Genomic DNA, 57,671 nt, shown 5'->3' with positions numbered 1-57,671 from the left:
GCCGCCGTGAGCACCATCGAGGAGGCCGCCGAGGCCGCTCGCACCGGCTGGGCCACCATCCCGTGGTCGACGCTCGGTGAGCAGGGAGAGTCGCTGCTCGCGGAGTCCGCCGTCACGGTGCGGTGCCTGACGATGCCCGACGGCACCGTGCCGACCTCGGAGTCCGACGACGGCGTGCTCGCGGTCGTCGGCCGCGCCTACTGACGTGGCGCCCCCGTCCGTCGGCCACCGGCGTGGTCCCGCCCACACCCGGGCCGGGAAGACGCCGGGCTGCGGCATGGTTGACGAGTGCGTGAGGACGGCGATCGAGACGTGAGCGACGAGACGGTGGTCGGCGGACGGCATACGCCGCCCGCGGTTCCCCTGGCGCCGACGGCGCAGCCGGAGACGTTGACACCCCTGCTGCGCGACCGGGAGAGCGTCATGGTATACGACCGCTCGCACGTGCTCGGCCCCGACGCCCTGCGCGCGATCCTCGAGGCCGCGCGGTGGTCGCCGTCGGCCGGCAACTCACAGCCCTGGGGCTTCATCGTCGGCCTGCGCGGCGACGACACCCACGCCGCCATGGTCGACGTCCTCTCGTCAGCGAACCAGGTGTGGGCGCCGTCCGCCTCGGCGATCATCCTGACGCTGCACCAGGTCGCGACCGACGAGGACCATGAGCTCGCCTACAGCGACTACGCGATGTTCGACCTCGGGCAGGCGGTCGCCCACATCACGGTGCAGGCGCGCTCGATGGGCCTGCAGGTGCGCCAGTTCGGCGGCTTCGACCACCGCGCTGCGACCGAGCGGTTCGCCGTCCCGCCGCACTGGGCCGTCACGACGGGCATCGCGCTCGGACTGCCCGCCGGCCCGGACGACGACGGCGAGATGCCGGACTGGGTGCTGGCCCGGGCGCGGCTGCCGCGGTCGCGCCTGCCGCTCGAGGCCTTCGTCCACTCCGGGAAGTTCGGCCACCCGGCGGACTTCCTCACCGACTGACCGCGTCGAGAGGCCACGAGCCGGCGGCCGCCCGCGGGACGGTCCGGTTCGCGGCCTCTCGCCGGTCGAAGGACGATGGAGGCCACCCCACGAACGGGTGGCCTCCATCTGGTCCGTGGCCCTTCGGTGCGACGCTGAGGTCATCACCACCGCGACGTCGCCGCCGCGATGAGGTCACCGAAGAGCAGGCCCTCGTCGACCGCATACCCACGACGGGTGAACCACTCACACATGTTGTGGGTGTCGCGCTCGAGGAACTCCGGGCCGTGCGGGTTGCCGATGACGTCGACGATCTGCGGCCAGTCGATGAGGACGAGCCGGGCGTCGTCCCCCTCGCCCTCGAGCAGCACGTTGTACGGGGAGAGGTCGCCGTGCGCCCAACCGAGCTCGGCGAGCCGCAGCATCGCCTCGCGCAGCTGCTCGAAGAGCACCGGTAGCAGGTCCGGGTCCGGACGCACCTGCGCCAGCCGTGGCGCGGCCTGCCCGTCGGGCGTGCCGATGAACTCCATCAGCATCTCGTCGTCGGACATCTGCACCGGGTAGGGCACCGGCAGCCCCTCGTGCCAGAGGCGGACCAGCGTCTCGAACTCGGCGAAGGCCCAGAGACCGCTGATCAGCTCCTTGCCGAACGAGGTGCGGGTCAGCATGGCCCGCGTCTCGCGCGACTTCCGCACGCGCCGGCCCTCGAGGTAGCCCGAGTCGCGGTGGAACATGCGGTGCTTGCTCGACCGGTAGCGCTTCCCGGCCATGAGCACGTCCCGGTCGGAGGATCCGGGCACCCACCGTCGGACGAGGTGGACGTCGGCCTCCTTGCCGGTCTTGAGCACCCCGAGGTCGGCCTCGACGGCGCCGAGGTCGGTGATGACCCAGTCGGGGCGCGGCTTCGGGCCGTGGGTGGCTCCGTCCCAGCTCGACCACCGGTCACCCTCGGGAGGGCCGTCGGGGTCGGTGTCGACCGCGTACTGCTCGTCCTCGAGGCCGAGGGTGCGCCGAGCGGTCAGTCGGGTGTCGACGACCGCGAGGTCGTCGTCGTGAAAAGCGTTGAATGACAAGAGAACTCCAAGGAAGAAGAGATGTGGGCAGGCATGCCCGGGGCCGTGATGGTCATGTCACCCTCCTTGGGTCCCGGCGTGCGGCCGTGTGCCGCTGCGCTCGCGAAGAGACTGGCGCATCCAGCGGGTCCTGCGCAACGGATTTGATTCCGCGCCGCGTTCGAGGCGTTTGCCGCGATCTGTATCACCGAGCACCCCGTTCACCTCTACCGTGGCAAGGAGCAGGGGAGACGTCTCGGAGGGAGCCCAGGTATGCCGTCCGCGTCCTTCGGCGGGGGAGCGGTGCGCGTGCGCGCGCCCCGCGGCTACGACGCGTCCGCCGCGACCGACCGCGCCGACAGGGACCTGCCCTCGGGTGACCGCCGGGCGGCTGAGCGGGCGGCCCTCGTCGAGGCCCTGCGCACCGACGACTTCGTCGTGGTCGACCGGATCGACCTGACACCACAGCGATCTCGCGACCTGGGTGGTCCCGCACCGGCCAACAGGGCGGGCACCGTGAAGCTCGACGTCGACGTGCCGGCCGGCAACGACGCCGTCGTCCTGCTCGAGCGCGACGGGGTCTACTCGTGGCACCTGCCGGTCGATGCCGCCGAACGCACGCGGTCGATCGACCCCGGTCCCCGCACCGTGTCGTTCGCCCTGTCGGTGCAACCGGAGCGCCCGCGGCGTCCGCGACCGCGGTCGCGGGGCCTCGAGCGACCTGGTGCGGGACCGGCTGACCGCGGGCTGCTCGGGGACCTGGCCCACGGCGTCCTCCAGGCGATCGTGCTGCGCTTCGCCGCACCCGTCATCGTCGACAAGGTCGTCGAGCGACTCGAGTCGGGCGTGCGCACCGGGCTCGTCCACGTGACGGGGGGAACGCTCGACGCGTGGAAGCCGGTCGGCTCGCTCGCGGAGGTGGGCCTCCCCACCGACCGGGCGGCACGGGTCCTGCTCCTCGTCCACGGCACGTTCTCGTCGACCACCAGCGCCTTCGGGGCCCTCGCTGTCACGCCCGGCGCGGAGGGCTTCGTCGACACCCTCGTGTCGGCGTACGACGCCGTCATCGGCTTCGACCACCGAACGCTCAGCGTCGACCCGGAGCGCAACGCGCGCGACCTGCTCGCCCTGCTCGCGCCCCACGACGGCGAGCTCGTCATCGACGTCATCACGCACAGCCGCGGCGGGCTGGTCACGAGGTCCTTCGTCGAGTCGGTGCTGCCGGGTGCGGGACTGCGCGTCGCCGTCGACTCCATCGTCTTCGTGGCCTCCACCAACGGCGGCACCCACCTCGCCGACCCCGAGCGCTGGCACGACCTCGTCGACCTCTACACGAACCTCGTCATGGTGACCGCTGCCGGCCTGTCCCTCGTGCCCGGCGGAGCTCCCTTCGCGGCTGTCGTCACCGGTGTCGTTTGTGGCGTCGGCGCGCTCGTGAAGTACCTCGTGTCGTACGCCGCCGGCGACGACGGCGTGCCCGGTCTCGCCGCGATGACGCCCGACGGGCCCTTCGTCACGACCCTCAACGAGGACCAGCCGGGCCAGCCCCGGCCCGGGACGAGCTGGTACGTCGTCTCGTCCGACTTCCACGTGTCGCTCTTCGACGACCACCACAACCCGCCCGAGTTCCCGCGCGAGCTCGCCGTCCGTCTCGCCGAGGGCTTCGTCGACGGGATCTTCAAGGGGCGCAACGACCTCGTCGTCGACACCGACTCGATGTCGGCGATCGGCCTGCCGAGCGGCGGCTACGTGCGCGACACGTTCGCCCTCGGCACCAACGACGTCGTCCACCACGTCAACTACTTCGCGCAGCTCCCGGTCATCGGTGCGATCTCGCAGTGGCTGCCGCTCGGGCTCGGCGCGTCGGACGAGGAGGCTCACCTGCCCGGGTGGATGACCGCGGGGCCGGTCCTCGGCGCCGACGGTGGTGGTGACGAGCGTGGACTCGAGATGGCCGAGGTGGAGGCGCCGACCACCGCCGCCCGACCGCCGACAGCCGCCCGTCCGCCGTCCGCGACGAGGCCTCCCGGCACCCATGCGCGTCCGCCCGCGCGACCCGCCACCGGCCCCCGGGCGGAGCCGCCGGCGAGGACGGCCGCCGGGAGGGCGACGGGGAAGACGGCGAAGAAGGCGACGGCGGAGAAGGCGACGGCGAAGAAGGCGACGGCGAAGAAGGCGACGCGCCGCGACCGGGAGAAGCCCGCGAACGCTGGACCCACGAGCCCTCTCGAGGGCACGACGGAGGCCGAGCTCGCGGTGGAGATGCCTGCGACGGTCACCCCGGGTGCCGACGTGACGGTCCGGGTCCGGCTCGCGCGACAGGCGGTGGCGCCGACGGAGGGCACGGTCCACGAGTCCAGGACGCTCCACGTCGACGCGGAGCGCCCGATCAGCGTGCAGGTCTACGCCAAGGACAACGTGCAGGTCCTCGAGACGGACGCCAAGGTCTTCGGCCTGCCGAGCGGCGACTGGGCCAGCGAGCTGACCTTCCGGGTGCGAGCCCTGGCGCCCGGGCCCGTCCGCGTGTCCATCATCCTCCGGCAGGGCTGGGTGCCGCTCGCCACCGTCACCCTCGAGTCGACGGCGGCCGCCGCGGGGATGGTCGCCCCGACGCCCGTCACCGCCACCGTCCACACGGGCATCGACGCCCCGGAGCTCGACGGCCTGCCCTGCCTCGACATCGTCGAGTGCCGGCGCGTCACGGGTGAGCGCGTCTACAGCTACGCGCTCCGGCTCGTGCCGGGCGAGCCCGAGCGGGTCTTCGAGTCGGCGCCGATCCTCGGGCGTGACGAGTTCGTGCGCGAACGGATCGCCGAGGTGGAGCGGGTCATCAAGGATCCCGACCTGACACCGCGCCAGCGGATGTCGCAGCTGCAGAACACCGGCACGATGCTCTTCGACCAGTTCTTCCCCGAGGACATGCAGGCCTACCTCTGGGAGCACCGCGACCTCGTGCACGACCTCATCGTCTACACCGACGAGCCGTTCGTGCCGTGGGAGCTCGTCCACCTCAAGCCCGCTCGCGGCAAGCGCGGCACGACGCCACGCTTCCTCGCCTCCGGTGGGCTCGTGCGCTGGCAGCTCGGCAGCTTCCCTCCCCGGGCCGTCCGCGTGCGCCGGGGCCACGCACGGTCGATCTGTCCCGTCTACGCCAACCCGATGTTCAAGAACGACGTCGGTGTCGCCGAGGCCGGCTACCTCAAGGACCGGTTCGGCGCCAAGCCCGTGACGGCCACCCCGAGCGGCGTCGAGAAGCTCCTGCGCGGCGGCGGCTTCGACCTGCTCCACTTCTCGGGCCACGGGGCGGCACGTTCCGAGGACATCGCCGAGGCGAAAGTGCTGCTCAAGGGCCAGCGGCGCGGCACCACCGTGCGCGAGCAGTACCTCAGCTCGACCGACGTCTCCCAGAACCTCGACTGGACCGGACCGGACAGCGTCGGTCCCATCGTCGTGCTCAACGCCTGCCAGACCGGACGGTCCGGCGAGCTCTTCACGACGGTTGGCGGCTTCGCCAAGGCGTTCCTCGACGCCGGCGCCTCGGCCTTCGTCTCGTGCCTGTGGTCGGTCCAGGAGGAGCCGGCTCGGGTCTTCGTCGAGACGTTGTACGAGGAGCTGCTCAAGGGCACCCAGATGTCCCGGGCGAGTGCTCTTGCCCGGGCGGCAGCGCGGGACGCGGACGACCCGACCTGGCTCGCCTACGTCGTGTACGCGAGACCCGACGCGGTCCTCGAGACAGTGTGAAACGGCATACACCCCAGTCGAACCCGCTCACCCGAGGGGTTCCGAGAAGGAAGGAACGGCCATGGCAAGCAGGGCTCTGTGCGTGGGGATCAACGAGTTCGAGTCGCTGCCGCAGACGAGCTGGCTCAACGGCTGCGTCAACGACGCGAACGACATCGCCAAGGCGCTGCGGCCGCTCGGCTTCACTGCGCGCGCGACGACGGTGCTCACCGATGCCGGCGCGACGAAGAAGGCCGTCATGGCAGCGCTGACGACGCTCGTCGACACCGCGAAGGCCGGCGACCACCTGATCTTCACCTTCTCCAGCCACGGCACGCAGGTGCCCAACGAGCCCGGTGGCGACGACGAGCCGGACGGTCTCGACGAGGCCTTCGCGTGCCACGACATCCGCCAGAAGGGCGACCAGTGGGACCGCGACACCGTCATCGTCGACGACGAGCTGCGCGACCTCTTTTCCCGCGTGCCCGCAGGCGTCCTGCTCGAGGTGCTGCTCGACACGTGCCACAGCGGCACCGGCCTCAAGGACCTCGACGAGATCCTGCAGGCGCAGCTCCTCGGCCGCAAGCCGCGCTACCTGCCGCCACCCACGCGTCGCGGACTCGACCAGGCCCGGTCGATCCGCGCCGTCACGCCGGTGCGCACCGTCGACCGCAAGGCGCTCGTCGAGCTGACGAAGAGCCGCACCACGGCCTCGAAGCCCGTCCTCTTCGCGGCGTGCAAGCCCAACCAGACGGCGTCGGACGCGACGTTCGACGGCCGCTCCAACGGGGCCTTCACGTACCTCTTCCTCAAGGCCATGAAGGCCAGCCCGACGGCGACCCGCACCGAGCTGCTCCGCAGCGTGACGGCCGGGCTCAAGGACGGCGACTTCAGCCAGCGCTCGACGCTCGAGGGACCGGTCAAGGCCAAGAAGGTCGCCTTCGGACAGCTGTGGTGACCGAACCGGCCCTGGCCGCATCGTGACGCGGTCTGCGTTGTGCGTCGGCATCAACGAGTTCGCCTCGCTGCGCGAGACGGACTGGTTGCGAGGGTGTGTCAACGACGCCCATGACGTGGCCGAGGCGCTCACTGCGCTGCACTTCGGGGTCTCCGACGTCGTCGTGCTGTGTGATGGCACGGCGACCAGGAAGGACGTGTGGTCGCGGCTCACCCGCCTCGTCTCCACGTCCCGTCCGGGCGACACGGTGGTCTTCAGCATCTCGACCCACGGAGTCCAGGTGCCGAACCTGCCCGGCGACGTCGACGACGAGCCCGACGGGCTCGACGAGGCGCTGGCCTGCGCCGACCTGCGGGTCGGTGCCGACGGCTGGGACCGCGACACCATCATCCTCGACGACGAGCTCCGCGACCTCATGGGCAGCGTGCCGAGCGGGGTCCTGCTCGAGGTGCTGCTCGACACGTGCCACAGCGGCACCGGTCTCAGGGACGCTGACGACGACCGCGACGGCTCCGGTCTCGGTCTCCCTGGCCAGGGGCGGCCACGCTTCCTCCCGAGCCCCGTGCAGACGGGGCTGCCGCGGCGACTTGCTCCGGCCGGCCCGCGCCGAGAGGCCGACGTGCGCCGCCGCCCCTACCGGTCCGTGCCACTGCGGGCGGTCGTCCACTCGGCGTGCCGTCCCGACCAGACCGCGAGGGACGCGACGTTCGACGGGCGCTCCAACGGGGCCTTCACCCACTTCTTCCTCGAGGCCATCAAGGCGAGCCCGACGGCGACCCGCAGCGAGCTGCTCCGCAGCGTGACGGCCGGGCTCGAGGAGGGCGGCTTCAGCCAGCGCTCGACGCTCGAGGGACCGGTCAAGGCCAAGAAGCTGTCCTTCGGACAGCTGTGGTGAGTGGTGGCTCCGACGATCTCCGGTGACCGAGGACACAGGTGTCGACACTCACACGCGGGCGCACTGACCGCGTGCCCGGCGCGACGGCATACTCGGTCGCAGTTGTCCGAGAGCCCAGACGCAAGGTGGCGATCCGAGCATGTCCCGACTGCAGCAGACCGACGGCCTCACCGAGGAGCAGACCGAGCTGATCAAGCTCGTCCGTGAGTTCGTCGACGAGCAGATCATCCCTGTCGCCATGGAGCTCGAGCACAAGGACGAGTACCCCCAGGCCATCGTCGACGGCATGAAGGAGATGGGGATCTTCGGGCTGATGATCCCCGAGGAGTACGGCGGCCTCGGTGAGTCCCTGCTGACCTACGCCCTGTGCGTCGAGGAGATCGCGCGCGGCTGGATGAGCGTCAGCGGCATCATCAACACCCACTTCATCGTCGCCTACATGGTGCTCCAGCACGGGACCGAGGAGCAGAAGCAGCACTACCTGCCGAAGATGGCGACGGGCGAGATCCGGGGCGCGTTCTCGATGAGCGAGCCGGGCTGCGGTTCGGACGTGGCCGCCATCAAGACCAAGGCCGTCAAGGGCGACGACGGCGAGTGGTCCATCACCGGGCAGAAGATGTGGCTGACCAACGGTGGCTCGGCCAACCTCGTCGCCGTCCTCGTCAAGACCGACACGGGCGCCGACTCCGTCTACAAGAACATGACGACCTTCCTCGTCGACAAGGAGTCGGGCTTCGGCGAGACCGCCCAGGGCGTCACGGTTCCCGGCAAGATCGACAAGATGGGCTACAAGGGCGTCGACACGACCGAGCTCATCTTCGACGGGCACCGCACGACCGACGCGCAAATCCTCGGCGGCGAGCCGGGCAAGGGCTTCTACCAGATGATGGACGGCGTCGAGGTCGGCCGCGTCAACGTCGCTGCTCGCGGATGTGGTGTCGCGAGAAGGGCTTTCGAGCTCGGCGTCTCCTACGCCCAGCAGCGCGAGACCTTCGGCAAGAAGATCGTCGACCACCAGGCCGTTCTCTTCCGCCTCGCCGACATGGCCGTCAAGGTCGAGGCCGCGCACGAAATGATGGTCAAGGCGGCCCGCAAGAAGGACTCGGGTCAGCGCAACGACCTCGAGGCCGGCATGGCGAAGTACCTTGCGTCCGAGTACTGCTCGCAGGTCGTCGAGGACAGCTTCCGCATCCACGGCGGCTACGGCTACTCCAAGGAGTACGAGATCGAGCGCCTCTACCGCGAGGCGCCGATGCTGCTCATCGGCGAGGGCACGGCCGACATCCAGCGGATGATCATCGGCCGCCGCCTCGTCGAGGACTACAAGCTCAAGGCCTGAGGGCCCCTCTGCGCCGAGCCGGGGATGCGAGGATGGACGTATGAGCCTGCAACCGAAGGGTCCGGGGGGACGCCAGGGATTCGCGACACTCTCCCTGGAGTACCCCATGTCGCTGGGTGTGTTCGAGCAGTACGTCGACGCGCAGAAGGCCGTCGACACGCTGTCCGACAACCAGTTCCCGGTCGAGAACTGCCTCATCGTCGGCACCGACCTCAAGCAGATGGAGCGGGTCACCGCGCGCCTCACGTGGGGACGTGTCGCGCTCGGCGGTCTGCTCTCCGGAGTGTGGCTCGGACTCTTCGTCGGTCTGATCCTCTCGCTCTTCTCGCGTCCCTCGAACCCGTTGACCCTGCTGCTCTCCACCGCCCTCTACGGCGCCGTCTTCGGCCTGATCTGGTCGCTCGCCGGCTACGCCTTCACCCGCGGAGCACGCGACTTCTCGTCGGTCAGCCAGGTCGTCGCGACGCGCTACGAGGTCTTCTGCGAGCACAAGTTCGCCCAGCAGGGTCGCCAGATCCTCGCCGACGCGGGGATCGACGTCGGTGGCCGGGCGGGCATCGGCATCGCCCCGGTCACCCCGACGTCGCCGCCGATCCAGCCGTCGCAGCCGTCGCAGCCGTCGAGTCCGGACCAGCCGGGCCCGCCGCCTCCCGCTGGCTGACGCGGCTGCAACGAAAGCGCGCGCCCAGGTGTCCTTCCCGGTGACGGATCCCCGACGAAGGAGCGCCCGATGGAGTCCCGAAGGCCCCGCCCGTACGCCGTCTGCCGCGTCCTGCTGACCGGAGCCGCCGCATTCGCGCTCGTCGCGTGCGGCACGGCCACCACGCCCCAGCCGGGGGAGACGTCGCTCGCCTCCGGCCCGGTCCGGCCGGTCACCAGCCAGCCCGTGGAGGCCGACGGGGCCCTGCAGTGCCCCGAGTCGGTCGCCGCCGCGGCCGTGGACAAGCCGGTGCCCGTGCCGCAGAAGCCGCAGGGCGTCGACGGCGCCGCTCGCCTGCTGCCCGACCGCGACCCGACCTCCCTCGTCGTGTGCGCCTATCCCGTCGTCGACATCATGAAGCCGATCCAGCCCCCGTTCCGCCTCGCGAAGCGCACCGTGGCGAGCGACGGCCAGCGGGTCGAGCTCGTCGAGGCCCTGACGTGGTCGCCGCGCGACTCCGGGGCCCGGCGGGTGTGCACGTTGATGGCCGGCAACGAGACGGCATACGTGGTCGGTGCGTCCTACGGCGACGCCGTCGTATGGGTCAGCGCGCTGGCCGACGCGAACGCCTGCTCGACGTCGACGAACGGCGACTTCCGGTCGGGTCCCGGTCCTGCGGTCGTGCTCGAAAGGATGTTCGGCACGCGCACCCCTCCTTCCGCCGACGTCGTCGCGTGCAACCGGACGTCGTGGGGACGCCTCGGCGACGACCGGAGCCTGGCCCCCGAGGGCGACCCGACGGCGACCGTGTGCCGTGACGCGGCTGACGGCACGGTGAAGGCGACGCCGCTGGACGCCACGCAGTCTGCCGAGGTCGTCGCGGCGCTGCGCGCCCTGCCGACGAGGCCGACGGGGCAGACGTGCCAGGGCCGGGACAACCCGGGCAACGGGCGGTTCACGCTCCTGCTCACGTATGCCGTCGGGCCGCCCGTGCGCCTCACCGTCGACCCGGACTGCGCACCGGCCGTGCTCGGCACCAACCTCGAGTCCGCCGACGCGTCATCGCTCGTCGAGCTCGTCGAGCAGTGGAGCCCGCGGATCCCCGGCCCCGACCTGAACGGCTCGGTGTCGTCGGACGGCACGGTCGTGCCGCCGGCGCCCGACGCGACGGCACCGGCCGAGGTGCCCGGCTCGACGGGCGGTGGCGGGGCCGGCACCGGCATCGAGCCAGCGACCCCGACCGAGATCCCCATGACGAAGTGACCCCTCCTGACACACCGAACGCGGCGTTCGGTCTAGAGAGCGGTGTTGTGCCGCTGCGCTCGAGACCGAACGCCGCGTTCGGTCAGGTGGGGGAGAGCCGGCCAGGCGGTCAGGCCTTGGCGCTGCCCCAGATCCGGGCGATCCACTGCTCGACCTCGTCGGAGCTGCGTGGCATCGCCGCCGAGAGGTTCTCGCAGCCGTCGTCGGTGATGAGGATGTCGTCCTCGATGCGCACACCGTTGCCCCGGAACTCGTCGGGGACGAGCTCGTCGTCGGACTTGAAGTAGAGGCCCGGCTCGACGGTGAGGACCATCCCGGGCTTCAGCTCGGCGTCGGAGTACTCCTCGCGGGTCGCCAGCGCGCAGTCGTGGACGTCGATGCCGAGGTGGTGGCTCGTGCCGTGGACCATCCAGCGGCGGTGGTGCTGCCCGTGGTCGGCGTCGAGCGTGCCCTCGACGTCGATGCCCTCGGGCAGCAGGCCCCACTCGTGAAGGTGCTCGGCGATGACGCGGATGGCCGCCGCGTGGACGTCGCTGAACCTGTTGCCGGGCTTGCAGGCAGCGATGCCGGCCTCCTGGGCGGCGTACACGGCGTCGTAGATCTTGCGCTGCGCGTCGGTGAAGGTGCCGCTCACCGGCAGGGTGCGGGTGATGTCGGCGGTGAAGAGGGAGTCGACCTCGACGCCGGCGTCGAGGAGCAGCAGGTCGCCGTCCTTGATGTCGCCGGTGTTCTTGATCCAGTGCAGCGTGTTGGCGTGGTCGCCGCTGGCGCAGATCGAGTCGTAGCCGACGCCGTTGCCGTGGTGGCGGGCGTGCAGTCCGAAGACGCCCTCGACCCAGCGCTCGCCGCGGCCGCGGCGGACCGCCTCGGGGAGGTCTGCGATGACGGCGTCGAAGCCCTTGTGGGTGCCGTCGACGGCGTCGCGCATCTGCTCGACCTCCCACTCGTCCTTGACGAAGCGGAGCGTCGAGAGGAACGCGGCAAGCTGCTCGTCGGCCTCGCGCTGGCGGTCGACGCGGGTCTCGGCCTCGCCGGACTCCTGCGTCTCGGCCGCGGCGGCGCGGGCCTTGTCGACGCGGGTCGCGACCTCGGCATCGGCGTCGCGCACCACGCGGATCGTCACCTGGCCGGCGTCCTTGCCCACGGCCTCACCGAACTCGTCGATGTGACGGGCCGTGACGCCGAGCTCGGACTCGATGTCGGCCAGGGTGGGGCGGGCACCGACCCAGAACTCGCCGTAGCGCGAGTCGCCGAAGAACTCCTCGGTGTCCCGGTCGGCGAGCGGGCGGAAGTAGAGCACGGCCTCGTGCCCGTCGCTGGCCTCACCGTCGGCGGAGGGCCGCGGCTCGAGCACGAGCACGGCGTCGGGCTCGCGGTCGCTGCCGAGGCCCGTCAGGTGGGCGAAGGCGCTGTGCGGGCGGAAGACGTAGTCGCAGTCGTTGCTGCGCACCTTGAGGCCGCCGGCCGGGACGACGAGGCGCTCGCCGGGAAAGGCGGCACTGACGGCGTCACGGCGACGGGCTGCGTGGTCGGCGACCTCGGCCCGGGGGGTCACCCCGGTGTCGCGCGGCGCCCAACCGCTCGCGACGAAGGCCCGGAACTCGTCGGTCGTCGGGCGCTTGCGGCTCGGAGAGGTCTTCTGCTCTTCACTCATCACCCCGTCATGGTGCCACGAAGCGCGGACCCCGCCGAACCCGGTTTCCGGCTCGCTGGGCACCCCGGTGGGGTACCCCCGCGACCGGGGCGGTGGCATACGGTCTGGGGGTGGCCCGCACCGACCGACCCGCCCGGCCGACCACCGCCCACCGGAGCCTGCCCTCGTTGAGGGCGAGCACCCGGCGCGCCATGAGGCCGAGTGGGCCGCCGACCGACGAGATCCCCATCTGGACGACGCCGGACGGGGTGGACTCGGTGACCGCCCAGGCCGTCATCGACCTCGCCATGCGCGCCGGCGTCGCGATGATCGCCACCGGTGCCGCCGCTGCGGACGTCACGGCGACCGTGCTCACCCTGACCAAGGCGTACGGCCTCAGCTCGGTCCACGTCGACGTCACCTACACGTCGGTCACCGTCTCCTACCACCGCGGCCCGAACGCCGACCCGATCACGGTGATGCGCATCGTGCGCTTCCGCGTGCAGGACTACACGCGTCTCGAGCGCCTCCGCGGGCTCATCGTCGACCTCTCGCAGGACCCGGTGCCGGTCGACGAGGCCCGGGTGCGCTTCGACTCGGTCATCACGGCGCCTCACCCCTACCGTCGCTGGCTCGTCACCGTCGCCGGTGGTGCGCTCGCTGCCGGTGCGGCCGGCCTCGTCGGGGCCGGGCCGTTCATCATCCTGCTCAGCTTCCTCACCGCGACGGTCGTCGGCCGCGTCCTCAGCTGGCTCACCGGCGCTGGCGTCGCGGCGTTCTTCGCGCAGTGCGTCGGCGCGGCCATCCCGACCGCGGTGGCGACGCTCGTCGTCGCGGCCCAGTCGGCCGGCATGACCTTCGTCGGCGACGTGTCGCCGTCCCTCGTCGTCGCGTCCGGCATCGTCCTGCTCCTGTCCGGGCTGTCGGTCGTCGGCGCCGCCGAGGACGCGCTCGAGGGCTACTACGTCACGGCCGGAGCGCGCGGGTTCGAGGTCGTCGTGCTCTCGCTCGGCATCGCCGTCGGGATCTCGGTCGTGCTCTCGCTCGGCAAGCGGCTCGACTACCCGATCGCGATCAGCTCGCAGACCCTGCTCAGCGACGACGTCGTCGTCCAGGTCGTCTGCGCCGTCATCATCTCGGTCGCCTTCGCGGTGCTGTCCTACTCGAGTGGCACCGCAGTGGTCGTCGCAGGCGTCGCCGGCGGAGTCGGGTGGGTCGTGCTCGCCCTGGCCGAGCGGCTGCTCCAGCTCGGCGCGGTCACGGCGTCCGCGTCCGCGGCGCTCGTCATCGGTTTCGCGGCGCGCCTCGTCGCCCGGCGGCTCACCATCTCCGCGCTCGCCGTCACGACGGCCGCGATCGTCCCGCTGCTCCCGGGCCGGATGGCCTACGAGGGGATCTCGCAGCTCGTCACGAATCCCGACGGCAACGGTTTCGCGGTGGGCGTCCCGACGCTGCTCCAGGCGTTCGGGCTCGGGCTGGGACTCGCGGCCGGGGTGTCGCTCGGCACCTACTTCGCGAGCCTGCTCGTCGCCAAGAGCCAGGGCGTGCGGCCCCGTCCGGCCGCCGGCGCGACCCTTCCCGCCGACCCCGACCCCGAGGCGACCGGCAGCACCGCGCCGGTGCTCTCCGAGACGAGCGACCTCGCTGCCACGAGCGACGCCGACGCGCAGGCGTGAGCAAGCACACGGCATACGACCATGGGCGTATGCCGCCTGCTCCGGCAGGCTGGGAGCGGCTCGTCCCAGCGGGGCCGGGTGACCACCGTCGACGAGGAGCGGGCATGCAGTTCGGACGCAGCTACGAGGAGTTCGAGGTCGGTGCGGTCTACCAGCACTGGCCCGGCAAGACGGTCACGGAGTACGACGACCACCTCTTCTGCCTGCTGACGATGAACCACCACCCGCTGCACCTCGACACCCACTACGCCGCGGGATCGACGCAGTTCGGGCAGAACGTCGTCGTCGGCAACTACGTCTACTCGCTGCTCCTCGGCATGTCGGTGCCGGACGTGTCGGGCAAGGCCATCGCCAACCTCGAGATCGAGTCGCTGCGCCACGTCGCGCCGACCTTCCACGGCGACACGATCTACGGCGAGACGACGGTCCTCGACAAGTGGGAGTCGACGTCGAAGGACGACCGCGGCGTCGTGCACGTCGAGACGATCGGCTACAAGCAGGACGGCACCGTCGTGTGCATCTTCCGACGCAAGGTCATGGTGCCCAAGGAGAACTACCTCGAGGCCCGCGGCGGCGAGCAGCCCGGTCGCCCCGTGCCGGTGCCGGACAGGAACTGGCCCGGTCGCGAGGCCACTCCCGAGCCACCCGCCCGGCCCTGACCGCGTCGGCTGTCTGGAGGTCCTCCGGCGCCCGGTGCCGGACGACCTCCACGCAGCTCGTTAGCCGGCCTCAGCCCTGACGTTCGGTGGCGAAGTCGACGGTGCTGGACGTGCCCCCGCCGGTGATCGTCAGCTGCCCCTTGACCTGCTGCGCCGACGTGGGCGCCACGACGAAGGCCGTTCGGCCGTCGACCTGCTGGGTGGACACCACGACGTGGTCGGCGGGGTCCGACGACGTCGCCCTGACCTCCTCCGTGCCGTCGGCCCACCCGAAGACGAGGTCCGGCGTCGGCTCGACGCCGATCTTGGACGACACGAGGAGCAGCCGCAGCGGGCCCGCGCCGCTCGGGCCCTGGATCGCCCCGGGCACCCAGAGAAGGCCGGACTGCTTGTCGTCGGTCCACAGGATCCGCATGGTGCCGTCCGGGGTCGTGAGGACCGCCCGGTGGAGATCCGTGCGGGCGTTCGCCGTCAGCGCCGCCCGGTAACCGACCTTGGTCGGGTCGGCATCGTCCAGGGCGTCGCTCCACACGACGCCCGCGAGCTGGGTGGGGTCGAGGCCCTCGGCCTGCGTCACGAAGAGGTAGCGCGTGGGGGCCGGCCCACCCGCGGCCGGCACGAGCCGGGTGGTGGACCCCGAGCCTCCCATCGTGACGTCCGGCGCGAAGACGGGCCCGGCGATGACGGTGCGTGGTGTCCCGGTCTCGACCCAACCGGCGATGACACCCGGGAGCCCGCTCTCGGCCGGCAGCAGCAGGCTCGACTCACCCACCTTCGGTCGGGGCACCTCCCGGCGCACGGCCTTGACGGGCTTGAAGCCCTCGAGCACGATCCACGTCTCGTGCACCCTGCCGCCGGGGGCGGACGCGATCTCGACGCGGACGCCCGTCGCGTTCGACGACTGCGTGGACCCGTCGGGGTAGAGCTGGGCCGACTCGTCCAGGGCCGCCGCGACGGCCGTCTGGCTCGCGCTCGGGTCGCCGGCGGGGAGGGCGCGGGGCTGGCCGGTGCCGAGCTGGACGGCGACGACGGCGACGACCGCGGTGGCGGCCGCGACAGCGGCGCCGGCGGCGATCCGCCGACGACGCACGACCCGGTGACCCTCGGCGAGCACGGCCTCGGGGCTGAAGGTCAGCCCTGCCTCGTGGCTGGCCTCGCCGAGGGCAGCGCGGATGTCGGTCTCCGGTGTGGCGTTCATCGGACGCTCCTGTCTCGCTCGGTCGGGGTGGGGCTCGCCGAGGTCGGCCCCACGCTGGCATCCGCGGCCTCGGCTGCGGCGAGCGCCGACCGGAGCGCGGCGAGGCCTCGCGAGCCGGCACTCTTGACGGCGCCGACCGAGATGCCGAGCACCTCGGCGGTCGCCTGCTCCGAGAGGTCGGTGTAGTAGCGGAGCACGACGACGGTGCGCTGCTGCTCGGGAAGGGTGCGCAGCAGCCGGACGACGAGGTCACGGTCGTCGCTCGTCGTGACCGCGTCGCGCCGCGACGTGCCGGAGCCCGCCTCCGGAGGGCTGTCGGTCACCAGCTCGCGTCGTGTCGCCCGCCACACGTCGGTGCGGTAGTTGACGAGGACCCGTCGGGCGTACGCCAAGGCCTCGCCCTCGCGCACCCGCGGCCAGGCGACGTACGTCTTGACGAGCGAGGCCTGGGTCAGCTCCTGCGCCCGGTGGTGGTCGCCCGTCAGCAGCCACGCCGTGCGCAGCAGCGCCGGGCCCGCCTGCTCCATGAAGGCCGTGAAGTCGGCGTCGCGCGCGGCACTGCGGCGGCTCACGTCGTTCCCCTGTCCAAGCTCGTCATGCCCTACCTACGGGCCGTGCTCCACAAAGGTTGCCAGTGACCGTGACCGACCGCTCGCCGGCACGGACGGGTCGTGTCCGGGGCGGGCTGCGGACGCCCCTACGCTTGGGGCGTGACTCCGACCGGGACCGACAGTGCAGGGCACGCACGCCCGGTCATCGACCTGCACACCCACTCGGCGGTCAGCGACGGCACGGAGACGCCGACCGAGCTCGTGGCCGCTGCGGCCGCGGCCGGCGTCGACGTCCTCGCCATCACCGACCACGACACGGTCGGCGGCTGGGCCGAGGCGGCCGAGGCCGCCCGCCTCCACGGCGTGACGCTCGTGCGCGGCATCGAGATCTCGTGCGCCTGGCGCCACTCCTCGATCCACCTGCTCGGCTACCTCCCCGACGCGGACGACCGGCCGCTCCGGCACGAGCTCGCTCGCGCCCGCGACTCCCGCTCGACGCGTCTCGAACGGATGGTCGCGCTCATGGCGGCGGACGGCATACCCCTGGGCTACGACGAGGTGCTCGCGCAGGTCGGCCCCGGTGCCACCCCGGGACGCCCCCACATCGCCGACGCGCTCATCGCCAACGGCACGATCCGTCACCGCGACGAGGCCTTCCGCTCCTGGCTCGGCGACGACTCGCCCTACTACGTCGGCCACTACGCGCCCGACCCCGTGCGGGCCGTCGAGCTCGTGCGCGCAGCGGGTGGGGTGCCGGTCATCGCGCACCCCTTCACGCGGACCCGGTCGGGCGACCTCGACGACGCCCTCGTGGCGCGGATGCGTGGGGCCGGGCTCGCGGGCCTCGAGGCGTACCACCGCGACCACGGCCCCGAGGAGGTCGCGCGCGCGACGGCGCTCGCCGACCGGCTCGGCCTCGTCCTCACGGGCTCGAGCGACTACCACGGCGAGGGCAAGCGCAACCGCCTCGCCGAGAACACGACGACCCTCGAGGTGCTCGACGCGATCGAGGCGGCCTCGAGCGGGGCCACGGAGGTCATCAGGCCGTGAGCGTCTTCGACACGACCGTCTTCCTCAGCACCTTCATCACCCTGGTCGTCATCCTCGACCCACCCGGCGCCGTGCCGATCTTCCTCGCCCTGACCGGGTCGCTGACGAGGGTCCAGCGCCACGTCGCGGCGCGGCGTGCCTCGCTCGTCGCCGTCTTCGTCATCGGGATGTTCGCGCTCTTCGGCAAGAGCATCCTCGACTACCTCCACATCTCGATCGCCGCGCTCCAGGGCGCCGGTGGCCTGCTCCTGCTCCTCGTCGCGCTCGAGCTGCTGACCGGCAAGGAGTCCGACTCGCTCGCCGACGCCGGCGTCAACGTGGCGCTCGTGCCGCTCGGGACGCCGCTGCTCGCGGGTCCGGGCGCCATCGTCGCGACGATGCTCGCGGTACAGGCATCGGACACGACGGGGGCCTACGTCGCCGTCGGCGCCGCCCTCGTCGGCGCGATGCTCGTCGTCTACCTCGTGCTCCGCTTCGCCGGACAGGTGCGCCGGCTGCTGCGCGAGAGCGGCACGATGCTGCTCACCCGCATCGCCGGCCTGCTGCTGTCGGCGATCGCCGTGCAGATGGTCGCCGACTCCGTGCGGGCCTTCGTGGCAGGCGAGGGCTGACGGCCGACGGGCCGATGCCGCTCAGCCGTCGACGCGCTCGACGAGGACGGCCGTGCCGAGACCGGCCGCGCCGCTGACGGCCGCGACGCCCCAGCGCCCGCCGCGACGCTCGAGCGCCTCGACGCACTGACCGACGAGGATCGCCCCGGTGGCGCCGAACGCGTGACCCATCGCCATCGTGCCGCCGTCGGGGTTCATCCGGTCGGGGCCGGCGTCGAGGTCGCGACGGAAGCGCAGGCACAGCGCCGAGAAGGCCTCGGCGAACTCGAAGACGTCGATGTCGCTGGGAGACAGGCCGGCCCGGGCGAGCACCTGCTCGACGGCCGACTGCCCGGCCGTGAGCATGACGACCGGGTCCACGGCGGTCGACGCGGCAGAGACGATCCGTGCCCGTGGCGCGAGACCGGTCGTCCGGGCTGCGCGAGCCGACCCGATGAGCACCAGCGCTGCCGCGTCAGCGACGGCGGGGGACGTGCCCACCGTGTGCAGGTGGTCGATCCGGTCGAGGGGGCGTATGCCGTCCGCCGCCGCCAGCGCGATGGCGTCCTGGCCGTCCGCACCCAGCTGCGCGAAGGCGGGCGCCAGCATCGCCAGCGACTCGGCGCTCGTCCCGGGCCGGACGAGCTCGTCGTGGTCGAGGCCGGGGCCGCGGTCGTCGGCCGGGACCGGGACGAGCGATCGGGCGAAGGCACCCTCCGCGCGGGCCCGGGTCGCCTTGGCCTGCGTCTCGAGGGCGTAGGCGTCGAGCTGCTCGCGGGTGAAGCCCTCGAGCGTCGCGTTGAGGTCTGCAGCGATGCCCATGTGGACCGAGCCGAGCCGGCGCACCAGTGCCGGGTCGGCATACAACGCGCCGCGGTCGGCGAACATCGGCACGCGCGACACGCTCTCGACGCCCCCGGCGACGGCGAGCCCGAGGTCGCCGGCGCGCACCCGGGCGGCGGTCTGGCCGACGGCGTCGATGCCGGACGCGCAGAAGCGGTTGAGCGTGGCGCCGGGCACGGAGGCGCCCCAGCCGGCGACGAGGGTGGCCGTGCGGGCGAGGTCGGCGCCCTGCTCGTCCACCTGGGTCGCGCAGCCCAGCGTCACGTCGTCGACGCGCTCCGGGTCGATGCCGGTGCGTTCGACGAGGGCCCGTTGGAGGTGCACGACGAGGTCGATGGCGGTGAGGCCGTGCAGCGATCCGCGGGCGGAGGCGCGACCCCGGGGCGTGCGCACGACGTCGAGGACGTATGCGTCGTCGACGTCGCCCATGCATCCTCCCCATCGGTCCTGCCAGAGCGTGCGGGACCCGCCGCTCCGGGTCGCCCGGCCCGGGGGTGGGTCGGATCATCACACCCGGCGAGTCACTCTGCTAGTTGTAGTACCGTGCCCGGAGAACGGCAAGGCTGGGCACCGACGGCGGCGTCGGGAGCGGAGGCGGACATGACGGCCGGCAGCTCGAGCACCTCCCCGACGGGGGTCTGGGTGCTCGGTGGCTCGCAGACGGACTTCGCGCGCCACCTGACCCGCGAGGGCCGAGACGTCTCCGACCTCGTCGGCGAGATCGTCGACCGCACCCTCGAGGCGAGCCGCACCGGGGCGGCCGACGTCGAGGTCATCCACGTCGCCAACGCCTTCGGACAGCTCTTCACCGGACAGGGGCACCTCGGTGCCATGCCGGCGACGGTCCGTCCCGACCTGTGGGGCCTGCCCGCCACGCGGCACGAGGCCGCGTGCGCATCGGGCGGGGTGGCCCTGCTCGCCGCCATGGCCGACCTCAGGGCCGGGCACTACGACTGCGCCCTCGTGCTCGGCGTCGAGCTCGAGAAGACCGTGCCTGGCGACGAGGCAGCCACGCACCTCGGCGCCGCCGCCTGGGTGGGGCACGACGGGGAGGGCGCCCGCTTCATGTGGCCGCACGTCTTCAGCGCCATCGCCGACGAGTACGACCGGCGCCACGGTCTCGACGACGCCCACCTGCGCGCCATCGCCGCGCTCAACCTCGCGAACGCCGGGCGCAACCCCCACGCGCAGACACGCGGATGGGACGTCCCGGACCTCACCGGTCCCGACGCCACGGACGAGACGCGGAACCCCGTGGTCGAGGGCCGGATCCGCCGCTACGACTGCAGCCAGGTCACCGACGGGGCCGCCGGGGTGGTCCTCGTCTCCGACACCTGGCTCCGTGACCACCCGGGACGCCGACCGGTCGCGTGCGTCGAGGGCTGGGGCCACCGAACCGTCGGCCTCGGGCTCCGCCAGAAGCTCGACCGAGACCGCGACGAGCTCTACGTCCTGCCCCACGTGCGGCTGGCCGTGACCGACGCGTTCGACCGGGCCCACGTCACCCTCGAGGACCTCGACGGCTTCGAGGTGCACGACTGCTTCACCCCGACCGAGTACCTCGCCATCGACCACATCGGCCTCACCGGCCCGGGGGAGTCGTGGAAGGCCGTCGAGGACGGCTCCATCGCCCTCGGTGGTCGCCTGCCCATCAACCCGAGCGGTGGGCTCATCGGCGGCGGGCACCCGGTGGGAGCCAGTGGCATCCGAATGCTCGTCGACGCGGCCAAGCAGGTCAGCGGCACCGCCGGTGACTACCAGGTCGAGGGTGCCCGCACCTTCGGCACGCTCAACTTCGGGGGCAGCACCGCCACCACCGTCAGCCTCGTGGTCGGCGCCGTCGCCGACTGAACGCGAACTCCCGAACCACGGAAACCACTGCGAGCCAAGGAGACCCGAATGGATGTCGACATCGTCGGTCGGATGCTCTCGACCCTGCCCGCGGACGACGACCACCCCTACCGCACCGGTCCGTGGCAGCCGCAGACGACCGAGTGGAGGGCGGAGGACCTCGACGTCGTCGAGGGCGAGGTGCCGGCCGACCTCGACGGCGTCTACCTCCGGAACACGGAGAACCCCGTCCATCCGTCGCTCAAGCACTACCACCCGTTCGACGGTGACGGGATGGTCCACGTCGTCGGCTTCCGGGACGGAAAGGCCTTCTACCGCAACCGGTTCGTGCGCACGGACGGCTTCCTCGCCGAGCAGGAGGCAGGACAGTCGCTGTGGGCCGGTCTCGCCGAGCCGCCCTACCTCTCGCTCCGCGAGGACGGCTGGGGCGCCCGCCGCCAGATGAAGGACGCGTCGTCGACCGACGTCATCGTCCACCGTGGCACCGCCCTGACGAGCTTCTACCAGTGCGGTGACCTCTACCGCGTCGACCCGATGTCGGCCGAGACCCTCGGCAAGGCGACGTGGAACGGCCGCTTCCCCTTCGACTGGGGCGTCTCGGCACACCCGAAGGTCGACGACCGCACGGGCGAGCTCCTCTTCTTCAACTACAGCAAGGAGGCGCCGTACATGCACTACGGCGTCGTCGACGAGGCGGACGACCTCGTCCACTACGTCGACGTCCCCCTGCCGGGGCCGCGGCTGCCGCACGACATGGCCTTCACCGAGAACTACGTGGTCCTCAACGACTTCCCGCTCTTCTGGGAGCCCGAGGCCCTTGCCAAGGGCGCACACGTCGCGCGCTTCCACCGTGACATGCCGAGCCGCTTCGCCGTCATCCCGCGGCGCGGTCGGACGAGCGACATCCGGTGGTTCGAGGCCGACCCGACGTACGTCCTGCACTTCGTCAACGCCTACGAGGACGGCGACGAGATCGTCCTCGACGGCTTCTTCCAGGGCGACCCCGAGCCGCAGGACAACGGCATGGGCAACCGGTGGGAGCGGGCCTTCCGCTTCCTCGCCCTCGACCGCATGCAGGCACGTCTGCACCGCTGGCGGCTCAACCTCCGCACCGGCCTCGTCACCGAGTCGCCGCTCTCCGACAGCATCACCGAGTTCGGCATGATGAACGGCTCGTACGCCGGTGGGAAGTACCGGTATGCCTACGCCGCTACGGGCAAGCCCGCATGGTTCCTCTTCGACGGTCTCGTCAAGCACGACCTCCACTCAGGCACGGAGGAGCGGTACTCCTTCGGGGACAACGTCTTCGGCAGCGAGACCGCGATGGCGCCGCGCATCGGCAGCGCCGCCGAGGACGACGGCTACCTCGTGACCCTGACGACCGACATGAACGACGACGCCTCCTACTGCGTCGTGTTCGACGCGGCACGGGTCTCCGACGGACCGGTGTGCAAGCTCCGGCTGCCCGAGCGGATCTCGAGCGGCACCCACTCCACGTGGGCCCCCGGTTCGGAGCTGCGACGGTGGAACACGGCGGACACGGCAGCGGATGCGATCGGTCTCTGAGCCGGTGGTCGACGACGTCGACCCCGGCACCGTGCCCACCCGGCTCGATGCCGGGTCGACGAACGCCATCGGCCGCATGCTCGGGCTGCTCGGCGACGAGTGGACCCTCCTCATCCTCCAGCGGGCGCTGCGAGGCACGACCCGCTACGGCCAGTTCCTCGACGAGGTCGCCATCTCGAACGCCGTCCTCACCTCGCGACTCGCGACGATGGAGCGCGAGGGACTGCTGCGCCGCGTCGTCTACCAGGAGCGGCCGGTGCGGGCCGAGTACGTCCTGACGCAGCGGGGCCGAGGGCTGTGGCCGGTCACCATCGCGATCTGGGACTGGGAGCGACGCTGGGTGCCGCGGCACGCCGCGACCCTGCCGGCGATGCGCCACGCCCTCTGCGGCCAGAACTTCGCACCGGTCCTGACGTGCACGAGCTGCCGCGAGGTCGTGCGCTCCGGCGACGTCCACGCCGAGTGGGGGCCGAGCGGCTCCTGGGAGCGGTCCGTCCCGGAGTCGACGACGCGGCGGCGCTCCGACCCTCGCGTGGACCGGACCTCCGCCGGACTCTTTCCCGAGACGATGGCGATCTTCGGCAACCGGTGGTCCTCCGCCCTCATCGGTGCCTCCCTACGCGGGCTGACGCGCTTCGGGGACTTCGAGGAGGCCCTCGGTGCGCCGCCGAGCCTCGTCGCCGAGCGGCTGCGCGCCTTCTGCGACATCGGCGTGCTCGAGGCCAGGGGCCGCCGGACGAGCGGAGCCGACGGCCGCGCCGAGTACCACCTCACCGACAAGGGCCACGCCTTCTACCCGGTGGTCGCCGTGGCCATCGACTGGGCACAGCACTGGTATGCCGCCGAGGAGGGCCCCGCGCTCGTCCAGCGGCACGTGCCGTGCGGCGCCGCGCTCGCCGTAGCGCTCGCCTGCGACCAGTGCTCGGCGGACCTCCACGGCAGCGACATCGAGGTCGTGCCACGCGCGCACCGCCGGTCCGACCGGTAGCGGCGACCAGCCACTCCCGAGAAGACAGACCCACAGCCGCACGTCAGCCCAGGCACACGTACACGTAGATCTCGCAGTGACCACCTCACGCCGAACCACGAAGGAGCGCCGAGCCATGGCGAACGCACGGGGACTGCACGCGCCGGTGAAGGTCGCCGACTACCGCGCCCGGGGATGGTGGGGCGAGGACACCCTCGACGGGCTCTTCGCCGAGCGGGTACGCGCCCGCGGCGACGCCCTCGCCGTCGTCGACCCCGCCAACCGCGAGGCGCTGCTCGGCTCGGCGCCGCGACGGCTGACGTGGCGCGAGCTCGACGACGAGGTGACGGCCCTGGCCGCGCGGCTGCTGTCGCTCGGGCTCGTCCGAGGTGACGTGGTCGGGGTCCAGCTCGCCAACTCGGTCGAGCTCGTCGAGGTCTACCTCGCGGCCTGGCGCATCGGCGTCGTCGTGTCGCCGATGCCCGTGCAGCTGCGCGAGCGCGAGGTGGCCGCCATGTGCGCGAGGGCCGCCGTCACGGCATACCTCAGCAGCGCCCGGTTCGGCGACCGGTCCCTCGTCGTGGACGCGGCCACGGCGCTCGGGGGCGTGGAGTCGGTGCGGGCCGTCGTCGCGTACGGCCCCGAGGAGGAGACGGCCGACGTGCCCATCGGTATCCGTGTGTGGCACCCGCGTCCCGCGACGGACGCGGACCGCGAGGCGGTCGAGGCACGCGCCGCCGCCGACCCCAACGAGGCCAACGACGCCGTGACGATCTGCTGGACGTCGGGCACCGAGAGCGCGCCGAAGGGCGTGCCGCGCTGCCACATGGACTGGCTCGCCGTCGGCGTCGCGACCACCGAGGCGCCGCAGGTGACGGTCGACGACGTGCTGCTCAACCCCTTCCCGATGATCAACATGGCCGGCATCAGCGGGATGTTCCTGCCGTGGCTGCTCACCGGCTGCGTCCTCGTGCAGCACCACCCCTTCGACCTGCCGACGTTCCTCGGTCAGGTCGCCGCCGAGCGCGCCACCTACACGTGCGCCCCTCCCGCGCTGCTGTGGATGCTGCTCGGCAACGAGGCGCTCATGGCGACGGTCGACGTCAGCAGCCTGACCCGCATCGGCTCCGGCTCGGCGCCGCTGCAGCCGGCGATGGTGCGCGGCTGGCAGGAGCGGCACGGCATCAGTGTCATCAACTTCTTCGGGTCCAACGAGGGGATCGGCCTGCTGTCGAGTCCCGTCGACTTCCCCGACCCCGACGACCGCGCGCAGTACTTCCCGCGCTTCGGCGCGCCGGGGGTCACGTGGTCGACCCGGGCCGGCGACTGGACCGACACCCGGCTCGTCGACATCGTCACCGGCGAGGACGTCACCGAGCCCGGCCACCCCGGGGAGCTGCACATCAGCGGGCCGAGCGTCTTCGCCGGCTACCTCCACGGCGAGGACCTGCCGAGCCCCTTCGACGACCGGGGCTACCTGCGCACCGGCGACCTCTTCGAGATCGCGGGGGACCGCGGGCAGTTCCTCCGCTACCTCGACCGGGCCCGCGACCAGGTGATCCGCGGCGGCATGAACATCGCCCCGGCCGAGCTCGAAGGACTCATCGCCGACCACCCGGCGGTCGCCGACGTCGCCGTCATCGGCGACCCTGACGAGCGGCTGGGCGAGCGTGTCGCGGCCGTCGTCGTGCTCCGCCCCGGGGAGTCGCTGACGCTCGAGTCGCTCGTGGCCTGGCTCCGCGAGCGGAGCATCGCCTCGTTCAAGCTGCCCGAGCGGCTCGAGGTGCGCGAGGAGCTGCCCCGCAACCCCGTCGGCAAGGTGCTCAAGCGGCTGCTGCGGCAGCCGGACGCGCCCGCGGTCCGCGAGCTCCAGGGCGGTGGCGGAGCAGGGACGCCGGGGGCGAGCGGGTGACGCCGCAGGAGCTGCTCGCGGCGCTGCGGCTGCCCGTCGTGGCGGCGCCGATGTTCCTCGTCTCGGGGCCCGAGCTCGTCGTCGCCGCGGCCCGGGCGGGCATCCTCGGGGCATTCCCGACGCAGAACTGCCGCACGCCCGAACAGCTCGACGAGTGGCTCGGGGCCATCGCGTCCGGGTCGGGAGACGCACCGTGGGCCGTCAACCTCGTCACGCACCGGAGCAACACGCGCCTGGCCGACGACCTCGCCCTCGTCGCGGCGCACCGGCCGCCCGTCGTCATCACCGCCCTCGGCTCGCCGCGGCCGGTCATCGACACCGTCAAGGCGTACGGCGGGCTCGTCGTGGCCGACGTCATCGACCTCGTCCTCGCCCGCAAGGCGATCGCGGCGGGCGTCGACGGTCTCGCCTGCATCAGCGCCGGAGCAGGCGGACACACCGGCCACCTCTCGCCCTTCGCGTTCGTCTCGGCGGTGCGCGACCTCTTCGACGGCCTCGTCACCGTGGGCGGGGGCATCGCGGACGGTGCCGGCGTCGCGGGCGCCGTGGCCGCCGGCGCCGACCTCGTCTACATGGGCACCCGCTTCCTCGCGACGACGGAGAGCCGGGCCGCCGACGACTACAAGCAGATGGTCGTCGCGCACGGCCCCGACGACCTCGTCGTCAGCGACGGCATCACGGGAGCCGATGCGTCCTGGCTCCGGCCGAGCCTGCAGGCTCACGGCCTCGACCCCGACCACCTCGTGCACGACGGTGTCCGCAGCTACGACGCCGCGCAGTCACCGGCGAAGAAGTGGTCGCAGCTGTGGGCGGCCGGGCAAGGGCTCCAGAGCATCCGGTCGGTGACCCCGGTCGCCGACGTCGTGGACGAGCTCGAGCGCGAGTTCCGGGCCGCTGCGGCCCGCCTCGACCGCGTCGCCTCCCGCAACCACTGACGGGTGGGGACGTCGTCGCGTGGATGTCGCCGGCGGGTCGTAGGGTGTCGGCGTGACGATGGGACCGGCTGAGCAGACGACCTTTGCGGGCATGCCCACACCGCTCTACTCCGGCTCGCCGTCACGGCTGCTCGCCTGGCTCGACTGCCCGCGGCGCTACCGCATGCAGTACCTCGACCGACCACGCCCGCAGGCCCGCCCGCAGCGCGCCCACACCTCGGTCGGCATCGCGACCCACAACGCCCTCCGCGACTTCTGGGACCTCCCGGTCGGCCAGCGGACGCCGGCCGGCGTCGCCGAGCTCGTCCGCTCGTCGTGGATCGACGTCGGCTTCCGCGACCCCGAGCAGTCCGCCGGATGGCGGCTGCGGGTCCGCGACGCCGTCACCGACTACCTCCGCACGAGCGACCGCGACAACCAGCCCGTCGGCATCGAGCGCAGCGTCTCGCTCAAGACCGACGAGGTCGCCATCACCGGCCGCATCGACCGGCTCGACGACCGCGAGGGCGAGCTCGTCGTCGTCGACTACAAGACGGGCCGCCAGGTCCCCACCGACGACGACGCGCGCACCTCGCTGCCCCTCGCGCTGTATGCCGTCGCGGCCTCCCGGATGTTCCGCCGGCCGTGCCACCGGGTCGAGCTGCACCACGTGCCCTCCGGCACGATCGCCGCGCACGAGCACACCGACGAGTCGCTGGCGCGCAAGATCGCCGAGGCCGAGTCGATCGCCTCCGACCTGCGCCGCGCGGACGCCGAGTTCAAGGAGCTCGGCGTCGAGTCGACGAGGTTCGCGCCCCGCACGTCGGCGATCTGCTCGTGGTGCGACTTCCGGGCGCACTGCCCCGAGGGCCAGCAGATGGGCCCCGAGAAGTCCGACTGGGCCGGCCTCGAGCCCACCGGCTACGAGACCACCCCACCGGAGCGCGACGATGCCTGAGCCCGCCACCGAGCCCGCCACCGAACCCACCACCGAGACCACCACCGAGACCACCACCGAGACCACCACAGGGTCCGCGCCCGAGCGCGACCTGCGGGCGGCGTTCCTCGCGGCCACCGACCACGTCATCGCCATCCTGTCCCGGGACGACGTCGCCGCCGCCTGGCACCAGCCGAGCGCGCTGCCCGAGTGGAGCGTCGGCGGACTCGTGGCCCACCTCGCGAGCCAGCCCCTCACGGCCCTGACGCTGCTGCGCGCCGATCCCGTGACCGACGCCATCGCGCTCGACGAGCACTACGCCCGCTCGGCGTGGGTGTCGGGCGGCCTCGACGACGACGTCAACGTCTCCATCCGGTCCGGCAGCGACGAGCAGGCCGAGGCCGGGCGCGATGCCGTCCTCGCACGGGTCGTCGCGGCGCGGGACGAGCTGCCCGACCTGCTGGCCGACCAGCACGCCGACCGAGCCGTCCTCATCCCGTGGACGGGCTGGGCGCTGCGCCGCGACGACTTCCTCACCGGACGGATGATGGAGATCGTCGTCCACGGTGAGGACGCCGCCGCCAGCGTCGGCTTCACCGCGCCGACGCTGCCCGACGAGGTGCTCGCGCCCGTCGTGGCCCTGCTGACCCGACTGGCCGCGCGCCGGCACGGCCAGGGAGCCCTGGTGTCGGCCCTGTCACGTTCCGAGCGCACCCCCCGGACCATCTCGGCCTTCTGATCGGCCGACCTGACACACTGGGCCGCATGGCGCCCCGCACCCGCACCTCCGGCCCGTCCACGGCGCGTCAGGGCCCGGCAAGCTCCTCCGACGGCGGCGGGCCCACGGTCATCGCCCTCGCGAACCAGAAGGGTGGCGTGGCCAAGACGACCTCGGTCGCGAGCATCGGCGCCGCGCTCGCCGAGCTCGGGCAGCGCGTCCTCCTCGTCGACCTCGACCCGCAGGCCTGCCTCACCTTCTCGTTGGGCGTCGACCCCGACACCGTCGAGCGCTCGATCCACGACGTCCTCACCGGCTCCGCCGAGCTCGGTGACGTCGTCGTCACGTGCGAGGAGGGCGTCGACCTCGTGCCGTCGGCGATCGACCTCGCCGGTGCCGAGGCCATGCTGCTGCCGCGACCCGGTCGCGAGTACGTCCTGCGCTCGGCCCTCGAAGGCGCCGACACGGCATACGACGTCGTGCTGCTCGACTGCTCGCCGAGCCTCGGGGTGCTGACGCTCAACGCGCTCACGGCCGCCGACGCACTCATCATCCCGATGCCGTGCGAGATGCTCAGCCACCGCGGCGTCGGACAGCTGCTCGACACCGTCGCCGACGTGCAGAAGATCCTCAACCGCGACCTCGAGGTGTGGGGCATCCTGCCGACCCTGTTCGACGGCCGCAGCAACCACGCCCGCGAGGTGCTCGCCGACGTGGGGGAGCGCTACGACCTGCCGGTCCTCGAGCCACCGATCCCCAAGACGGTGCGCTTCGCCGAGGCGCCCGCCGTGGGCCGCTCGATCCTCGCGACGGCTCGCACGTCGAAGGGCGCCCAGGCCTACCGCGACGTCGCGACCGCCCTGCTCGCGAGGCTGTGACCAAGGTCCCAGACGTTCGACCCGACCCGCCGACGGGGAATGAACCGTGGTGACGGCGTGCTGCACCCAGGAGCGTCGCCATCCCACCACGAAGGAGAAACCCCTTGATTTCCACCCCCGCACTGGTCGCACCGAGCGCCGGAGCCGCCTTCGAGGCCCGGACCGTCGAGCACCGTGACCTGCGTGACGACGACGTCCTCATCGACATCGCGTTCGCCGGCATCTGCCACAGCGACATCCACCAGGTCCGCGAGGAGTGGGGCAGCGCGATCTTCCCCATGGTCCCCGGCCACGAGATCGCCGGTGTCGTGTCCGCCGTCGGTGACGGCGTCACGAGGTACCAGGTCGGCGACCGCGTCGGGGTCGGCTGCATGGTCGACTCGTGCGGCGAGTGCGAGCACTGCAAGGACGGCGAGGAGCAGTTCTGCGCCAAGGGCGCGGTCATGACCTACAACGGCACGGGCTACGACGGCGAGCCGACCAAGGGTGGCTACGCCCAGCAGGTCGTCGTCTCCGAGCGCTTCGCCGTCGGCATCCCCGACGGCATCGAGCTCGACGTCGCCGCCCCGCTGCTCTGCGCCGGCATCACCGTGTGGTCGCCGCTCAAGCGCTGGGGTGCCGGCCCCGGCAAGAAGGTCGCCGTCATCGGGCTCGGCGGCCTGGGCCACATGGCCGTCAAGCTCGCCGCCGCCATGGGCGCCGAGGTCAGCGTGCTCAGCCGCACCGACGCCAAGAAGGGCGACGGCGAGGCGCTCGGCGCGACGCACTACTTCGCGACCGGCGACGACGGTGTCCTCAAGGGCCTCAAGGGGACCTTCGACATCATCATCAACACGGTGAGCGCCGACCTGCCGATGCAGACCTACATCGGCCTGCTGCGCCCGCTCGGTGTCATCGCCAACGTCGGGCTGCCCACGGGCAACTACGACTTCGCACCCGGTGCCGTCGTCGGCGGCAGCCGCGTCGTGGCCGGCTCGAACATCGGCGGCATCCCCGCGACCGCCGAGATGCTGGCCTTCTGTGCCGAGCACGGCATCGGCGCGACGGTCGAGACGATCTCGGCCGACGAGGTCGACGCGGCCTACGACCGCGTCGTGGCCGGCGACGTGCGCTACCGCTTCGTCATCGACACCGCGACGATCAACGCCTGACGCGAGACCCGTAGCCGCCGCAACACACCGAACAGGTCACAACACCCCGGGATCCGATCCCGGGGTGTTGTGACTTCCACGGTGTGTTGCGTCAGGACGGGGCGGGGGTGGACGGCGGGTCGAGCGCGGGGAGGCCGTCGATGGACGTCGCGTTCTTCGTCGCGCGGTAGGTCGCCAGGCCGTCGTCGCCCCGGTTGCCCGCCCACCGCGTGAGCAGGTCCCGGTCGCGGTCGTGGCTCATGAACGGCACGGCATAGCCGCACGAGTCGGAGACGCGCTCGACGTCGATGACGACGACGCCCCGGGCGCCGGGGTGGTCGGCGAAGAGCCCGCGGTACGAGTCGAACTCGGCCTCACCGAGCGGCACGTGGCGGCCCGTCCCGTGCAGCCGCACGATGTTCGGTGGCCCCTCGAACGCGCAGAACATGACGGTGATGCGACCGTTCTCGCGCAGGTGGGCCACGGTCTCGGAGCCGCTGCCCGTGAGGTCGAGGTAGGCGACCTCGTGCTCGCCGAGCACCGCGAAGGTGCCGGGCAGGCCCTTGGGGGAGAGGTTGACGTGACCGTCGGCGGCGAGCGGCGCCGTCGCGACGAAGAAGAGGTGCTGCGCCTCGATGAAGGCACGCAGCCTCTCGTCGATGCCATCGTGCAGCTTCATGGGTGGGCCTCCTCGGTGCCGGCGTCTCGCTCCAGCGTAGGAGCCCCGTCGCGAGGCCGACCCGGGCTGACCGCAGCGTGGACCGCCCGGGTGCTCCGGAGGCGTCGGGATGCGCGAAGGCCCGGGCGGGACACCGTCTGGTGTCGACCGCCCGGGCCTCTCACGTGCTCGGTGCGACGTCAGCCGATGCGGCTCGACGTCGCGGCGTCACTCGGCTGCTGCCGTCGCCGGCGCGGACTCACCGCGACCGGCACCACCACGGCCGGCGCCGCCACGACGGCGACGACGCGGCGGGCGCGAGCCACCCTCGGCGGCGTCGGACCCGCTGTCGGGACCGTTGCCGGCAGGAGCCGACGCCTCGGAGCCACCGGCCTCGCCTGCGGCTCCGGCGGCCGCAGCGCCGGCACCACGGGTGCGACGGCGGTTGCGGCTGCGACGGGGGCGGCTCTCGCCACCGTCGCCGGCCGGCGTCTCACCGGCGTCGGACGGGCCGGACGCTGCGTGGACCTCGGCCTCGCCGCGGTCGGAGCGCGAGCGCCCACGGTCGCCGCGGTCACCACGGTCACGGTCGCCACCTCGGTCACGGTCGCCACGACCGGCACCGGCGCGCGCGCCGGACTTGCCGTGGCGCTTGCCCGTCTCCCCGAGGTCCTCGATCTCCTCGGCACCGAGGCCCGCGAGCTTCTGCTGCGAGCGACGCAGGCGGCCCTTGGCGTCGGTGGGGATGTCGAGGTCGCTGTAGAGGTGGTCGGAGCTGGAGTAGGTCTCCTGCGGCTCGGGGATGCCGAGGTCGAGCGTCTTGTTGATGAGCGCCCAGCGGTGCAGGTCGTCCCAGTCGACGAAGGTCACGGCGACGCCGGTGTTGCCGGCACGGGCCGTGCGGCCGATGCGGTGCAGGTAGGTCTTCTCGTCCTCGGGGCACTGGTAGTTGATGACGTGCGTGACGTTCTCGACGTCGATGCCGCGGGCCGCGACGTCGGTGGCGACGAGGATGTCGACCTTGCCGTTGCGGAAGGCGCGCAGCGCCTGCTCGCGGGCACCCTGCCCGAGGTCGCCGTGGATCGCGGCAGCCGCGAAGCCACGCTCGACGAGCTCGTCGGACACCTTGGCGGCGGTGCGCTTGGTGCGGCTGAAGATGATCGTCAGCCCGCGGCCGTTGGCCTGGAGCATGCGCGAGAGCATCTCGACCTTGTCCATGGCGTGCGCACGGTAGACGAACTGCTCGACGGCCTTGACCGTGTGGGCGTTCTCGTTCTCGTCGCCCATCGCGCGGATGTGAGTCGGCTGGGACATGTAGCGGCGGGCGAGGGCCACGATGGCGCCCGGCATCGTCGCGGAGAAGAGCATCGTCTGGCGCGAGGCCGGCGTCAGCGACATGAGGGTCTCGACGTCCGGCAGGAAGCCGAGGTCGAGCATCTCGTCGGCCTCGTCGAGCACGACGGTGCGCGCCTGCGACAGGTCGAGGTGGCCCTGCTTGGCCAGGTCGATGAGGCGGCCGGGCGTGCCGACGACGACCTCGACGCCCTTCTTGAGGGCCTCGATCTGCGGCTCGTAGGCGCGGCCGCCGTAGACGGTGAGGACGCGGACGCCGCGCTTGCGGCCGGCCCGCTCGAGGTCGCTCGCGACCTGGACGGCGAGCTCGCGCGTCGGGGCTACGGCGAGGGCCTGCGGCTTGCCCGGACGGGCCTGCTCGTCGAAGCCGGCGTCGCCGGGGGCGAGGACGCGGTTGAGGATCGGCACGCCGAACCCGAGGGTCTTGCCGGTGCCGGTCTTGGCCTGGCCGATGATGTCGTGGCCGCCGAGGGCGACCGGAAGCGTCATCGCCTGGATGGGGAAGGGGTGGACGATCCCGTGCTCGGCGAGCGAGGCGACGATGTCGGGGTGGACGTCGAAGTCGGCGAAGGTCAGCTCGGGGGCGACCGGCTCCTCGGCCGCGGGGGTGAGCGGCTCGGCCGACTCGGTGGGGGCCTCGGGAGCCGTGTCCGCGACCGTCTCGGCGACGGTGGGCTCGGGCGCGTCCGTGGCGACCCCCGCGTCGGCGGGGGTCTCGTGGGGCTGGGTCATGGGCATCTCTCGATCGGCACGAGCACCCCGACGGTGCGGGAGCTCAGTGGCGCGTGACGGGCCGATCGGAGACTGTCAGGGACGGTGGGTGGCTCTCGCACTGCATGGACGCGGTGCGGGCTCCACCGGTGCGCGGGAACTCCGCGAGCACCATCTGGGCAAACCATCGGGCCGACCGGGCACCGAGTTGTCAAGCCCAGTCTACCGGCATGCGGGCAGAACGCCCGAACTCCTTCACTAGATTGGGCGCATGAGCGACGACGCGACGCCCGGACCCCACGTCGACACGGACGGTGAGAGCCACGAGGAGAGCATCGACGAGCCCGGCTACCTCGCTGCCGTCACGGACCTGCTCGGTGCACTCGCGTACGGCGAGCTGCGTGCCTTCAGCCAGCTGGCCAAGGACGCCGAGCTCGCGCCCACGCTGCGTCACAAGTCGGCGCTCGCCGTCCTCGCCGCCCACGAGCTGAAGAACTACTCAGTGCTCACCGAGCGCCTCCAGTCCCTCGGTGTCGAGCCGGAGTCGGCCATGGAGCCGTTCGTGCCGGCCGTCGACGCCTTCCACGAGCGGACGGCGGCCTCGGACTTCCTCGAGGGACTCGTCAAGGCCTACGTCGGCGAGGGCATCGCCCAGGACTTCTACCGCGAGATCTCGCGCTACGTCGACGAGGACACCCGCTCGCTCGTCGTCAGCGTCCTCGAGGACACCGGTCAGGCCGACTTCGCGGTCACCGTCGTCCGCGAGGCCATCGCCGCCGACCCGCGTCTCGCGGGCCGGCTCGCCCTCTGGGGCCGTCGTCTCGTCGGGGAGGCCATCACCCAGGCCCAGCGCGTCGGCGTCGAGCGTGACGCCCTCGCAAGCATTCTCGTCGGTGCCCCCGGGCGTGCCGGGGCGGACCTCGCCGAGCTCGGCCGCATGTTCGCGCGCCTCACCGACGAGCACTCCCGCCGGATGGAGCGCCTCGGCCTGTCGGCCTGAGAGGGCGTATGCCGTCCCGCCGGCCACCCGACGGAGGCCGGAGTGCCCGGGACCGGTCGACACGGCATACCCGTGCGTCGGGTGGATATGCCGAAGGGCCCGACCGCGTGCGGTCGGGCCCTTCGGTCGTGCGGTCGGTCAGACCGACTTGTGGCTCATGCGTCCGTAGAGAACGATGATGATCGCCGCCACGATGGCGCCGAGGATCAGCGGGATCCACGCGATGCCCGAGTTGTTGGAGTAGCCGAGCTGACGCACGACGAACGTCACGATGACGTTGGCGACGATACCGATGAGGATCGTCACGACGAGCGAGATGTTCTGCTTGCCAGGGAGGATGAGGCGGCCGAGTGCACCGATGATGGCACCGACGATGATGGCCCCGATGATTGTTCCGATCATGTGACGCTCCTTCTGGCCGCCACGTGGGCGACCGCTTGGTCCGCGAGGGGTGCGGACAACACATGCGACGAGATCAATGTCCCATCGCGTGGGGCTGGTGTGGTGGATGTGGCGCCTGCCAATTCCACGAGGATTCGCCCGCGAGGGGACGAAGGGGACGAGCGACCCGGGTCCGGGGCCCGTCGGAAAGCGTCAGCGCGTCTGGCGGTTGCCGGTGATCATGCCGTAGCCGACGATGAGCGCGGCTGCGACGACGACGCCGATGAGGCCGGAGATCCAGTCGATCCCCTTGGTGTCGTTGACCCCGGTGGCCTTGTAGTAGATGAACGCGCCGATCAAGGAGCCGATGGCACCGAGGACGACGGTGAGCAGGACGCTCATGTCCTGCTTCCCGGGGAGCACCAGCCGGGCGAGCGGTCCCACGATCGCACCCGCGACGAGGGCGGCAAGGATGGTTCCGATCATGTCTACGCTTCCTCCTTCGAGCCCGCCGGGCGGGCGGGGACGAACCGGCGATCCCGGCTCGTTCCTCCACCTTGTACCCGCATGGTCGCTTTGGGCCACACCCGACGTGAGACGTGTCGGGACGCCGGTCCGACGGGCATGACGAAGGCCGCCGACCATGGTGGTCGGCGGCCTTCGTCATGCCTGTACAGCCCCGTGCTCGGGCGGTGGCCCTCCGGCGGGTCACACGGCGGTCGCCGTGGCCGGGACCGGGACTGTCGGCAGGGTCGTGCTCCTCGGGTGCGTTCAATGAGCGCCGAAGCCGACTCCTGACTTGCGCTCGGCACCTGTCGTCACGTAGCCGATCGAGGCGGACGGGACCATGATGCGACCGCCCTTGTCGTCGGTCAGCTCGAGGGCCTCGGAGCCGAGCGACGCCTTGACGGCGGCGAAGATCTCGTCGCTGCTCTGGCTCGTCTCGAAGGTGATCTCGCGTGCCACGTTCTGCACGCCGATGCGGACCTCCACGTCAAACCTGCTTTCTCAGTTCTGGTGGACGCGGTCGACCGCGTCCTGTCGTCACCTTAACGAGCCGGCGTGCCGACCGATTCCCTGGCCGCGCCGCCGGGCCTGTCGCCCTCGTCGCCCCGGCCCTCGCCCCGTCCGACGACCGGGAACGCACCGAAGCCCCGGCGGATCAGCGCGGCGGTGAGGCGGACGGCCGTCTCCTTGGAGAGCGTCGCCTCGTGGGTCAGCCAGTGACGGGCCGACGTCTGCGCCAGGCCGACGAAGGCCACGCCGACCAGGACGGCCTCCTCCTGGTCCATCGAGGTCTCGCTGCGGATGATCTCGGCCATCGCCTCGGCGCACGTCAGGTCGATCTGGTCGAGGCGCCGACGCACCTCGGGCTCGTTGGCGAGGTCGGACTCGAAGATGAGCCGGAACGCCGCGCCCTCCTGACCGACGAAGTCGAAGTAGGCGCGCGTCATCGTGTTGATGCGGGCCTTGTTGTCCGACAGGGCCAGGGCGTCGCGGACGAGCTGCTCGAGCTCGCCGGTGTGCTGGTCGATGAGCGCGAGGTAGAGCTCGAGCTTGCCGGGGAAGTGCTGGTAGAGCACCGGCTTGGACACCCCGGCCCGCGCGGCGATGTCGTCCATCGCTGCAGCGTGGTAGCCGTTCTCGACGAAGACGCCGAGCGCGGCGTCGAGCAGCTGGGCGCGCCGCTCCGATCGGGGCAGCCGCTGGCCGCGGCCCGGCGGGGTGGTCTCGTCTGCCATGCGGATCCTCTTCGGGTGTCGGCGCGATGCTCGTCGGTCCTCGGCGTCCGCCCCCGCAGACGACCGTGTCCGTCTCACCATACCGAGCAGTACGGTGAGGACATGTCGACGGATCCGCTGGTCAAGACGGGTCGGGCGCTCAGCAAGGCCGAGACGACGAGGTACGCCCGCCACGTGCTGCTGCCCGACGTGGGCCGCGACGGACAGGAGCGCCTGGCCGCCGCCCGGGTGCTCGTCGTCGGTGCCGGTGGTCTCGGGTCGCCCGCGCTGCTCTACCTCGCCGCCGCGGGGGTCGGCACGATCGGGGTCGTCGACGCCGACGTCGTCGACCTCACCAACCTGCACCGTCAGGTCATCCACTCGGACGCCGACATCGGCCGACTCAAGACCGAGTCCGCGGAGGCGGCCGTCCACCGCGTCAACCCGCACGTCGAGGTGGTGCGTCACGACGTCGCGCTCGACTCGGCCAACGCCCTGGGGATCATCGGCGACTACGACCTCGTCGTCGACGGCACCGACAACTTCCCCACTCGCTACCTCGTCAACGACGCCTGCGTCATGCTCGGCAAGCCGCACGTGTGGGGCTCGATCCTCCGCTTCGACGGCCAGGTCTCGGTGTGGTGGGCCGGGCAGGGGCCGTGCTATCGCTGCGTCTTCCCCGACCCGCCGCCGCCCGGCTCGGTCCCGAGCTGCGCCGAGGGCGGCGTGCTCGGGGTCCTGTGCGCCGCCATCGGGTCGATCCAGTCGACCGAGGCCATCAAGCTCCTGCTCGGCATCGGCGAGCCGCTCGTCGGGCGGCTCGTGGTGCACGACGCGCTACGCCAGACCTGGGACACCCTGACGGTCCGGGCCGACCCCGAGTGCCCGGTCTGCGGCGACGAGCCGACCGTCACCGAGCTCATCGACTACGTCGAGTTCTGCGGCGTGCCCGGTGCTGCGGCCCACGACGAGGGCGACCTGCCGACGGTCACCGTCCGCGACATGGTGGGAGAGCTCGCCGCCGACGACCCGCCCCTTCTCGTCGACGTCCGCGGCGACGAGGAGCGGGCCATCGCCTCGATCCCCGGTGCCGTCGCCATCCACCTCGACCGCTTCCGGTCCGGGGAGGCGTTCGACGAGCTGCCCACGGACAGAAGGGTGCTCATCCACTGCAAGGTCGGGGGCCGCTCGGCCGAGGCGACGCGGCTCGCGCTGCGCGCGGGGCTCACGGACGTCGCGAACGTCGAGGGCGGCATACTCGCCTACCTCCGGGAGATCGACCCGAGCCAACCCGAGTACTGAGAGGACGCCCGTGCCGCTGGAGGACCACGCCGAGCGCGTGCTCGACCTCGTCGCGACCATCCCCGAGGGGCGGGTGCTCGCCTACGGCGACATCGCCAAGCGCCTCGGCGGCATGGGTCCGCGCACGGTCGGCACGGTGATGAGCCGCTACGGGTCCGACCTGCCGTGGTGGCGGGTCATCCGGTCCGATGGTCGGCCGCCGCAGGGCCTCGAGGACGAGGCGCTCGAGCACTGGCGGGCCGAGGGGACGCCCATGGTGGGCGGGCTCGTCGAGGGTGGCCGCGCCGACATGGGTCGGGCGCGCTGGGACTTCGGCGGAGCGCCGGCCGCGTCCGGTGACGGCGGGGGAGCGGGGCCGCGCGGTGGCCTCCACCACGTCGAGATCTGGGTCGACGACATCACGGCGGCGACGCGCGAGTGGGGCTGGCTGCTCGGACGGCTCGGCTACCGCCTCGGTGACGACTGGGGGCACGGACAGGCGTGGGAGCTCGGCTCGCTCTACGTCGTGGTCGAGGCCGGCCCCGACGTCGTCGCCGGACGCCACGAGCGCACCCGTGCGGGCCTGAACCACCTTGCCTTCCATGGCGGTTCGCGCGCCGAGGTCGACGCGCTCGTCGACGCCTGCGGCGAGGGCGGCTGGACTCTGATGTTCGCCGACACGCACCCGTATGCCGGTGGCACGCAGCACTACGCCGCCTACCTCGAGAGCGGCGAGGGCTTCGAGGTCGAGGTCGTCGCAGGCTGAGCAGGGACGGCCCGGGTCCGCCGGCCCGGACCTGCGGGACGGGCTCTTCGGAGCAGTCAAAGACTTGATTTGTTCCAGAAAGGGCGGAAGACTCGGGACATGACCGGAGCCGACGTCGAGGTGCAGCTGCGCGAGGCGGGTCTGCGCGTGACGCGCCAGCGCGTCGCCGTCCTCACGGTCCTGCGCGACCACCCGCACACGGACACCGACACCGTCATCCGTCGAGTCCGCGAGGTCGCCGGCGACGTGTCCCATCAGGCCGTCTACGACGTCCTGCGCGCCCTCACCGACGCCAGTCTCGTGCGCCGCATCCAGCCGACGGGCTCCGTCGCCCGCTACGAGGTGCGCGTCGGCGACAACCACCACCACGTCGTGTGCCGGTCGTGCGGTGCCATCGCCGACGTCGACTGCGCCGTCGGCCACGCCCCCTGCCTCACGGCATCCGACCCTCACGGATTCGTGATCGACGAGGCCGAGGTGACGTACTGGGGCACCTGCCCTGCGTGCGCCGCCGCGGCCGCCTCCTGAAGTTGCCCACCCCAGAAAGAGAAGGACGTCCTCGTGTCTGAGCTCAACCAGCCCAACGCCGAAGTCGGCGAGATGAACGAGCCCGAGGCCAGCAAGTGCCCCGTGGCCCACGACCGGTCGACCCGCCCCGCGGGCACGAGCAACGAGGACTGGTGGCCCAATCGCCTCGACCTCAAGATCCTGGCCAAGAACCCCGCGGTGGCCAACCCCAACGGGGCCGACTTCGACTACGCCGCGGCCTTCAACAGCCTCGACCTCGCCGCCGTCAAGGCTGACATCGCCGCCGTGCTCACCGACTCGCAGGACTGGTGGCCCGCCGACTTCGGCCACTACGGCCCCTTCATGATCCGCATGGCGTGGCACAGCGCGGGCACCTACCGCGTGCAGGACGGCCGCGGCGGCGCCGGCTCCGGGCAGCAGCGCTTCGCCCCGCTCAACTCCTGGCCCGACAACGGCAACCTCGACAAGGCCCGCCGCCTGCTCTGGCCGGTCAAGAAGAAGTACGGCCAGAAGCTCTCGTGGGCCGACCTCATGGTCCTCACCGGCAACGTCGCCCTCGAGACGATGGGCTTCGAGACGTTCGGGTTCGGCGGCGGACGCGAGGACGTCTGGGAGCCGGACGCCGACGTCTACTGGGGCTCGGAGGCCGAGTGGCTCGGCGACGAGCGCTACACCGGCGACCGTGACCTCGAGAACCCCCTCGCCGCCGTCCAGATGGGCCTCATCTACGTCAACCCCGAGGGCCCCAACGGCAACCCGGACCCGCTGTCCGCAGCCCGCGACATCCGCGAGACCTTCGCCCGCATGGCGATGAACGACGAGGAGACCGTCGCCCTCATCGCCGGCGGCCACACGTTCGGCAAGACGCACGGCGCCGCCGACCCGCTGAAGTACGTCGGCACCGAGCCCGAGGGCGCACCGCTCGAGGAGCAGGGCCTCGGCTGGAAGCAGTCCTACGGCACCGGCAAGCTCCAGGACGCCATCACCTCCGGCCTCGAGGTCACGTGGACGCCCACGCCCACGCAGTGGGACAACACCTTCTTCGACATGCTCTTCGGCCACGAGTGGGAGCTGTCCGAGAGCCCCGCGGGCGCGGCCCAGTGGGTGGCCAAGGACGCCGAGGCGATCATCCCGGCGCCCGACGAGGGCGGCGCCAAGCGACTGCCCACGATGCTGACGACGGACCTGTCGCTCCGGGTCGACCCGGCGTACGAGCAGATCTCCCGCCGCTTCCACGAGAACCCGGCCGAGTTCGCCGACGCCTTCGCCCGCGCGTGGTTCAAGCTGACCCACCGCGACATGGGCCCGGTCGAGCGCTACCTCGGCCCCGAGGTCCCGCAGGAGGAGCTGCTCTGGCAGGACCCGCTGCCCGCGGCCACCGGCCAGGCGATCGGTGCCGACGACGTCGCGACCCTCAAGCAGGCCATCGCCGACTCCGACCTGACCGTCACCCAGCTCGTCAAGGCCGCGTGGGCGTCCGCGTCGACGTTCCGCAGCAGCGACAAGCGCGGGGGTGCCAACGGTGCCCGCGTCCGACTCGAGCCGCAGAGCGGCTGGGACGTCAACGACCCCGCCGAGCTCGCCACCGTCCTGCGCACTCTCGAGGGCATCCAGGCCGACTTCAACGGCCGCGGTGGCGCCACCGTCTCGCTCGCCGACCTCATCGTCCTCGGCGGCAACGTCGCGGTCGAGCAGGCCGCTGCCGCAGGCGGCGTCACCGTCGAGGTGCCCTTCCGCGCCGGCCGCGTCGACGCCACGCAGGAGCAGACCGACGTCGAGTCGTTCGGCTACCTCGAGCCGAGGCACGACGGCTTCCGCAACTACGTCGGCAAGCCCGGTCGCGTGCCCGCCGAGTACCTCCTCGTCGACCGCGCCAACCTGCTCGGCCTCTCGGCCCCGCAGATGACGGTCCTCGTCGGCGGCCTCCGCGTCCTCGGCGCCAACACCGGCGGCTCGAGCACGGGTGTGTTCACCGACCGGGTCGGCACGCTGACGAACGACTTCTTCGTCAACCTCCTCGAGCTCGGCACGACGTGGACCGCCGCGAACGAGGGCGGCGACACGTTCACCGCGACGAACGCCGCCGGCGAGCAGACCTGGACCGGCAGCCGCGTCGACCTGCTCTTCGGCTCCAACTCCGAGCTGCGGGCCCTCGCCGAGGTCTACGCGAGCGACGACGCCGCCGAGAAGTTCGTCCACGACTTCGTCTCCGCGTGGTCGCAGGTCATGGAGGCCGACCGCTTCGACGTCAGGTGACGGCCTGACGCACCGCACGGGGCCCGGGACGGCGTATGCCGGCCCGGGCCTTCGCGTGCCCGCTCGGCAGCGGGCGGCTGGGTCCCGGGCGGGTCAGCGAGGGCCCGGGTCGCCGCGGAGGGAGCACCGGGCCGGTCCGCTGGGACGGGGCGGACGGCATACGGCGTCGGGTCGTGCGCGGGTGTCGGTCGGGCGTGATGGAATCCTCCGGTGGTCATCCTCCGTCGAGCTCCAGCCCTCGCCCCGGCGCAGGTGCGGCTCGACGAGCGGCAGCAGGCCGCGCTCGACTCCTCGGCCCGGGTGCTGCGGGTCCTCGGCGGACCGGGCACCGGCAAGTCGACCCTCGCGGTCGAGCTCGTCGTCGACGCCGTGCGCCGGCAGGGGCTGCGGGCTGACTCGTGCCTCGTGCTCACCTCGAGCCGCAGCGCGGCGGCCGCGCTGCGCCAGCAGGTCACGGCGCGGCTCGGCGGCACGTCGACCGAGTCGCTCGCGCGGACGTGGCAGGCCTTCGGCTTCGGGGTGCTCCGGGCCGAGGCGGCGCTGCGCGGCGACCCACCGCCGAGGCTGCTCAACGGCCCCGAGCAGGACGTCATCCTGCGCGACCTGCTCGCCGGGCACGCCTCGGGGGAGGTGCGCGGGCCGGCGTGGCCCGAGCAGCTGCGCGAGGCGCTGACGACCCGCGGCTTCCGCAACGAGCTGCGCGACCTGCTCATGCGCTCGGTCGAGCTGGGGCAGGGCCCCGACGATCTCGCCCGTCTGGCCGACGAGCACGACCGGCCCGAGTGGGCGGCGGCGGCGCACGTGCTGCGCGAGTACGACCAGGTCACCTCGTTCAGCCGGCACGGCTCCTACGACCCCGCCTGGGTGCTCACGGCGGTCGCCGAGCTGCTCGACGACGACCCGTCCGCGCTCGACCGGCTCCACGACCGCATCCGCCTCGTCGTCGTCGACGAGGCCCAGGAGCTGACGTCTGCGGCCGCACGGCTGCTGCGCGTCGTCGCCCGCGCGGGTAGCCCCCGGGTGGTCCTCCTCGGCGACCCCGACGTCGCCGTCCAGACCTTCCGCGGCGCCGACCCGCGCTTCCTCGCCGACGGCTGGACCGATCTCGTCGGGAGTGGGCGCGACCCCCGCTTCGTCGGCGGGCTCTTCGACCTCATCGACGACGCGGCGGACGGTGCCGAGACCGTCGTGCTCGACCGCACCCACAGGCTGGGTGAGGACATGGTGGGGGTGGCCGACCGCGTCTCGCGTCGCATCGGGGCGCTCGGCGGCGGCGAGCAGCGCCGGGTGTCGTCGGCGACCGCCGACCCGTCGCGGGGCACCGTCGAGGTGGCGCTGCTGCGCTCCGCCGCCCAGGAGACGGCTCATGTCGCGGCCCTGCTGCGCCGGGCCCACCTCGTCGAGGGCGTGCCCTGGACCGACATGGCCGTCGTCGTGCGCGGATCGGGGCGCGCCGACGCGATGCGTCGCCTGCTCGGGCAGGCCGGGGTGCCGGTCCAGGCCGGCAGCGCCGAGACCCCGGTCCGCGACGAGAGCGCGGTGCGCCCGCTGCTGCAGCTGCTCGACGAGAGCATCGCCATCGCCCGCGCCGAGCACCGCGGCGAGACCCACGTCATCGACCCCGTGCGGGCCGCCGACCTCGTGCTGTCCCCGGTCGGGGGGAGCGACACCGTCGGCCTGCGACGCCTGCGACGGCTGCTCCGACAGGACGAGCTCGCCTCGGGCGGTGGGCGGTCCAGCGACGAGCTGCTCGCCGAGCTGCTCCAGTCGCAGCCCCGCGCCCGGATGCTCGGGTCGACCGCACGGCCCGCCGAACGCATCGCGACGGCGCTCGCCGCCGGCGCCGCGGCAGCGCGCGTCGCCGACGACGGCCGGTGGGCGCGCGGGGTCACGGCCGAGTCCGTGCTGTGGGCCATCTGGCAGGGTGCGGGGGTCGCCGACGGGTGGCGGCGACAGGCGCTCTCCGGCGGCACGTCGGGCGAGCGGGCCGACCGCGATCTCGACGCCGTGCTCGCGCTCTTCGACGCTGCGGGCGCGTTCGTCGACCGGTTGCCGACCGCCGGCCCCGACAAGTTCCTCGAGCACATCCAGGGCCAGGACGTCCCCGGCGACACCCTGCTCGTGGGAGGTCAGTCCGGTGGCCGGGTCGCGCTGCTGACGCCGCAGACCGCCGCCGGCCGGCAGTGGCGCATCGTCGTCGTCGCCGGCGTGCAGGAGGGCGTGTGGCCAGACCTCCGCCTGCGCGGCTCCGTGCTCGGGTCCGAGGACCTCGTCGACGTCGTCGCCCAGCGACCGCTCGGCTTCCGCGCCGCCCAGGCGGCGGTGCGCTACGACGAGACGCGCCTCTTCCTCGTGGCCGTCACGCGCGCCACGGAGCGCCTGCTCGTCACCGCCGTGGGCAACGAGGACGAGCAGCCGTCGGTCTACCTCGACCTCGTCGACCCTCCCGCGACGACGCGGCTCGCCGACGAGGTGAGGCCGCACTCCGAGGTCGCGCGCACCATGACCCTGCCGGGGCTCGTCGGCGAGCTGCGGCGCGAGGCCGTCAGCCCCGACCCCGGCGTCGCCGAGCCCGCCCTCAACCTGCTCGCAGCCGCGGCGCGCGAGGGCGTGCGCGGAGCCGACCCGACGTCCTGGTGGGCGCTCCGGTCGGTCACGAGCGAGCGTCCCGTGCGCCGACCCGACGAGCCGGTGCCGGTGTCGCCCTCGAAGGTCACCTACTTCGCCGAGTGCGGGCTGCGCTGGTTCCTCACGTCGGTCGGCGGCGAGGGCGTCTCCCTCGGCGCGGCCTCCGTGGGCACCTTCGTCCACGACATCGTCGCCGAGCTGCCCGACGCGCCGCTCGAGGAGCTCAAGCAGGAGGTCGACGACCGCTGGGGACGCCTCGGGCTCAAGCCGGGCTGGGTCACCGATCGCACCCACCAGGAGGCGCACGACATGGTGGCGCGGTTCGTGGCCTACCGGGCCGGCGCCGAGCGGGACTGGGAGCGCGTCGGCATCGAAACCGACTTCCGCGTGGAGGTCGGGCGTGCCGTCGTGGCCGGGCGCGTCGACCGCATCGAGCGCGACGCCGAGGGGCGCCTGCGCATCGTCGACCTCAAGACCGGCAAGTCCAAGCCGACCAAGGCCGAGCTCGCCCAGCACGGCCAGCTCGGGGCCTACCAGGTGGCCGTCGAGGAGGGCGGTTTCCCCGCGCTCGGCGACCGCAGTGCCGGCGCAGCGCTCGCCTTCATCGGCAAGGGCGGTCTGTCCGGACTCAAGCCGAGCGTGATGCCGCAGCCACCGCTCGCAAGCAGCGACGACCCGACGTGGGCACGGACGCTCGTCGAGTCGACGGCCGAGGGGATGGGCGCCGCTGAGTTCCGCGCCGCCCAGGGCAAGGCGTGCGAGACGTGTCCCGTGCGGTCGTCCTGCCCGGTCCAGCCCGAGGGGGACGCGCTGTGACCACCACTGCTGACGCCACGGAGGCACGGTCCGCGACGACCGTGCGGCACAGCGCTTTCGACATCGCCGCGGCCCTCGAGATGCCACCGCCCACCGCCGAGCAGGCGGCCGTCATCGAGGCGGGGGCCCGTCCGTTGCTCGTCGTCGCCGGCGCCGGCTCGGGCAAGACCGAGACGATGGCGGCCCGGGTCGTGTGGCTCGTCGCCAACGGCCTCGTCGACCCCGACCAGGTGCTCGGCCTCACCTTCACCCGCAAGGCCGCGGCCGAGCTCTCCCAGCGCATCGCCAAGCGCCTGCGTGGCCTCGAGCGGGCCGGCATCTGGACACCGCCTGCCGACGACGGCACGGGCGCCGAGGTGCTCGGCGGCACCCCGACCGTCTCCACCTACCACGCGTATGCCGGCCGGCTCGTCCGCGAGCACGCGCTCCGGGTGGGCATCGAGCCGGAGTTCCGCATCCTCACCGAGGCCGGGGCGTGGCAGCTCGCCGCCGAGGCGGTGTCGCGCTGGGACGGCCCGATGGACGACGTCGTCAAGAGCGAGGCGACCGTCATCCAGGCCGTCATGGCGCTCGCCGGCGAGATGGCAGAGCACGTCCGCACGCCGGTCGAGGTGATGGACCACCTCGACGCCGTGCTCGCGCGCCTCGACGCCCTGCCCGACGGGGAGGGCCGTGGATCGCTCACCGCCGCGCGAGACGCGGTCGGGGTCCTGCGCGAGCGCCGCACGGTGCTGCCGATCGTCGAGGCCTTCCTCGCCCTCAAGCGTGAGCGTGAGTCCCTCGACTTCGCCGACCAGATGGCCATCGCCGCCCGGCTCACCCGGTCGGTGCCGGCCGTCGGTCAGATCGAGCGCGAGCGGTTCCGGGCCGTGCTGCTCGACGAGTTCCAGGACACGTCCGAGGCCCAGCTCGAGCTGCTCCGCTCGCTCTTCCACCACCCCGGGGTGGCGCTGACCGCCGTCGGCGACCCCAACCAGTCGATCTACGGATGGCGCGGCGCGAGCGCGACCACCCTGCTGCGCTTCCCGTCCGAGTTCGGCGGCGACGAGGGTCCCGCCGACGTCCTGCCGCTGTCGACGAGCTGGCGCAACGACTCGCTCATCCTCGACGCGGCCAACGCCGTCGCCGCGCCGCTCGCGACCGAGCACGTGCAGCCGCTGCGACCACGGCCCGGGGCGGGGGTGGGGACCATCGAGGTGGCCCGGCTCGAGACCGCCGAGGAGGAGGCCGACCACCTCGCCGCCTGGATCGCCGCGCACTGGTTCAGCCCGAGCGGCCGGCGCACGGGACGCAGCGCGGCCGTGCTGTGCCGGCGACGCTCGACCTTCCCCGTCGTCCTCGAGGCGCTCCGCCGCCACCAGCTGCCCGTCGAGGTCGTCGGCCTCGGCGGCCTGCTCGTCACCCCCGAGGTCAGCGACCTCGTCGCCGCCCTGTGGGTGGTGCAGGACCCCAGCCGGGGCGACCAGCTGATGCGCCTGCTGACCGGGCCCGTCGTGCGCCTCGGCGCGGCCGACCTGGCCGGGCTGTGGGCCTGGGCACGTGAGCTGCACCAGCGGGCACCGCGAGCAGGGACCACGACCTCGACCGCACCCGACCGGGCGGAGGCCGGCGCCGCCTCCGCGCAGGCGAGCCCGGGGCCAGTGGCCTCGGGCGGCCAGCCACCTGCGGGTGACCGCGCAGTCGACGACGGCGTCGCGGGCGACGGCGTGCCGGACGACGGCGTGGCGGACGACGGCGTGGCGGACGACGGCATGGCGGACGACGGCGTGGCGGAGGCGGCGAGTGCCGATGGCGCCGAGGCCCCCACCGGCGACCGCCGGGGCTCGGACCTCGCGGCCGACAGTGCCGACACCGCCACCCTCGTCGAGGCCCTCGACGACCTGCCTCGCGCCGGGTGGACCGGGCGCGACGGCACCCGCATCGGCGACGAGGCGCTGGCCCGCCTGCACGACCTCGGCGACGTCGTGCGGCGGCTGCGTCGGCTCACGGCCCTGCCCCTCGTCGACCTCGTCGCCGAGGCCGAGGTCGCCATCGGGCTCGACATCGAGGTGCTCTCACGACCCGAGCACACGGCCTCCACCGCCCGCGTGCACCTCGACGCCTTCGCCGACGTCGCGGCGCGCTACGCCACGACGGCCGACCGGCCCACCCTGTCCGGCTTCCTCAGCTGGCTCGACGCCGCGCGCGACCAGGAGCGCGGCCTCGACGCCGGGCACTCCGAGTCCGACGCCGACGCCGTCCAGGTCCTGACCGTCCACGCGGCGAAGGGGCTCGAGTGGGACGTCGTGGCGGTCCCGACCCTCGTCGAGGGTGTCTTCCCGGCGCACGGCGCGACCGCGGTGGCGCCCGTCGCCGACAGCGAGCCCACGGCATACGCCTGCTCGGGGGACGTCAAGGACAAGGGCTGGCTCATCGGTCTCGACTCGCTGCCCTACGACCTGCGCGGTGACCGGGCCGGCCTGCCGCACCTCGACTGGCGCGGTGTGCCCGACCGCAAGGCGCTGAGCGTCGCCATCGACGCGTTCGTCCTCGAGGGCGGGCGGCATGCCGTGGCCGAGGAGCGGCGTCTCGCCTACGTCGCGCTGACCCGAGCGCGCGCCTCGATGCTCCTGACGACCCACCTCTGGGGTGCGGCGAAGAAGACGTTGTCGGTGCCGTCACGCTTCCTGACCGAGGTCGAGGAGACCCTGCCCGGGTCCGTCGTGCGCACCGCCTGGGCACCCGACCCCGAGCCGGTCCTCGACGCCAAGGGCAAGGCGTCGGCACCGACCAACCCGCACCTCGCCGTGCCGATCTCACAGCTGTGGCCGCACGACCCGATGGGGGCGAGGCGCGCCGGCCTGCTCGGCGCGCACCGACGGATCGCCGCCCTCGTCGACGCGGGTCTCACCGTGCCGCAAGGGGATCCACGCGTCGACGACCTCCGCATCCTGCTCGCCGAGCAGGCGGCCCGACGGTCTCGTGCTGAGGCCGTCGTCGATGTCCCGCGCCACCTCTCGGCATCCGCGGTCGTGTCGCTGGCCCGGGACGCGGAGGCGTTCGCCATGTCCCTGAGGCGCCCCATGCCGAGCCCGCCGGCCGTCGCCGCGCGGCAGGGCACGGCCTTCCACGCATGGATCGAGGAGCACTACTCGCGCGCCGCCTTCGTCGACCTGCTCGACCTCCCGGGCAGCGCCGACGAGGGGGCGGCCGACGACGGCCACCTGGACGGGATGAAGGAACGCTTCCTCGTCAGCGAGTGGGCCGACCGCATCCCCGAGGAGATCGAGATGTCGATCGAGACGGTCATCGACGGGATCGCCGTCCGCGGCAGGGTCGACGCCGTCTTCCCGCGCGACGACGGCGGCTGGACGGTCGTCGACTGGAAGACGGGTGCCAGGCCGACCGGGCGCGACGCGACCGTCCGTGCGCTCCAGCTCGGCGCGTATGCCGTCGCCTTCGCCCGGCTGCGCGGTGTCGACCCGTCGCTCGTCGACGCGGCGTTCTACTACGCGGGGGAAGGCGTCACCGTGCGTCCCGACCTGCCGGGCGAGGCCGCCCTCGTCGACCTGCTCCGCACCCTCCCCGACTAGCCGTCGCTCGAGTGAGCGCCCCGTCCCACTCGAGTGAGCGCCCGGTCCCAGTCGAGTGAGCGCCCCGTCCCAGTCGAGTGAGCGCCCCGTCGCAGTCGAGTGAGCGCCCCGTCTCAGTCGAGTGAGCGCCCCGTCGCAGTCGAGTGAGCGCCCGGTCCCAGTCGAGTGAGCGCCCGGTCCCAGTCGAGTGAGCGCCCCGTCCCAGTCGAGTGAGCATGTCGTCACTCTGGCCCCAATCCGGGGCGCACGTGTCGGGTGTGCACGCGGGGTCAGTTCGACGTGCAGGGGTGGCAGGCCCCGCGGGCGCGTGGGGTGAGGGCTCACTCGAGTGGGGTTGGGCGCTCACTCGAGTGGGAACAAGCGCTCACTCGAGTGGGAATAGGCGCTCACTCGAGTTGGTGGTGGGTGGGTCAGGGGTGCTCGTGGGGGCGGTGCTCGACGGGGACGAAGTCGGAGGCGCCCTCGTGGAGGTCGAGCACGCCGTCGGCGTCCTCGGGCAGGGCCTCGACCTCGTCGATCTCGAAGGTGGAGGCGTCGGCGTCCGCGGCCATGAGCGGCACCGGCTGGGACTCCTTGACGGCCTCGCCGTGCCACGGCTCCGGCTCCGGCTCCGGCGCAGACGCGCCGTCGGCGACCGGGGCCACGCCGTCAGGGCTGGCGCCCGCCCCCGGTGACCCATCCTCCGTCGCCCGCGGGGTCGCGGGCGGCTCGGTGTCCCACGGGTCCGACGTGACGGTGGGCTCGGGTGGTGGTGACTGCAGGGATGGGTCCGCCGTCGGCTCGACGCTCCAGGCTGTCCCCGCCGGGGGTGTCTGCGGGTCGTCGAGCAGGGAGGTCATCGAGATCGCCTGGGTCTCGCCGAGCATCGGGAAGGGCACGTGCGGCTGGGTCGCGTCCCACTCGGGCTCGGGTCGCTCGGGGTCGTCGGGGTCGAGGACAGCCGCGGCGCGCTCTCGGGCCTGCCGGGTGCGCTCGCTGCGTTCGGCGTCCTCCTGCGCGTGGCGGCGGTCGTCGTCCTCGACCCGGCCGTCGAGCGCGCGCAGCTCGTCCGCCGTGCGCTCGACGACGTCGAGCTGCCCGGAGGCGAGAGCGTGGAGCAGGGTCCGCAGCGGCGCCATCTCGGCCGCGAGCCGAGCGCGGCGCACAAGGTGCACGTCGGGTCGCTCGATGCGCGACTCGGCATAGGCCTCGAGCACGGCATCGAGCGTCTCGGCCGGCGCGAGACTGGCGAGCTCGGCGAAGTCGTCCGCCGGGTCGCCGACGCGGCTGGCTTCCCAGGCCAGGACGCCGCGCACGTGACCGCTCGATGAATCGTCATCGTCGTCGAAGGAGGCGAGGACGTTCTCGCCGGTGAAGGTGCCGTGGACCGTGGTCGGGGCGAAGCGCCACAGCGAGACGTCCTCGAGGGCGTGCTCCCACCGCGTGAGGAGCCCGGTGGGCACGTGTCCTGTCGCGGCGGCCCGGTCGAGCTCGGACAGCTGGCGCCGGCGGTACGCCTCGGCGTCGTACGTGGGTCGCCCGGCCTCCTCGTAGAGCAGGTGCTCGACGTTGTGGATGTGCGCGAGGGTGCGACCCACCTCGGCCGTCAACGGTCCCGGACGGAGCCCCGCGAAGTCGAGGGGGCGACCGGGGACCCGCAGGTAGACGGCCGCTCGGCCCTCCGGCACCTGGGCGAGGCCACGGACCATGGGCATGGCCACGTCGAGCCGCCGCCCGAGCAGACCGGACAGCGCGGAGATGTCGTCGAGCATCGCGCCGGCCGCCGACGTGCACGGCGCCTTGACGACCCAGCGGCGGTCCTGGCTGTCCTGGACGTAGGCGATCTCGAAGAGGTCGCCGGAACGGCCCGGGACACCCTCCACCGTCACCGGGTCGAGGCCCGGCACGGCCGAGCTCGCCAGGGCGGCGAGGAAGAGCGGGCTGCGCGTCACGTGTCCACCGTAGGTCGAGCAGCGCGCCGAGCGTGGGAGGCGACGCCCGCGCCGGTCGGTTCGGTGCAGGCTCGACACCGGTGCTCCGGTGCCGGCTCGCCGCCCTAGGGTGGGTCGCGTGGCAGTGACCGACGAGACCCTGGCCGACCTCGCGCTCTCGCGCAGCTCACTGGACCGGGTGGCGCTCGAGCGTCGGCGACCCGAGGTCCTCACCGAGCTGCTCGACGACCCGCAGACCCGGGTCGCCGAGGTCCGCGGTGACCGCATGCGGGTGTCAGCCCTGGGTGCAGCCGGCGCAGGGGGCGGTGGTGACGACGGTCTGACGCTCGTCCTGCGCGCCCCCGAGCCCGAGGACCACGCCCGTCTCGGACTGCACCTCGGCCGCGACGGCGACGGGACGGCATACGTGGGCGTCGTCTCGACGGACGACGAGAACCCGGCCGACGACCCCGACCGGCGGCCCGACGGCTGGCTCACCCTGCGGCAGGCGGGCGAGGCGCTCGCACCCCGCGACGCAGGAGTCTTCACGACCGCGCTGGCGCTGGCCAACTGGCACGCGACACACCGCTTCTGCCCGCGCTGTGGCGCCCCGACCGAGCCCCGGCAGGGTGGCTGGGTGCGGCGCTGCGAGCGCGAGGGCAGCGAGCACTACCCGCGCACCGACCCGGCGGTCATCATGTCGGTCGTCGACCCGGACGACCGGCTGCTGCTCGGGCGGGGGGCGCACTGGCCCGAAGGGCGCTTCTCGGTGCTCGCCGGCTTCGTCGAGCCGGGGGAGTCGTTCGAGTCCGCGGTCGCCCGCGAGGTCGCCGAGGAGGTCGGCATCACCGTCCAGGCGGCGCGCTACCTCGGCAACCAGCCGTGGCCGTTCCCCTCGTCGGTGATGATCGGTTTCGAGGCGACGACGCGCGCGACGGAGCTGACGATCGACCCCGTCGAGATGGCCGAGGCGCGCTGGGTGAGCCGTGAGGAGTACCGCGACCTGCTCCGCGACGGCTCGATCCGCACGCCGAGCGGCATCTCCATCGCCAAGCGGATCATCGAGCACTGGCTCGGCCAGACGGTCGAGTCCGTCGTCGAGCCGGGGACGCCGACGGGCTTCTGAGCGCGGTGGGCGCGGCCCTCAGCCCGCGAGGCGCGAGCGCACCTCGGCGAGCGAGGGGTTCGTCGCGGCCGAGCCGTCGGGGAAGACGACCGTGGGGACCGTGCGGTTGCCGCCGTTGACGTGCTCGACGAAGTCGACGTGCTCGGGGTTGGCCTCGAGGTCGATCTCGGTGAACGGCACCCCCTCGCGGGTCAGCTGGCCCTTGAGGCGGGTGCAGTAGCCGCACCACGTCGTCGTGAACATCGTGATCGAGCCCTCGTCGGGCGTGACCTGCGTGGACTGGGGCATCGGTTCCTACTCGTGTCGCGACGTCGTGCGTGGTGGTGGGGACGGTCGACCGCGGGCGTCCTCCCTCGGTGCAAGGATGACCCCATGGCCAAGCGCGGCGCAAAACGATCCCCGAGGATGGACCTCGACGTCTACGAGACCGAGGTCCGTCGACTGCAGGCCGAGCTCGTCGCGTTCCAGGAGTGGGTGCGCGCGACGGGTCAGCGGGTCGTCGTCGTCTTCGAGGGGCGGGACGCCGCCGGCAAGGGATCTGCGATCAAGCGGATCACCGAGTACCTCAGCCCTCGCGTCGCCCGCATCGCCGCCCTCCCGGCGCCGACCGACCGCGAGAAGACGCAGTGGTACTTCCAGCGCTACATCGCGCACCTGCCCGCGGCCGGCGAGATCGTGCTCTTCGACCGCTCCTGGTACAACCGCGCCGGCGTCGAGCGGGTCATGGGCTTCTGCACCGACGAGCAGTACGTCCGCTTCCTCGAGCAGGCCCCGCTCTTCGAGCAGATGCTCGTCGACGACGGAGTCATCCTGCGCAAGTACTGGTTCAGCGTCTCCGACGTCGAGCAGGAGCGACGCTTCCGCAGCCGCGCCAAGGATCCGATGCGCCAGTGGAAGCTCTCACCGATGGACCTCGAGTCCATCACCCGGTGGGAGGACTACTCCGAGGCCAAGGACATCATGATGGCGGCGACGAGCACCGACTGGGCGCCGTGGCACGTCGTCGAGTCCGAGGACAAGCGGCGCTCGCGGGTCAACGTCATGCACCACCTGCTCAGCTCGATCCCGCACGCCGCGGTGGCTCCCGTCGTGCCGCCCGTGCCCGAGCGCCCGGCGCCGCGCGGCTACGAGCGCCCACCGCAGCACGAGCAGAACTACGTGCCGGACCACGCCGCGAGCGTGCTGGCCACCTCGAAGGGAGATCACTCCTGAGCGCAGTCCCCTCCGCAGACCAGATCCTTGCCGGTCTCGACCCCGAGCAGCGCGAGGTCGCGATGGCCCCGCCGGGTCCGCTGTGCATCCTCGCGGGTGCCGGCACGGGCAAGACCCGCGCCATCACCCATCGCATCGCGTATGCCGTCCACTCGGGTGCGCAGCAGCCGCAACGGGTGCTCGCGCTGACCTTCACGGCCCGCGCCGCGGGCGAGATGCGCACGCGCCTGCGCGGGCTCGGGGTGCAGGGCGTCCAGGCCCGCACCTTCCACGCCGCCGCGCTGCGGCAGCTGCACTTCTTCTGGCCGCAGGCCATCGGGGGAGCGGCGCCCGAGGTGATGAGCCACAAGGCGGCGGCCGTCGCCGAGGCGGCGAGCCGGCTGCGCATGCAGTTCGACCGCACCACCGTCCGCGACCTCGCCGCCGAGATCGAGTGGGCCAAGGTCAACCTGCTGACGCCGCAGTCGTATGCCGCGCGCGCCCGTGAGCAGCGCCGCGAGCCCCCGGGCCTCGACCTCACGGCCATGGCACGCCTCTTCGAGGCGTACGAGGACGTCAAGCAGCGCCGAGGCGTCATCGACTTCGAGGACGTGCTGCTCCTGACCGTCGGCATCCTCGACGAGCGCGAGGACATCGCCCGCACGGTGCGCGGCCAGTACCGCCAGTTCGTCGTCGACGAGTACCAGGACGTCAACGACCTTCAGCAGCGCCTGCTCGACCAGTGGCTGGGGGAGCGCAAGGACCTCTGCGTCGTCGGCGACCCGGCCCAGACGATCTACTCCTTCACCGGGGCGAGCCCGCGGCACCTCGTCGGCTTCCCCCAGCGCTTCCCGGGCGCCCAGGTCGTGCGCCTCGTGCGCAACTACCGCTCGACGCCGCAGATCGTCGGGCTCGCCAACACCATCGTCGCGTCCGGCACCCAGGCGGCGCGCGACGGGGCGATGCGCCTGCTCGCCCAGTCCGAGCCGGGCCCGGCGCCGGAGCTGACGAGCTATCCCGACGACCCTTCGGAGGCCGCGGCGGTCGCCGAGCGGATCCGCACGCTCGTCGCCAACGGCCACCAGGCGGCCGAGATCGCGATCCTCTTCCGCACCAACGCGCAGTCCGAGGCCTTCGAGTCGGCTCTCACGGACGCCGGGGTGGCCTACCTCGTGCGGGGCGGCGACCGCTTCTTCGCCCGCAAGGAGGTGCGCGACGCCGTCCTGCTCCTGCGCGGTGCCGCCCGCAGCGACGACGGCGAGAAGCCGCTCGGTGAGATCGCCCGCGACGTCATCACCGGCGCGGGCTGGTCGCACGAGCCCCCGTCGGGCAGCGGGGCCACCCGCGAGCGCTGGGAGTCGCTGACGGCCCTCGCGACGCTCGCCGACGACATCGCCGCAGCGGCACCGGAGGCCCGGCTGCCCGAGCTCGTCGCCGAGCTGGAGCGGCGGGCGGCCGAGCAGCACGCCCCGGCCGTGCAGGGCGTGACGCTCGCCAGCCTGCACGCCGCCAAGGGCCTGGAGTGGGACACCGTCTTCCTCGTCGGTGCCTCCGACGGCCTCATGCCCATCTCGATGGCGGAGGGCCCCGACGCCGTGGAGGAGGAGCGGCGCCTGCTCTACGTCGGGCTCACGCGCGCCCGCAAGCAGCTGTTCCTGTCATGGTCCGGTGCCCGGACGCCCGGAGCCCGGGCCACGCGCCGCGTCTCGAGGTTCCTCGCGCCGGCGGCCGACATCCTCGGCCAGGGCGCCCGCAGCGAAGCGCGGTCGGGCGGGTCCAAGCGGTCCGCGCCGAAGGTGGCACCCCTCGCGCACTGCCGCAGCTGTGGCGCCGAGCTCGCGTCCGCGGCGCAACGCAAGACCGGGCGCTGCGACGACTGCCCGCCCACCTACGACGAGGCGACGTTCGAGCGGCTGCGCACCTGGCGCCTGGCCGTTGCGCGAGAGGCGAGCGTGCCGGCATTCGTCGTCTTCACCGACGCGACGCTCACCGCGATCGCCGAGGACGCGCCCTCCGACGAAGGAGGTCTGTCGGTCATCAGCGGCGTCGGCGCGCGCAAGATCGAGCAGTACGGCAGCGACGTGCTCGCCATCCTGGCCGGTGCAGACCCGCAGGATCTCATCGAAACCCGTTCTGCGGCAAAGGAATCCGCGGGTTAGGGGCATCGGCGCAAAATAAGTTCGGAAAACTTCGTTAAATCAGTTGTTCGCCCGCGAGGCGCACGCGTACCCTTGACGAAGTCAAGCCCAGTGGTCTCGGTGGCCAGCTGGGGCCCGTGAGCAGAAGTGAGGAGGTCGGCCTGATGGACAACACCACGATGACGATGAACGCAGTCTCCTGCGTCCTTTCCGTGCGTCTGCGGCCGACCACCGGCGATGTCCGCCTGGCGGCCACGCACGCTCCGGAGCAGGGGACCACTGTGTCCATCGCCGCCGTCATGGGCGGCCGCGTCGCCGACTTCCGCGCTCCGATCCAGGGAGACGTCTCGGTCGCCGGCCTCACGTTCGCCCGCGCCTACAAGACTCTCGATGTCGTTCGCTCCCGCTCTGGGAGGCCACCGGTCTGACAAGACCAGAAGCCTCACCTCCAGGCCGCGAACCCGACATCACCGGGTCCGCGGCCTTCGTGTTTCCCGGGGGAGTTCCCCGGCCGAATGCCGCTCCCACGCCGCACCACCCGACACCGACAGATGAGCACCCGACCGGGTGCCTAACAGATCAGGGACACAGATGACTCCCCGGATGCCGAGCAGCAGGACCGAGACGCGCACCACCGGTGCAGGTCTTCGGGCCAGACCAGACACGAGTGAGCAGGGGCTCCCCACCACGGGCGCCCAGGAGACGGAGGTGAGAACGATGCAGCTGAGCGAACTGATCGACATGAGAACCGAGGCGGAGCAGGTCGGCGAGACCATTCCGTGCCGCGACTACGACGCGGAGCTCTGGTTCGCCGAGCGACCCGAGGACGTCGAGTTCGCCAAGACGCTCTGCGGGCTCTGCCCGGCGCGCGTCCAGTGCCTCGCCGGCGCCCTCGAGCGCCAGGAGCCGTGGGGAGTCTGGGGCGGCCAGCTGCTCGTCCAGGGCGCCATCGTGGCTCGCAAGCGGCCCCGCGGCCGTCCGCGCAAGCACCCCGTGGCTGCCTGAGCCTGCGTGACCGCGCATGACCCAGACACCCACGCCCACCACCAGCACTTTTCTTCACAGACCAGGAGATCGTCATGAACCAGCTCGAGATGCTGGCTCGCGAGCGGATCAACCAGCGCAGTCAGCGCCAGGAACGCAGCGGCATCCGTCGCAGCGCCCGGCTGATCGCCCAGGAGATCCGCGCCAGTCGACGCCACAGCCAGAAGTGAACGACCGCGCCACGAGGCGCGTTGCAGGACAACTGAATCGAGTGAGCGAGCCGCGGGTGACGCGCACGTCACCCGCGGTTCCGCACGTCCGGGGCCGTTCGCTCCGGTCCTGATGCTCGTGCACAGCCCCCTCCTGCCCGACCCGAGATCGCGCGTGGCGCCACGAACGGCCCCGCCGTCGGCGGATACTCGCAGGAGGAGAAGGGAGAACCCCGTGAACACCTCTACCGAAGCGGCCACCGACGCCGCAGCCCGAGACGAGACCCTCGTCTGCTCCGCGTGTGGCACGACCCCGCAGCCCGAGCACCAGGCCGCCGCCCGGCTCACGTGGAGCCGAGGGACCGACGCCGGCCGCACCACGTGGACCTGCGAGCGGTGCAGCCGCGAGAACCTCCGCTCGATCGAGAGCAAGCTCGACCCCGTCTGGTGGTGACGAGCGGGCCCGCGTGAGCGCGCGACGTCAGCGTGGGTCGTCCCGACCGGACGTCCGTCAGTCGGCGTCGCCCACGGGCGGCAGCTCCGCACCGGGGAGCAGCTCGTCGACGATGGCGCGCCCGTGGACGGTGCCGCCGAGCTGGCTGAGCACGCCGATCCCGCCACCCCACACCCGGTGGATGAGGAGGTACTCCGGCGGCAGGTTGAGCTTGTAGGCGACGGCGTAGTTGGGCTGACGCGGGTCGTTGATGTGCGCGAAGACGCCACGGAGCCAGTCCCGGCTGAAGGTGAACGTGTCGGTGCGGAACGGCGCCATGAAGGGCTCGAGGTAGTCGAGCAGCCGCTGGGGGTCGAGGTCGATGTTGTCCTTGACGAAGCCGATCCCGCGCAGGCCCTCGAGCACGTCCTCGGCGCTGCCCTCGAGGCCGGTGGTCAGCAGCGGCCCGATCTCGGGCGGCATACCGTCCGGGAGCCGGTTCACGGCCCCGAAGTCGATGACGCCGAGGCGCCCGTCGGGTGTCATCCGGAAGTTGCCGGGGTGCGGGTCGGCGTGCAACAGCCCCGCTCGTGCCGGCCCGGCGAGCAGGAAGCGCAGGTAGAGCTGCGAGGCGGTGTCACGCTGCTCCTGGGTGCCCTCGGCGATGATCCGTGAGAGGGGGAGCCCCTCGAGCCACTCCGAGACGATGACGTGCTCACGGCCGTCGACGACGTGCGGCACGGCGAAGTCCGGGTCGCCGTCGAAGGCGGCCGCGAAGGTGGCCTGGGACTCGGCCTCGAGGCGGTAGTCGAGCTCCTCCGCCATCCGGTCGCGCAGCTCGTCGAGGATCGGACCGAGCTCGATGCCGGGCACCCAGCTCGCTGCGACCTTGGCGACCCGGCTGATCTGGCGGATGTCGCTCATCAGTGCGGCGCCGGCGCCGGGGTACTGGATCTTCACCGCGACGTCGCGACCGTCCTTCCAGACGGCCCGGTGCACCTGCCCGATGGACGCGGAGGCCACGGGGTGGTCGTCGAAGGACTCGAACCTGCTGCGCCACCGTGTGCCCATCTGGGCGCGGAGCACGCCGTGCACGGAGGTCGTCGGCATCGGTGGGGCGCTGTCCTGCAGCTTCGTCAGCATGGTCCGGTAGTGCACGGCGAGGTCCTCGGGCAGCGCGGCCTCGAAGATCGAGAGCGCCTGTCCGAACTTCATGGCGCCGCCCTTGAGCTCGCCGAGGACCTGGAAGAGCTGCTGCGCCGTCCGGGCCTGCAGCTCGGCTGCCACGATCTCCGCGGGGCGACCGCCGAGCCGTTTGCCGAGGCCGAGGGCGGTCCTGCCGGCGAAACCGAGCGGCACCGAGGCGAGCTTGGCCGAGCGTACGACGGCCTTGCGTGGCAGGTCGGTCACGGCGCACCTCCTCGGGCGGGTCGACGGTCGTGCGGGCGCGAGCGGTCGGCCCGGCGCCGGTGAACGAGACAGCATCACGCGGCGGCGGGTCGAGCCCCACCCTCGACTCTATGTGTACCCGCCAGGGCGGGTACGTCAGACCATCTGTCCAGCGTTGCGCTGGGAGTCGGGTCACGCCCCGCGACGGAGCGACGCGCCTCCGGTGCCCGGCCATGCGCCGACGGGGCCGACGGGGCCGGCCGGGTCGCTCGTGCCGCCCGGGGAGGGGTGCGCCGGGCAGAGCGGGTGCGTCGGCCAGCGTCGGTGGTCCATCCGCGGCCACGGCGGGCTCACCTCGACCGAGACCCCGGGCGGGGGAGGGTGGCCCTCGAGGACCCCGTTGACGAGGAGGGTCACGCTGCCGACGACGAGATGGGACAGGCCCGGAGCGAGACCGTCGTGCTCGCCCTCGGGCGACCCGGCCGGCGTGAGAGCCCGTGTCGGCGTCGCCTGGCTCATCAGCGTCGGCCATGCGTCGTCGCGGTCGGCCCGGTGTCGGTCGAGGCACCAGAGGCACGGGGCGCCGGGGGAGCCGTCCACGAGGGGACCGATCACCGTACGCGGCCCGGCCGGAGCCACGGGCAGGTGCGGGATGCCGTGACGCAGCCAGAGGTCGCCTCGACGAGGGTCGACGACAGGCGACCCCACGAGGACGACGAG

The 57,671-nt window shown here is 72.5% G+C and carries 50 protein-coding genes (2 of these 50 cut by a window edge); 35 read left to right on the top strand and 15 right to left on the bottom strand.

The features are described 5' to 3' along the window. A protein-coding gene (proS, locus tag H283_RS0108545; RefSeq protein ID WP_020143103.1) for a proline--tRNA ligase crosses the window boundary here: on the top strand, nt 1-204 show its 3' portion. The gene continues 1,206 nt to the left of window position 1, outside the view; 204 of the gene's 1,410 nt are visible here — the last part of the coding sequence; the start codon falls outside the window, past its left edge; its stop codon occupies nt 202-204. A gap of 108 nt (nt 205-312) precedes the next feature. After that, nucleotides 313-981: a nitroreductase family protein gene (locus H283_RS0108540; protein ID WP_020143102.1), complete on the top strand. Its 669-nt coding sequence runs from the start codon at nt 313-315 to the stop codon at nt 979-981. Between the two features lie 143 nt (nt 982-1,124). Here H283_RS0108540 and H283_RS0108535 read toward each other — a convergent pair whose 3' ends face one another. Then, nucleotides 1,125-2,033, bottom strand: coding sequence for a serine protein kinase RIO (locus H283_RS0108535; protein WP_020143101.1), 909 nt, complete (start codon nt 2,031-2,033; stop codon nt 1,125-1,127). Between the two features lie 252 nt (nt 2,034-2,285). Between H283_RS0108535 and H283_RS0108530 the strand changes: the two genes are divergently transcribed. The 6 genes from H283_RS0108530 to H283_RS0108505 all read left to right on the top strand — a co-directional run bounded on the left by H283_RS0108530 (nt 2,286) and on the right by H283_RS0108505 (nt 10,827). Next, nucleotides 2,286-5,753 carry a CHAT domain-containing protein gene (locus tag H283_RS0108530; RefSeq protein WP_020143100.1) on the top strand — a complete coding sequence of 1,156 codons (3,468 nt, stop codon included), beginning with the start codon at nt 2,286-2,288 and terminating at the stop codon, nt 5,751-5,753. A gap of 61 nt (nt 5,754-5,814) precedes the next feature. Next, complete coding sequence (locus H283_RS0108525) at nt 5,815-6,690, top strand: caspase family protein (RefSeq protein ID WP_028785434.1); 876 nt, start codon at nt 5,815-5,817, stop codon at nt 6,688-6,690. Nucleotides 6,691-6,712: 22 nt separating this feature from the next. Then, on the top strand, nt 6,713-7,585 hold the full coding sequence (locus H283_RS0108520) for a caspase family protein (protein WP_028785433.1): 873 nt from the start codon (nt 6,713-6,715) through the stop codon (nt 7,583-7,585). A 139-nt stretch (nt 7,586-7,724) separates the two neighbouring features. Then, nucleotides 7,725-8,924, top strand: a complete 1,200-nt coding sequence (locus H283_RS0108515) for an acyl-CoA dehydrogenase family protein (RefSeq protein ID WP_020143097.1) — start codon at nt 7,725-7,727, stop codon at nt 8,922-8,924. Between the two features lie 40 nt (nt 8,925-8,964). Beyond that, complete coding sequence (locus tag H283_RS24470; protein WP_051103566.1) at nt 8,965-9,585, top strand: general stress protein; 621 nt, start codon at nt 8,965-8,967, stop codon at nt 9,583-9,585. Nucleotides 9,586-9,654: 69 nt separating this feature from the next. Beyond that, on the top strand, nt 9,655-10,827 hold the full coding sequence (locus H283_RS0108505; protein ID WP_020143095.1) for a hypothetical protein: 1,173 nt from the start codon (nt 9,655-9,657) through the stop codon (nt 10,825-10,827). A gap of 109 nt (nt 10,828-10,936) precedes the next feature. On the opposite strand, the gene H283_RS0108500 is transcribed toward H283_RS0108505, so the two are convergent. After that, entirely contained in the window at nt 10,937-12,481 is a 1,545-nt protein-coding gene (locus H283_RS0108500) for an aminopeptidase P family protein (protein WP_020143094.1), read from the bottom strand. A 257-nt stretch (nt 12,482-12,738) separates the two neighbouring features. On the opposite strand from H283_RS0108500, the gene H283_RS0108495 reads away from it, so the two are divergent. Continuing rightward, nucleotides 12,739-14,136, top strand: a complete 1,398-nt coding sequence (locus tag H283_RS0108495) for a threonine/serine exporter ThrE family protein (RefSeq protein ID WP_231372248.1) — start codon at nt 12,739-12,741, stop codon at nt 14,134-14,136. A gap of 104 nt (nt 14,137-14,240) precedes the next feature. Further along, nucleotides 14,241-14,795, top strand: a complete 555-nt coding sequence (locus tag H283_RS0108490) for a MaoC family dehydratase (protein ID WP_020143092.1) — start codon at nt 14,241-14,243, stop codon at nt 14,793-14,795. A gap of 70 nt (nt 14,796-14,865) precedes the next feature. On the opposite strand, the gene H283_RS0108485 is transcribed toward H283_RS0108490, so the two are convergent. Beyond that, complete coding sequence (locus H283_RS0108485) at nt 14,866-15,993, bottom strand: hypothetical protein (protein WP_020143091.1); 1,128 nt, start codon at nt 15,991-15,993, stop codon at nt 14,866-14,868. Continuing rightward, entirely contained in the window at nt 15,990-16,565 is a 576-nt protein-coding gene (locus H283_RS24465) for a SigE family RNA polymerase sigma factor (protein ID WP_020143090.1), read from the bottom strand. The genes H283_RS0108485 and H283_RS24465 overlap by 4 nt, the downstream gene beginning before the upstream one ends. A gap of 138 nt (nt 16,566-16,703) precedes the next feature. On the opposite strand from H283_RS24465, the gene H283_RS0108475 reads away from it, so the two are divergent. Together H283_RS0108475 and H283_RS0108470 are read left to right on the top strand one after the other, a co-directional pair. Next, the gene (locus tag H283_RS0108475; protein WP_020143089.1) at nt 16,704-17,594 is read left to right on the top strand and encodes a PHP domain-containing protein; all 891 of its coding nucleotides are present in this window, start codon (nt 16,704-16,706) and stop codon (nt 17,592-17,594) included. Further along, nucleotides 17,591-18,205, top strand: a complete 615-nt coding sequence (locus tag H283_RS0108470) for a MarC family protein (protein WP_020143088.1) — start codon at nt 17,591-17,593, stop codon at nt 18,203-18,205. Before H283_RS0108475 ends, H283_RS0108470 begins: the two co-directional genes overlap by 4 nt. A gap of 21 nt (nt 18,206-18,226) precedes the next feature. Here H283_RS0108470 and H283_RS0108465 read toward each other — a convergent pair whose 3' ends face one another. Beyond that, the gene (locus H283_RS0108465) at nt 18,227-19,456 is read right to left on the bottom strand and encodes an acetyl-CoA C-acyltransferase (RefSeq protein WP_020143087.1); all 1,230 of its coding nucleotides are present in this window, start codon (nt 19,454-19,456) and stop codon (nt 18,227-18,229) included. 171 nt (nt 19,457-19,627) lie between these two features. On the opposite strand from H283_RS0108465, the gene H283_RS0108460 reads away from it, so the two are divergent. From H283_RS0108460 to H283_RS0108420, 9 genes are all read left to right on the top strand, one after another. Then, nucleotides 19,628-20,878: an acetyl-CoA acetyltransferase gene (locus tag H283_RS0108460; protein ID WP_020143086.1), complete on the top strand. Its 1,251-nt coding sequence runs from the start codon at nt 19,628-19,630 to the stop codon at nt 20,876-20,878. A gap of 48 nt (nt 20,879-20,926) precedes the next feature. After that, nucleotides 20,927-22,444 (top strand): carotenoid oxygenase family protein, encoded by a 1,518-nt coding sequence (locus H283_RS0108455; protein ID WP_020143085.1) that lies wholly within the window; start codon nt 20,927-20,929, stop codon nt 22,442-22,444. Then, nucleotides 22,428-23,432, top strand: coding sequence for a helix-turn-helix domain-containing protein (locus tag H283_RS0108450; RefSeq protein WP_051103565.1), 1,005 nt, complete (start codon nt 22,428-22,430; stop codon nt 23,430-23,432). Before H283_RS0108455 ends, H283_RS0108450 begins: the two co-directional genes overlap by 17 nt. Before the next feature lie 115 nt (nt 23,433-23,547). Then, complete coding sequence (locus H283_RS0108445) at nt 23,548-25,323, top strand: class I adenylate-forming enzyme family protein (protein ID WP_020143083.1); 1,776 nt, start codon at nt 23,548-23,550, stop codon at nt 25,321-25,323. Next, a complete protein-coding gene (locus H283_RS0108440; RefSeq protein ID WP_020143082.1) occupies nt 25,320-26,258 on the top strand; it encodes a nitronate monooxygenase family protein in 939 nt (312 codons plus the stop codon). The genes H283_RS0108445 and H283_RS0108440 overlap by 4 nt, the downstream gene beginning before the upstream one ends. A gap of 58 nt (nt 26,259-26,316) precedes the next feature. Beyond that, nucleotides 26,317-27,195, top strand: coding sequence for a PD-(D/E)XK nuclease family protein (locus H283_RS0108435; protein WP_051103564.1), 879 nt, complete (start codon nt 26,317-26,319; stop codon nt 27,193-27,195). Further along, complete coding sequence (locus tag H283_RS0108430) at nt 27,188-27,913, top strand: maleylpyruvate isomerase N-terminal domain-containing protein (protein WP_020143080.1); 726 nt, start codon at nt 27,188-27,190, stop codon at nt 27,911-27,913. The genes H283_RS0108435 and H283_RS0108430 overlap by 8 nt, the downstream gene beginning before the upstream one ends. Before the next feature lie 26 nt (nt 27,914-27,939). After that, complete coding sequence (locus H283_RS0108425; protein WP_020143079.1) at nt 27,940-28,770, top strand: ParA family protein; 831 nt, start codon at nt 27,940-27,942, stop codon at nt 28,768-28,770. Nucleotides 28,771-28,874: 104 nt separating this feature from the next. Then, the gene (locus H283_RS0108420) at nt 28,875-29,921 is read left to right on the top strand and encodes an NAD(P)-dependent alcohol dehydrogenase (RefSeq protein WP_020143078.1); all 1,047 of its coding nucleotides are present in this window, start codon (nt 28,875-28,877) and stop codon (nt 29,919-29,921) included. Nucleotides 29,922-30,012: 91 nt separating this feature from the next. Here the strand turns inward: H283_RS0108420 and H283_RS0108415 are convergent, their stop codons facing one another. Beyond that, the gene (locus H283_RS0108415) at nt 30,013-30,579 is read right to left on the bottom strand and encodes a pyridoxamine 5'-phosphate oxidase family protein (protein WP_020143077.1); all 567 of its coding nucleotides are present in this window, start codon (nt 30,577-30,579) and stop codon (nt 30,013-30,015) included. A 207-nt stretch (nt 30,580-30,786) separates the two neighbouring features. Continuing rightward, a complete protein-coding gene (locus H283_RS0108410; protein ID WP_020143076.1) occupies nt 30,787-32,643 on the bottom strand; it encodes a DEAD/DEAH box helicase in 1,857 nt (618 codons plus the stop codon). Nucleotides 32,644-32,893: 250 nt separating this feature from the next. On the opposite strand from H283_RS0108410, the gene H283_RS0108405 reads away from it, so the two are divergent. Next, nucleotides 32,894-33,622, top strand: a complete 729-nt coding sequence (locus H283_RS0108405; RefSeq protein WP_020143075.1) for a ferritin-like fold-containing protein — start codon at nt 32,894-32,896, stop codon at nt 33,620-33,622. Nucleotides 33,623-33,760: 138 nt separating this feature from the next. On the opposite strand, the gene H283_RS0108400 is transcribed toward H283_RS0108405, so the two are convergent. The 4 genes from H283_RS0108400 to H283_RS0108385 form a co-directional block, all read right to left on the bottom strand. Further along, entirely contained in the window at nt 33,761-34,024 is a 264-nt protein-coding gene (locus H283_RS0108400; RefSeq protein WP_020143074.1) for a GlsB/YeaQ/YmgE family stress response membrane protein, read from the bottom strand. 192 nt (nt 34,025-34,216) lie between these two features. Further along, complete coding sequence (locus H283_RS0108395) at nt 34,217-34,489, bottom strand: GlsB/YeaQ/YmgE family stress response membrane protein (protein WP_020143073.1); 273 nt, start codon at nt 34,487-34,489, stop codon at nt 34,217-34,219. A 285-nt stretch (nt 34,490-34,774) separates the two neighbouring features. Beyond that, nucleotides 34,775-34,996 carry a DUF3107 domain-containing protein gene (locus tag H283_RS0108390; RefSeq protein WP_020143072.1) on the bottom strand — a complete coding sequence of 74 codons (222 nt, stop codon included), beginning with the start codon at nt 34,994-34,996 and terminating at the stop codon, nt 34,775-34,777. 56 nt (nt 34,997-35,052) lie between these two features. Further along, nucleotides 35,053-35,745, bottom strand: a complete 693-nt coding sequence (locus tag H283_RS0108385) for a TetR/AcrR family transcriptional regulator (RefSeq protein WP_020143071.1) — start codon at nt 35,743-35,745, stop codon at nt 35,053-35,055. A gap of 102 nt (nt 35,746-35,847) precedes the next feature. Here H283_RS0108385 and moeB point away from each other — a divergent pair, with 102 nt between their 5' ends. The 6 genes from moeB (at nt 35,848) to H283_RS0108355 (ending at nt 47,571) form a co-directional block, all read left to right on the top strand. Next, nucleotides 35,848-37,026, top strand: coding sequence for a molybdopterin-synthase adenylyltransferase MoeB (gene moeB / locus H283_RS0108380; protein ID WP_020143070.1), 1,179 nt, complete (start codon nt 35,848-35,850; stop codon nt 37,024-37,026). 10 nt (nt 37,027-37,036) lie between these two features. Further along, on the top strand, nt 37,037-37,771 hold the full coding sequence (locus H283_RS27145) for an MGMT family protein (protein ID WP_020143069.1): 735 nt from the start codon (nt 37,037-37,039) through the stop codon (nt 37,769-37,771). 99 nt (nt 37,772-37,870) lie between these two features. Next, complete coding sequence (locus H283_RS0108370; protein WP_020143068.1) at nt 37,871-38,299, top strand: Fur family transcriptional regulator; 429 nt, start codon at nt 37,871-37,873, stop codon at nt 38,297-38,299. 72 nt (nt 38,300-38,371) lie between these two features. Next, the gene (gene katG, locus H283_RS0108365; protein WP_081633829.1) at nt 38,372-40,555 is read left to right on the top strand and encodes a catalase/peroxidase HPI; all 2,184 of its coding nucleotides are present in this window, start codon (nt 38,372-38,374) and stop codon (nt 40,553-40,555) included. A 210-nt stretch (nt 40,556-40,765) separates the two neighbouring features. Then, nucleotides 40,766-43,999 (top strand): ATP-dependent DNA helicase, encoded by a 3,234-nt coding sequence (locus tag H283_RS0108360; RefSeq protein ID WP_020143066.1) that lies wholly within the window; start codon nt 40,766-40,768, stop codon nt 43,997-43,999. Continuing rightward, nucleotides 43,996-47,571, top strand: coding sequence for an ATP-dependent DNA helicase (locus tag H283_RS0108355; RefSeq protein ID WP_020143065.1), 3,576 nt, complete (start codon nt 43,996-43,998; stop codon nt 47,569-47,571). The genes H283_RS0108360 and H283_RS0108355 overlap by 4 nt, the downstream gene beginning before the upstream one ends. Nucleotides 47,572-47,981: 410 nt before the next feature. On the opposite strand, the gene H283_RS24455 is transcribed toward H283_RS0108355, so the two are convergent. Continuing rightward, nucleotides 47,982-49,502 (bottom strand): phosphotransferase, encoded by a 1,521-nt coding sequence (locus tag H283_RS24455; RefSeq protein ID WP_020143064.1) that lies wholly within the window; start codon nt 49,500-49,502, stop codon nt 47,982-47,984. Nucleotides 49,503-49,620: 118 nt separating this feature from the next. Here H283_RS24455 and nudC point away from each other — a divergent pair, with 118 nt between their 5' ends. Continuing rightward, complete coding sequence (nudC, locus tag H283_RS0108345; RefSeq protein ID WP_156023055.1) at nt 49,621-50,607, top strand: NAD(+) diphosphatase; 987 nt, start codon at nt 49,621-49,623, stop codon at nt 50,605-50,607. 18 nt (nt 50,608-50,625) lie between these two features. Here nudC and H283_RS0108340 read toward each other — a convergent pair whose 3' ends face one another. Further along, complete coding sequence (locus H283_RS0108340; RefSeq protein WP_020143062.1) at nt 50,626-50,895, bottom strand: mycoredoxin; 270 nt, start codon at nt 50,893-50,895, stop codon at nt 50,626-50,628. An 84-nt stretch (nt 50,896-50,979) separates the two neighbouring features. Between H283_RS0108340 and ppk2 the strand changes: the two genes are divergently transcribed. The 6 genes from ppk2 to H283_RS0108310 all read left to right on the top strand — a co-directional run bounded on the left by ppk2 (nt 50,980) and on the right by H283_RS0108310 (nt 55,583). Further along, a complete protein-coding gene (gene ppk2 / locus H283_RS0108335; RefSeq protein WP_028785429.1) occupies nt 50,980-51,819 on the top strand; it encodes a polyphosphate kinase 2 in 840 nt (279 codons plus the stop codon). Next, nucleotides 51,816-53,957: an ATP-dependent DNA helicase UvrD2 gene (locus H283_RS0108330; RefSeq protein ID WP_028785428.1), complete on the top strand. Its 2,142-nt coding sequence runs from the start codon at nt 51,816-51,818 to the stop codon at nt 53,955-53,957. Before ppk2 ends, H283_RS0108330 begins: the two co-directional genes overlap by 4 nt. A gap of 143 nt (nt 53,958-54,100) precedes the next feature. Beyond that, nucleotides 54,101-54,364: a hypothetical protein gene (locus H283_RS0108325; RefSeq protein WP_020143059.1), complete on the top strand. Its 264-nt coding sequence runs from the start codon at nt 54,101-54,103 to the stop codon at nt 54,362-54,364. Between the two features lie 289 nt (nt 54,365-54,653). Further along, nucleotides 54,654-54,941 carry a WhiB family transcriptional regulator gene (locus H283_RS0108320; RefSeq protein ID WP_020143058.1) on the top strand — a complete coding sequence of 96 codons (288 nt, stop codon included), beginning with the start codon at nt 54,654-54,656 and terminating at the stop codon, nt 54,939-54,941. Nucleotides 54,942-55,015: 74 nt separating this feature from the next. After that, nucleotides 55,016-55,150 (top strand): hypothetical protein, encoded by a 135-nt coding sequence (locus H283_RS28590; protein ID WP_020143057.1) that lies wholly within the window; start codon nt 55,016-55,018, stop codon nt 55,148-55,150. A gap of 214 nt (nt 55,151-55,364) precedes the next feature. After that, nucleotides 55,365-55,583: a hypothetical protein gene (locus H283_RS0108310; RefSeq protein ID WP_020143056.1), complete on the top strand. Its 219-nt coding sequence runs from the start codon at nt 55,365-55,367 to the stop codon at nt 55,581-55,583. Between the two features lie 57 nt (nt 55,584-55,640). Here H283_RS0108310 and H283_RS0108305 read toward each other — a convergent pair whose 3' ends face one another. Both H283_RS0108305 and H283_RS26560 read right to left on the bottom strand, forming a co-directional pair. Continuing rightward, nucleotides 55,641-56,972, bottom strand: a complete 1,332-nt coding sequence (locus H283_RS0108305) for an AarF/ABC1/UbiB kinase family protein (protein ID WP_020143055.1) — start codon at nt 56,970-56,972, stop codon at nt 55,641-55,643. A 171-nt stretch (nt 56,973-57,143) separates the two neighbouring features. Then, nucleotides 57,144-57,671: the 3' portion of a hypothetical protein gene (locus H283_RS26560; protein WP_156023054.1), read on the bottom strand. 411 nt of this gene lie beyond the right edge of the window; the window shows 528 of its 939 coding nt (coding positions 412-939); its start codon lies beyond the right edge, outside the window; the stop codon is at nt 57,144-57,146.

Source organism: Terracoccus sp. 273MFTsu3.1, assembly GCF_000383675.1.
Lineage (GTDB): Bacteria > Actinomycetota > Actinomycetes > Actinomycetales > Dermatophilaceae > Terrabacter.
This window is presented reverse-complemented; position numbering and strand designations above follow the sequence as displayed.

Excerpts from the sequence above, each read along its gene's own strand:
- H283_RS0108530 (WP_020143100.1), top strand. The coding sequence starts at position 2,286 with ATGCCGTCCGCGTCCTTCGGCGGGGGAGCGGTGCGCGTGCGCGCGCCC.
- H283_RS0108525 (WP_028785434.1), top strand. The coding sequence starts at position 5,815 with ATGGCAAGCAGGGCTCTGTGCGTGGGGATCAACGAGTTCGAGTCGCTG.
- H283_RS0108515 (WP_020143097.1), top strand. The coding sequence starts at position 7,725 with ATGTCCCGACTGCAGCAGACCGACGGCCTCACCGAGGAGCAGACCGAG.
- H283_RS24470 (WP_051103566.1), top strand. The coding sequence starts at position 8,965 with ATGAGCCTGCAACCGAAGGGTCCGGGGGGACGCCAGGGATTCGCGACA.
- H283_RS0108505 (WP_020143095.1), top strand. The coding sequence starts at position 9,655 with ATGGAGTCCCGAAGGCCCCGCCCGTACGCCGTCTGCCGCGTCCTGCTG.
- H283_RS0108500 (WP_020143094.1), bottom strand. The coding sequence starts at position 12,481 with ATGAGTGAAGAGCAGAAGACCTCTCCGAGCCGCAAGCGCCCGACGACC.
- H283_RS0108490 (WP_020143092.1), top strand. The coding sequence starts at position 14,241 with ATGCAGTTCGGACGCAGCTACGAGGAGTTCGAGGTCGGTGCGGTCTAC.
- H283_RS0108485 (WP_020143091.1), bottom strand. The coding sequence starts at position 15,993 with ATGAACGCCACACCGGAGACCGACATCCGCGCTGCCCTCGGCGAGGCC.
- H283_RS0108465 (WP_020143087.1), bottom strand. The coding sequence starts at position 19,456 with ATGGGCGACGTCGACGACGCATACGTCCTCGACGTCGTGCGCACGCCC.
- H283_RS0108460 (WP_020143086.1), top strand. The coding sequence starts at position 19,628 with ATGACGGCCGGCAGCTCGAGCACCTCCCCGACGGGGGTCTGGGTGCTC.
- H283_RS0108455 (WP_020143085.1), top strand. The coding sequence starts at position 20,927 with ATGGATGTCGACATCGTCGGTCGGATGCTCTCGACCCTGCCCGCGGAC.
- H283_RS0108450 (WP_051103565.1), top strand. The coding sequence starts at position 22,428 with ATGCGATCGGTCTCTGAGCCGGTGGTCGACGACGTCGACCCCGGCACC.
- H283_RS0108445 (WP_020143083.1), top strand. The coding sequence starts at position 23,548 with ATGGCGAACGCACGGGGACTGCACGCGCCGGTGAAGGTCGCCGACTAC.
- H283_RS0108435 (WP_051103564.1), top strand. The coding sequence starts at position 26,317 with ATGGGACCGGCTGAGCAGACGACCTTTGCGGGCATGCCCACACCGCTC.
- H283_RS0108430 (WP_020143080.1), top strand. The coding sequence starts at position 27,188 with ATGCCTGAGCCCGCCACCGAGCCCGCCACCGAACCCACCACCGAGACC.
- H283_RS0108425 (WP_020143079.1), top strand. The coding sequence starts at position 27,940 with ATGGCGCCCCGCACCCGCACCTCCGGCCCGTCCACGGCGCGTCAGGGC.
- H283_RS0108415 (WP_020143077.1), bottom strand. The coding sequence starts at position 30,579 with ATGAAGCTGCACGATGGCATCGACGAGAGGCTGCGTGCCTTCATCGAG.
- H283_RS0108410 (WP_020143076.1), bottom strand. The coding sequence starts at position 32,643 with ATGACCCAGCCCCACGAGACCCCCGCCGACGCGGGGGTCGCCACGGAC.
- H283_RS0108405 (WP_020143075.1), top strand. The coding sequence starts at position 32,894 with ATGAGCGACGACGCGACGCCCGGACCCCACGTCGACACGGACGGTGAG.
- H283_RS0108400 (WP_020143074.1), bottom strand. The coding sequence starts at position 34,024 with ATGATCGGAACAATCATCGGGGCCATCATCGTCGGTGCCATCATCGGT.
- H283_RS0108395 (WP_020143073.1), bottom strand. The coding sequence starts at position 34,489 with ATGATCGGAACCATCCTTGCCGCCCTCGTCGCGGGTGCGATCGTGGGA.
- H283_RS0108385 (WP_020143071.1), bottom strand. The coding sequence starts at position 35,745 with ATGGCAGACGAGACCACCCCGCCGGGCCGCGGCCAGCGGCTGCCCCGA.
- moeB (WP_020143070.1), top strand. The coding sequence starts at position 35,848 with ATGTCGACGGATCCGCTGGTCAAGACGGGTCGGGCGCTCAGCAAGGCC.
- H283_RS0108370 (WP_020143068.1), top strand. The coding sequence starts at position 37,871 with ATGACCGGAGCCGACGTCGAGGTGCAGCTGCGCGAGGCGGGTCTGCGC.
- katG (WP_081633829.1), top strand. The coding sequence starts at position 38,372 with ATGAACGAGCCCGAGGCCAGCAAGTGCCCCGTGGCCCACGACCGGTCG.
- H283_RS0108340 (WP_020143062.1), bottom strand. The coding sequence starts at position 50,895 with ATGCCCCAGTCCACGCAGGTCACGCCCGACGAGGGCTCGATCACGATG.
- ppk2 (WP_028785429.1), top strand. The coding sequence starts at position 50,980 with ATGGCCAAGCGCGGCGCAAAACGATCCCCGAGGATGGACCTCGACGTC.
- H283_RS0108325 (WP_020143059.1), top strand. The coding sequence starts at position 54,101 with ATGGACAACACCACGATGACGATGAACGCAGTCTCCTGCGTCCTTTCC.
- H283_RS0108320 (WP_020143058.1), top strand. The coding sequence starts at position 54,654 with ATGCAGCTGAGCGAACTGATCGACATGAGAACCGAGGCGGAGCAGGTC.
- H283_RS28590 (WP_020143057.1), top strand. The coding sequence starts at position 55,016 with ATGAACCAGCTCGAGATGCTGGCTCGCGAGCGGATCAACCAGCGCAGT.